This window comes from Pontibacter sp. GD7 (genome assembly GCF_058216375.1).
In genome coordinates this window covers 288,358-337,490 of sequence record NZ_JBYZMP010000006.1, presented here as the reverse complement: position 1 = coordinate 337,490, position 49,133 = coordinate 288,358, and the positions used below count along the sequence as shown (strand labels likewise).

At 47.8% G+C, this 49,133-nt stretch carries 41 protein-coding genes (1 of these 41 running past the window's edge); 12 read left to right on the top strand and 29 right to left on the bottom strand.

Annotated features, from left to right (window positions below):
* Positions 1 to 131: 131 nt before the first annotated feature.
* The 8 genes from recN to AC4BAP_RS12070 all read right to left on the bottom strand — a co-directional run bounded on the left by recN (position 132) and on the right by AC4BAP_RS12070 (position 7,571).
* Complete coding sequence (gene recN / locus AC4BAP_RS12105; RefSeq protein WP_490582915.1) at positions 132 to 1,811, bottom strand: DNA repair protein RecN; 1,680 nt, start codon at positions 1,809 to 1,811, stop codon at positions 132 to 134.
* 412 nt (positions 1,812 to 2,223) lie between these two features.
* Positions 2,224 to 2,454 (bottom strand): hypothetical protein, encoded by a 231-nt coding sequence (locus tag AC4BAP_RS12100; protein WP_490582914.1) that lies wholly within the window; start codon positions 2,452 to 2,454, stop codon positions 2,224 to 2,226.
* A 74-nt stretch (positions 2,455 to 2,528) separates the two neighbouring features.
* The gene (gene porD, locus AC4BAP_RS12095) at positions 2,529 to 3,434 is read right to left on the bottom strand and encodes a type IX secretion system protein PorD (protein ID WP_490582913.1); all 906 of its coding nucleotides are present in this window, start codon (positions 3,432 to 3,434) and stop codon (positions 2,529 to 2,531) included.
* Entirely contained in the window at positions 3,427 to 4,089 is a 663-nt protein-coding gene (gene coaBC, locus AC4BAP_RS12090) for a bifunctional phosphopantothenoylcysteine decarboxylase/phosphopantothenate--cysteine ligase CoaBC (protein ID WP_490582912.1), read from the bottom strand. The genes porD and coaBC overlap by 8 nt, the downstream gene beginning before the upstream one ends.
* Positions 4,070 to 4,630, bottom strand: coding sequence for a flavoprotein (locus AC4BAP_RS12085; protein WP_490582911.1), 561 nt, complete (start codon positions 4,628 to 4,630; stop codon positions 4,070 to 4,072). The genes coaBC and AC4BAP_RS12085 overlap by 20 nt, the downstream gene beginning before the upstream one ends.
* Before the next feature lie 9 nt (positions 4,631 to 4,639).
* Entirely contained in the window at positions 4,640 to 4,969 is a 330-nt protein-coding gene (locus tag AC4BAP_RS12080) for a DNA-directed RNA polymerase subunit omega (protein WP_490582910.1), read from the bottom strand.
* A 9-nt stretch (positions 4,970 to 4,978) separates the two neighbouring features.
* The gene (locus AC4BAP_RS12075; protein WP_490582909.1) at positions 4,979 to 5,809 is read right to left on the bottom strand and encodes an outer membrane protein assembly factor BamD; all 831 of its coding nucleotides are present in this window, start codon (positions 5,807 to 5,809) and stop codon (positions 4,979 to 4,981) included.
* 91 nt (positions 5,810 to 5,900) lie between these two features.
* Positions 5,901 to 7,571 (bottom strand): OstA-like protein, encoded by a 1,671-nt coding sequence (locus AC4BAP_RS12070; RefSeq protein WP_490582908.1) that lies wholly within the window; start codon positions 7,569 to 7,571, stop codon positions 5,901 to 5,903.
* Positions 7,572 to 7,730: 159 nt separating this feature from the next.
* Here AC4BAP_RS12070 and tilS point away from each other — a divergent pair, with 159 nt between their 5' ends.
* Both tilS and mdh read left to right on the top strand, forming a co-directional pair.
* Positions 7,731 to 9,062: a tRNA lysidine(34) synthetase TilS gene (gene tilS, locus AC4BAP_RS12065; protein ID WP_490582907.1), complete on the top strand. Its 1,332-nt coding sequence runs from the start codon at positions 7,731 to 7,733 to the stop codon at positions 9,060 to 9,062.
* A gap of 208 nt (positions 9,063 to 9,270) precedes the next feature.
* Positions 9,271 to 10,212, top strand: coding sequence for a malate dehydrogenase (gene mdh / locus AC4BAP_RS12060; protein ID WP_490582906.1), 942 nt, complete (start codon positions 9,271 to 9,273; stop codon positions 10,210 to 10,212).
* Between the two features lie 470 nt (positions 10,213 to 10,682).
* Here the strand turns inward: mdh and AC4BAP_RS12055 are convergent, their stop codons facing one another.
* From AC4BAP_RS12055 to mutL, 3 genes are all read right to left on the bottom strand, one after another.
* Positions 10,683 to 11,588, bottom strand: a complete 906-nt coding sequence (locus AC4BAP_RS12055) for a rhomboid family intramembrane serine protease (protein WP_490582905.1) — start codon at positions 11,586 to 11,588, stop codon at positions 10,683 to 10,685.
* Positions 11,589 to 11,594: 6 nt separating this feature from the next.
* A complete protein-coding gene (locus AC4BAP_RS12050) occupies positions 11,595 to 12,380 on the bottom strand; it encodes a rhomboid family intramembrane serine protease (RefSeq protein WP_490582904.1) in 786 nt (261 codons plus the stop codon).
* A gap of 136 nt (positions 12,381 to 12,516) precedes the next feature.
* Positions 12,517 to 14,373, bottom strand: a complete 1,857-nt coding sequence (gene mutL / locus AC4BAP_RS12045) for a DNA mismatch repair endonuclease MutL (protein WP_490582903.1) — start codon at positions 14,371 to 14,373, stop codon at positions 12,517 to 12,519.
* A 462-nt stretch (positions 14,374 to 14,835) separates the two neighbouring features.
* Between mutL and AC4BAP_RS12040 the strand changes: the two genes are divergently transcribed.
* From AC4BAP_RS12040 to serA, 3 genes are all read left to right on the top strand, one after another.
* Positions 14,836 to 17,760, top strand: a complete 2,925-nt coding sequence (locus AC4BAP_RS12040) for a serine hydrolase domain-containing protein (RefSeq protein WP_490582902.1) — start codon at positions 14,836 to 14,838, stop codon at positions 17,758 to 17,760.
* 74 nt (positions 17,761 to 17,834) lie between these two features.
* On the top strand, positions 17,835 to 18,971 hold the full coding sequence (bshA, locus tag AC4BAP_RS12035) for an N-acetyl-alpha-D-glucosaminyl L-malate synthase BshA (RefSeq protein ID WP_490582901.1): 1,137 nt from the start codon (positions 17,835 to 17,837) through the stop codon (positions 18,969 to 18,971).
* A gap of 107 nt (positions 18,972 to 19,078) precedes the next feature.
* Positions 19,079 to 20,971, top strand: a complete 1,893-nt coding sequence (serA, locus tag AC4BAP_RS12030) for a phosphoglycerate dehydrogenase (RefSeq protein ID WP_490582900.1) — start codon at positions 19,079 to 19,081, stop codon at positions 20,969 to 20,971.
* A 128-nt stretch (positions 20,972 to 21,099) separates the two neighbouring features.
* On the opposite strand, the gene AC4BAP_RS12025 is transcribed toward serA, so the two are convergent.
* Positions 21,100 to 21,633 carry a DUF7935 family protein gene (locus AC4BAP_RS12025; RefSeq protein ID WP_490582899.1) on the bottom strand — a complete coding sequence of 178 codons (534 nt, stop codon included), beginning with the start codon at positions 21,631 to 21,633 and terminating at the stop codon, positions 21,100 to 21,102.
* A 160-nt stretch (positions 21,634 to 21,793) separates the two neighbouring features.
* Here AC4BAP_RS12025 and AC4BAP_RS12020 point away from each other — a divergent pair, with 160 nt between their 5' ends.
* The gene (locus AC4BAP_RS12020; protein WP_490582898.1) at positions 21,794 to 22,141 is read left to right on the top strand and encodes a HesB/IscA family protein; all 348 of its coding nucleotides are present in this window, start codon (positions 21,794 to 21,796) and stop codon (positions 22,139 to 22,141) included.
* Positions 22,142 to 23,095: 954 nt separating this feature from the next.
* Here AC4BAP_RS12020 and AC4BAP_RS12015 read toward each other — a convergent pair.
* The 10 genes from AC4BAP_RS12015 to AC4BAP_RS11970 form a co-directional block, all read right to left on the bottom strand.
* Positions 23,096 to 23,983 (bottom strand): ChaN family lipoprotein, encoded by an 888-nt coding sequence (locus AC4BAP_RS12015; RefSeq protein WP_490582897.1) that lies wholly within the window; start codon positions 23,981 to 23,983, stop codon positions 23,096 to 23,098.
* A 67-nt stretch (positions 23,984 to 24,050) separates the two neighbouring features.
* Complete coding sequence (locus tag AC4BAP_RS12010; RefSeq protein ID WP_490582896.1) at positions 24,051 to 25,403, bottom strand: ABC transporter permease; 1,353 nt, start codon at positions 25,401 to 25,403, stop codon at positions 24,051 to 24,053.
* Positions 25,396 to 26,307: an ABC transporter ATP-binding protein gene (locus AC4BAP_RS12005; RefSeq protein WP_490582895.1), complete on the bottom strand. Its 912-nt coding sequence runs from the start codon at positions 26,305 to 26,307 to the stop codon at positions 25,396 to 25,398. Before AC4BAP_RS12005 ends, AC4BAP_RS12010 begins: the two co-directional genes overlap by 8 nt.
* Before the next feature lie 203 nt (positions 26,308 to 26,510).
* Positions 26,511 to 27,656, bottom strand: a complete 1,146-nt coding sequence (gene dnaJ, locus AC4BAP_RS12000; protein WP_490582894.1) for a molecular chaperone DnaJ — start codon at positions 27,654 to 27,656, stop codon at positions 26,511 to 26,513.
* Positions 27,657 to 27,659: 3 nt separating this feature from the next.
* Complete coding sequence (locus AC4BAP_RS11995) at positions 27,660 to 28,229, bottom strand: nucleotide exchange factor GrpE (protein ID WP_490582893.1); 570 nt, start codon at positions 28,227 to 28,229, stop codon at positions 27,660 to 27,662.
* Between the two features lie 328 nt (positions 28,230 to 28,557).
* Entirely contained in the window at positions 28,558 to 29,550 is a 993-nt protein-coding gene (gene obgE, locus AC4BAP_RS11990) for a GTPase ObgE (RefSeq protein WP_490582892.1), read from the bottom strand.
* A 21-nt stretch (positions 29,551 to 29,571) separates the two neighbouring features.
* Positions 29,572 to 30,168 (bottom strand): adenylate kinase, encoded by a 597-nt coding sequence (locus tag AC4BAP_RS11985; RefSeq protein WP_490582891.1) that lies wholly within the window; start codon positions 30,166 to 30,168, stop codon positions 29,572 to 29,574.
* Between the two features lie 116 nt (positions 30,169 to 30,284).
* Positions 30,285 to 30,827: a hypoxanthine phosphoribosyltransferase gene (hpt, locus tag AC4BAP_RS11980; RefSeq protein WP_490582890.1), complete on the bottom strand. Its 543-nt coding sequence runs from the start codon at positions 30,825 to 30,827 to the stop codon at positions 30,285 to 30,287.
* A 94-nt stretch (positions 30,828 to 30,921) separates the two neighbouring features.
* Positions 30,922 to 33,186 carry a sodium-translocating pyrophosphatase gene (locus AC4BAP_RS11975; protein ID WP_490582889.1) on the bottom strand — a complete coding sequence of 755 codons (2,265 nt, stop codon included), beginning with the start codon at positions 33,184 to 33,186 and terminating at the stop codon, positions 30,922 to 30,924.
* Positions 33,187 to 33,397: 211 nt separating this feature from the next.
* Entirely contained in the window at positions 33,398 to 34,312 is a 915-nt protein-coding gene (locus AC4BAP_RS11970; RefSeq protein ID WP_490582888.1) for a M20/M25/M40 family metallo-hydrolase, read from the bottom strand.
* Between the two features lie 112 nt (positions 34,313 to 34,424).
* Here AC4BAP_RS11970 and AC4BAP_RS11965 point away from each other — a divergent pair, with 112 nt between their 5' ends.
* Positions 34,425 to 35,705, top strand: coding sequence for a tetratricopeptide repeat protein (locus AC4BAP_RS11965; protein WP_490582887.1), 1,281 nt, complete (start codon positions 34,425 to 34,427; stop codon positions 35,703 to 35,705).
* On the opposite strand, the gene AC4BAP_RS11960 is transcribed toward AC4BAP_RS11965, so the two are convergent.
* Genes AC4BAP_RS11960 through AC4BAP_RS11950 form a run of 3 tightly spaced genes read right to left on the bottom strand, consistent with a single transcriptional unit; the run spans position 35,689 to position 39,155 of the window.
* On the bottom strand, positions 35,689 to 36,750 hold the full coding sequence (locus AC4BAP_RS11960) for a glycosyltransferase (protein WP_490582886.1): 1,062 nt from the start codon (positions 36,748 to 36,750) through the stop codon (positions 35,689 to 35,691). The two genes, AC4BAP_RS11965 and AC4BAP_RS11960, sit on opposite strands and share 17 nt — an antisense overlap.
* Positions 36,747 to 37,964 carry a glycosyltransferase gene (locus AC4BAP_RS11955; protein ID WP_490582885.1) on the bottom strand — a complete coding sequence of 406 codons (1,218 nt, stop codon included), beginning with the start codon at positions 37,962 to 37,964 and terminating at the stop codon, positions 36,747 to 36,749. The genes AC4BAP_RS11960 and AC4BAP_RS11955 overlap by 4 nt, the downstream gene beginning before the upstream one ends.
* A gap of 3 nt (positions 37,965 to 37,967) precedes the next feature.
* The gene (locus tag AC4BAP_RS11950) at positions 37,968 to 39,155 is read right to left on the bottom strand and encodes a glycosyltransferase family 4 protein (RefSeq protein ID WP_490582884.1); all 1,188 of its coding nucleotides are present in this window, start codon (positions 39,153 to 39,155) and stop codon (positions 37,968 to 37,970) included.
* A gap of 50 nt (positions 39,156 to 39,205) precedes the next feature.
* On the opposite strand from AC4BAP_RS11950, the gene AC4BAP_RS11945 reads away from it, so the two are divergent.
* Positions 39,206 to 40,438, top strand: a complete 1,233-nt coding sequence (locus AC4BAP_RS11945; protein WP_490582883.1) for a polysialyltransferase family glycosyltransferase — start codon at positions 39,206 to 39,208, stop codon at positions 40,436 to 40,438.
* Positions 40,439 to 40,490: 52 nt separating this feature from the next.
* Here AC4BAP_RS11945 and AC4BAP_RS11940 read toward each other — a convergent pair whose 3' ends face one another.
* The 3 genes from AC4BAP_RS11940 to asnB form a co-directional block, all read right to left on the bottom strand.
* Positions 40,491 to 41,453 (bottom strand): UDP-glucuronic acid decarboxylase family protein, encoded by a 963-nt coding sequence (locus AC4BAP_RS11940; RefSeq protein WP_490582882.1) that lies wholly within the window; start codon positions 41,451 to 41,453, stop codon positions 40,491 to 40,493.
* Positions 41,454 to 42,806, bottom strand: a complete 1,353-nt coding sequence (locus AC4BAP_RS11935) for a UDP-glucose dehydrogenase family protein (RefSeq protein ID WP_490582881.1) — start codon at positions 42,804 to 42,806, stop codon at positions 41,454 to 41,456. It lies immediately after the preceding gene.
* Positions 42,807 to 42,900: 94 nt separating this feature from the next.
* Complete coding sequence (asnB, locus tag AC4BAP_RS11930) at positions 42,901 to 44,805, bottom strand: asparagine synthase (glutamine-hydrolyzing) (protein WP_490582880.1); 1,905 nt, start codon at positions 44,803 to 44,805, stop codon at positions 42,901 to 42,903.
* Positions 44,806 to 44,951: 146 nt separating this feature from the next.
* On the opposite strand from asnB, the gene AC4BAP_RS11925 reads away from it, so the two are divergent.
* Positions 44,952 to 45,848: an alpha/beta fold hydrolase gene (locus AC4BAP_RS11925; protein ID WP_490582879.1), complete on the top strand. Its 897-nt coding sequence runs from the start codon at positions 44,952 to 44,954 to the stop codon at positions 45,846 to 45,848.
* Between the two features lie 18 nt (positions 45,849 to 45,866).
* Entirely contained in the window at positions 45,867 to 46,088 is a 222-nt protein-coding gene (locus tag AC4BAP_RS11920) for a hypothetical protein (protein ID WP_490582878.1), read from the top strand.
* A 66-nt stretch (positions 46,089 to 46,154) separates the two neighbouring features.
* Here AC4BAP_RS11920 and AC4BAP_RS11915 read toward each other — a convergent pair whose 3' ends face one another.
* Entirely contained in the window at positions 46,155 to 47,558 is a 1,404-nt protein-coding gene (locus tag AC4BAP_RS11915) for an FAD-binding oxidoreductase (RefSeq protein ID WP_490582877.1), read from the bottom strand.
* 74 nt (positions 47,559 to 47,632) lie between these two features.
* On the opposite strand from AC4BAP_RS11915, the gene AC4BAP_RS11910 reads away from it, so the two are divergent.
* Positions 47,633 to 48,268, top strand: a complete 636-nt coding sequence (locus AC4BAP_RS11910) for a C40 family peptidase (RefSeq protein ID WP_490582876.1) — start codon at positions 47,633 to 47,635, stop codon at positions 48,266 to 48,268.
* Positions 48,269 to 48,396: 128 nt separating this feature from the next.
* Positions 48,397 to 49,133, top strand: partial view of a TonB-dependent receptor gene (locus AC4BAP_RS11905; protein WP_490582875.1) — the start only. Its footprint extends 2,377 nt past the window's final position; the window shows 737 of its 3,114 coding nt (coding positions 1–737); it begins with the start codon at positions 48,397 to 48,399; its stop codon lies off the right edge, out of view.

Here is a 49,133-nt window from a genome sequence, read left to right as displayed (position 1 = left end):
AACAGGAAAGCGGTGCAGGAACACTCCCACGCCGCTTTACCGCATCCGATTGGCACTGGCCAACCTCTTCGACGAACTTAGCTATTACTCTAGGTTAAAAAGTTCGGGATGATTCATGTTTGGGGGAGGTCTTACATCGACAGTAACTCCTTTGCACTTTGATAGGCATTGGCACTTGGGTTGGCACCGGCTATCATATGTGCTATCTCGTTCACACGTTCTTCCTCGTTTAACTTCTTAATTCGGCTGATGGTGCGGTCCTCAGTATCATGCTTGTACACAAAATAATGGGCATTGCCCTGTGCGGCAATCTGTGGAAGGTGCGAGATAGCAATGATCTGGTGCTTCTGCGCCATCTGCTGCATCATCTTACCCACTTTCACGGCTACTTCTCCAGAAATACCCGTATCGATCTCGTCAAAAACAATAGTTGGTAACGCAGTTTTATCTGCCAGCATATACTTTACACTAAGCATCAACCTTGAGAACTCACCGCCTGAAGCAGCCTTTACCAAAGATTGCGGCTGTGCACCTTTATTGGCACTGAAAAGTATACTTATCTCGTCGGTACCCGTGGCAGACGGTGTGGTATCGGCGTGCTGAATTACAATGCGGGCATTCGGCATGCCAAGCTCTGCAAGCAAACTATAAAGCTCCTGCTCAAACTGGCCAAACGATGATTTACGGCGTTCTGAAAGTATAGCTGCTTTGGCCAAAACCTCTTTCTTAGCTGCTTCCATCGCTTTTTTAGTGCTGGCAATTGCAGAATCCAGGTTAAGTACACTGCCTACTTTGCCTTCCAGGTCGCGCTGTATTTCGATAAGTTCTGCATTTGTCTGTACCTGATGCTTGCGCTGCAAAGTATAGATCATGTTCAGGCGTTCCTGCACCTCTACGGTTCGCTCCGGGTCTGCCTCAGTTTTGCGCTCTGCATCCTCTAACTCACCGGCAATATCGTTCAACTCTATCATGCAGCTTTCGGTGCGGGTACGCAGCTCGTCATACTTTGGAGAGAAAGCTGCCAGTTGCCCGATCAGGTGTGCTGTGTCTTTTAAAGCCGACGTGATGTTAAACTCCGACTCCGTCAGGTACTGCACAGCCTGGGTTAGCTTTACTTTTATATCTTCAGCATTCTCCAGCTGCTTCAATTCATTTTCCAGTTCTTCCTGCTCGTTCTCCTGTAGGTTTGCCTCCTCCAGTTCGTTCAGCAGGAAAGTATGGTAGTCGAGTTCTTTTTGCGCCTGGGCTAACTGGTCTTCAAGTTTACGATAATCCGATTCCAGCTTTTTATACTTGCGGTAAGTGTCGTGGTAGTCTTTCAGGTAAGACAGGTTGCCAGCGTAAATATCTAAAGAGGTGTTACCGGCATACACGTCCAGGATGTTAAGCTGATAACTGGTGTCTCCTAACTGAAGCGTGTCATGCTGCGAGTGGATATCCATCAGGTTCTCCCCTATCTTTCGGATCACATCAAGCGTAACCGGAGTATCGTTTACAAAAGCACGCGACTTACCGCTTGGGCTAATCTCCCGGCGAAGTATACACTGATCATCATAGTCCAGGTCCTCAGCCGTAAAAATCTCCTTCAGGTTGTAAGACGAAATATCAAACACACCCTCAATCACACATTTCTGTTCCTGGTCGAAGAGCAGCTTGGAGTCGGCACGGTTACCCAATAGCAACCCGATGGCCCCCAGCATAATGGATTTACCAGCACCTGTTTCGCCTGTAATGATGTTCAGCACCGGAGAAGGGTTCATCTCCAGCTTCTCGATCAGGGCGTAGTTTTTTATTTTAAGATCTATCAGCATAAATGTAGACTCAAGACTATAGACATAAGATGTAAGACTTTTTGCCTATGCTAAAGTTCGGTATTTCTGTAAATATTTTTGATGTAGTGGAAGTATAGTTAAATCCGAATTTATATCGCCTACCCTTGTTGTATGTTCTCACCAACAAGCCGGGTAGCAGCCAAAGTATAAATTGTTGGTGATATCACCAACAATGGCTTGTTTTATAAACTATTAAATATTTTAATCAGAACTTTAACTGCCTGCCCTTGCTGCGTGTTTTCACCAGCAAGCCGTAAAGCTGTCAAAGTATAAGTTATCAATCAGGGAATCTGTTTTACTAATCTCACTAGCTTAACCTCCCTTCTACCAAGATCCCTTCTGGATGACAGAATGGGGAGATAAGATTAAGATGAGGCAACTAAAGTATACTTTAATAAGGTGCTTCAATATCGTAGATGATCTCCTCCACCTCTTCCAGAGTAAACTCATGTTTATGAAACCGGAAATCCTTAAGCTGCAAACCGCCTGCACTTGTATCTGACAATGAGCCTGCTAACACAGTTTTATTGCGCAGCACCACCTGCACCACAGGTTGCTGCAGCACTTCGGGTAAGCGTTTCTCTAGATCTTTTTGAAAGATACGGACCTGGCGTTTGCCCATAGTATAAAGTATAAAATCTGGCAGTGAGTTCTACGGCTGTGAAGTTACACCCTTTTAGCGGAATTCTAAAAATTTTAGCGTTTTAGCAAAACTTCGTATTTGCTGTTGTTGGTGGGGTCTGTTTGGGAAAGTAACGTATAGGCCTGTTGCTTTTGCGCAGGGGCTGCATTTTTAAACATGTTTACCAGTTCATCGGCCTTGGCATCGAAGAAAGAGCGCACCGCTGCTGAGTTTGGTTTTTGTTGCTGCAGACGCTGTACACTCTCCAGCACTGTCAACACAGACTGCCTAGCCTTCTCCGGGTTTTCAACCATAATGTCAAGGCCCTGGCGGTGCATGTTGTAAAGCCCTTCGCGGAACGGCAAAAACTGCGGGTCCTGCATGTTGTCTATCAGCCAGTAACGGTTGCGGTTGCTATCAAAAGCTTTCCAGCCCTGGTAACCTGCCCCCTGCGATGCGGCAAGGTTTAGTATACCCCGGGCCTTATCAAAAGCAGGGGCACCACCCAAACGGCCGAAGCTGTCATTATCCATACCGATGATCATGTAAGCATAAAATGCCAGCATGGAAGAAAGATTGGAAGTATAGCTGTTCTCAGCAAAATCGAGTGGCTGGGCGGTGTTGAACTGGAAAGTCCAGTCTTTATCAATGAATGAGAAAAGCGTGGACTCGTAGCCTGTGCCATAGGCCGGCCTCACCGATACCACCTGCACGTTGGCTTTAAATACGCCTATCTCAGGCATTTCCGTCAGGTTAATAAGCAAACGGCACTTTATTCTTTCTTCGGGGCGGTAAGCCTGGTCGATCCAGCGGCGGTTGTTCATAAACTCGAAAATGCGTGTCTGCATGTCCGTGAACAATTGCTTGTCGGTATACTGTACTTGTTCGCTGTTAACTACCACATCACACTGCAGCTCCTGGGCATTTACATTCCAGGCCGTCAGGCAAATTACCAGCAAAACAAGTATGTTCTTAACCATGTGTTCTTTCCCAGATCAGGTTTACTATATCCTGCGCTACTTCTGTTTTCTGCTTTAGCTCAAAGGCAGTAGTAGCGTCTTTTTCAATAATCGTTACTTTGTTTGTATCGTGCTTAAAGCCAGCCCCCGGATCGTTCAATGAGTTCAACACGATCATGTCCAGGTTCTTTTTCTGCAGCTTTTCGCGGGCGTTGGCGCTTTCGTTGTGCGTTTCCAGGGCAAAGCCTACCGAAAACTGGCCTTCTTTTTTCTCCTTGCCCAGTGCCGCTGCTATGTCAACGTTTTTAACCAGCTCAATCGTAAGTTCGTCGCCGCTTTTTTTGATTTTTTTATCGGCAACCACTTTTGGTCTGTAATCTGCCACTGCCGCGGCATACACTATAATATCAGCCTGAGGCGCAAACTGCTTAACGGCTTCATACATTTCGTTGGCAGTGGTTACTGGCGTTACCTTTATACTTTCGTGTGTAGCCTTCAGGTTTACAGGACCTGACACCAACTGCACTTTAGCGCCATGTGCCGCAAAGCATTCTGCTAAAGCGTAACCCATTTTACCGGTAGAGTGGTTCCCGATAAAACGCACAGGGTCAATCGGCTCGTGTGTTGGGCCTGCCGTTAATACTACTGTTTTGCCTTTAAACGATTTTTCGGTCACCTGCAAAGAAGTTTTCTAGCACTTGAACAATCTCTTTTGGCTCAGCCATACGCCCCTGCCCTACCAGTCCGCTAGCCAGTTCGCCATAACCAGCTTCTATGATACGGTTGCCATAGCCGCGCAGCTTCGTAAAATTTCCCTGAACCGATGGGTGCTGATACATATCCAGATCCATGGCCGGGGCCACAAACACAGGACAGCGTGCAGACAGGTAAGTGGCTGTAAGGAGGTTATCGCAAAACCCGTTAGCCATTTTGGCAACAGTGTTCGCACTTGCCGGCGCCACCACCATGACATCGGCCCAAAGGCCAAGGTCCACGTGGTTTGTCCATACGCCGGTGTCGTCTTTTACAAACTGCGTATATACCGGCCTTTTGGAGAGAGTGGCCAGGGTAAGAGGGGTAATAAACTCAGAAGCAGAAGTGGTCAGGATAACCTGCACTTCTGCTTCTGCTTTAACGAGTTGGCGTACGAGTATGGCTGCTTTGTAGGCAGCTATACTTCCGCAAACTCCCAGTATGATCTTTTTATGCCGGAGCATATTCCTGTATTACAGGGAAATCTCCTCTGAAGATTCCTCGTCTGGAGTACGCAAATATACTTTACCTTCCAGGAACTCTTCGATAGCCAGGCTGGTAGGCTTCGGAAGACGCTCATAGTATTTAGAGATCTCGATCTGCTCACGGTTCTCAAACACTTCCTCCAGGTTATCTACAGTTGTTGCAAACTCAGCCAATTTAGAGTTCAACTCCTCTTTAAGCTTAACTGCAATCTGATTTGCTCTTTTAGAAATCACAGCCACAGACATGTACACGTTGCCAGTCTCGTTTGCGAAGTCGGCCATGTTGCGGGTTACGATTGATGATGGAACTGATGCCATATATTTATCTTAAGAATTTGCTTGTGTTTTTTTTTGTTTGTTGATCTTATCCAGCTCTGCCAGTGTGTTCTCGTATACTTGCAGGGCATTACGGGTAAACTTGCTGTCAGGATACTGATCGATGAAGCTTTGGTAGTACTCCACAGCCTGCTGGTAACGTTCCTCCTGTTTGCTTGGCACGCTTTCCTGTGCGTAGCGGTACTGGGCGTCCAGTTTCAGGTAAGCGGCCTCCTCACTAAAAGGAGATGACGCATGCTCTTTCTGGAAATTATCGAAGGCCACTACAGCAGACTTCCAGTAGCGCAGCTGGTAGTATAAACGGGCATTATCGAAAGACTTCTTATCCAGTTTGGTAAGCAGCTCGTCTATCAACTCGTTTGCCTCCTTCGTGCGGTCACTTGTCGGGTAACGCACCAGAAACTCCTGCAGTGCCTCAATTGCCGTTACCGTTGTGGTCTGGTCCTGATCAAAGCTTGGAGACTGGTTATACAGCGAAAGCGCCTGGTTATACATCGCCTGCTCCGCTAAGGGGCTACGCGGGTATGTCTGGTAAAACGTTCTGAAATGGAAGTCAGCCAGCAGGTAATCCCCTAGCTCGTAGTACGTATCTGCCAGGTAAAACTTAGCCTGCTCTGCCTCTTCGCTACCAGTAAGCAACGGCGATACCTGCTCCAGTAGCTGGTTGGCGCGGTAGTAGTCCTCTTTCTGGTAATACTCCAGGGCAGCTTTGTATTTCTTATCAACGTCGTTGCTCTTCAATAGCTTCTGAAAATTGCTGCAGCCGGTAACAACCAGCAACAAGCCTGCTAAAACGACGGTATGTAAAAAGCCTCTCTTCATGAACGGGCAAAATTATAGAATATCTATGTGATTTACAAGATAGAAATACCAGACCGGCGCAATCCGGCTGCAAGCATACTTTTTTTACTTTTTACTGGCCACGCTTCACCGGCTTTTTAGTGCCTGGCTTGGCGGTGGTGCTTTTTTTAGGCTGAGTAGTGGTTTTGGGCTTGGCAGGAATCCGCGCCGCAAACACATCCTTTTTGGTTGGCCTCAGGCCAGACATCCAGTCAAATCCTTCCAGCCTTCTGTCTGCATCGTTTAACTCATGCGGAGGAATAAAGCTGGCATCAGGCTTCACCAAGAACGAGATTGTCTTCAGTTTATTATCCCCGAATTTCAACACCATGTTGCTGCAGATCGCCTTGTTCATGCCGGTAAGGGTACTATCTCCTTCCAGCGCAAAGTATAAGCTCTCACCGTTGCCATTAACATTAACCCTGCGCAGGTCGCCTTCCTGGAAATAAGCCACCATATTACGGCCTTTTACCTGGTTATAATTTTGAAGGGAATCCTCTGAGGCAATAAAAGCATTGCTGTACATGTACATCCTGTCGATGGTCTTGTTGCGCATCTGCACGTGTATGGTATCCGATACCAGCTGGCTGTTATCGCTCCACAGCACTGGTTTGCGGTTCAGGTGCATCACAGAGTCGGTGCGGTTGTAGCTCAGCGAGTCGGCTTTGCCCTGCAGGTCAGATTTAAAGATCTTAACATTGGGATAAGCGAAAACCATACTTTTCATTCTTCCGGCCTTGGCTTCCCTCGAGTACAGTGTATCTGCAGATAGGTACAGCGTATCTTTATCAAGTATAGATTCCATTACCGGGCTGCCGTATACTTTGGCCTCGCCTTTGTCGCGCCAGTAGCGGCCTACCTGCCCCCTGATCGTTACATCGTCTTTCAATGAGCGCAGTATCACGTTCTTCTCTGCAAAGCCATAGCCTTTCGCCTGGTCATAGTATAGCTTTTCGCCGCCTAGCCTGTATTCTTTTGTGAGGATGTAAGCGTTTCGGCCGAAATTAGAAACTTTCGTGATGGTGTTGTAAGTACCCTCCTCAGCATAAAGATCACCCTGCTCGCCCCGGATAAAGGTTGGCCCCTGGAAGTATACGATCTTGCTCAGGGTGTTGTAACGCATGTTCTGCGCCGTGATCTTATAATCCTTGGTAGTTACCTTTACATCCTGCTGAAAAGTATACATCTTGGAACGGGTATCATAAGAGCCCCGGCGGCTTTCCAGTCGGTTCTCCGGGTCCACGATCACACCACCCTCGGTATAGGTCGCCGTCTTTTCGTTCAGGTTGTAGTCCATGCTGGGTGTGGTAAGTGTCATGCGCGGGTCCTGCATCACCACATTACCTACCATCTTGGCTAACCTGGCATTGCCGTCATAGGTCGCCCTGTCGCTGCGCATGGTCACGGTATCCGCCTGCTGAATGCGTACATTACCAAACGCCTCCAGAAAATTGCGCTCTTTATACTCATACACAGAGTCGGCTTGCAGTATGGCATCGCGCTGCTTAAACTTCACGTTACCAATAAGCTTGTTTATCCGCTGCCCGTTAAAGATACCACCAACCAGCGAGTCAGCACCCTGAAGCTCTACCTTGCCGCCCTGTTGCTGTGGCTTGGGTTGTTGTTTAGGCAACTGCTGCGTCTGCTGCTTTACAGGCTGCTGGCGCTTTAGCTGCTCCTGTCCAAAAACTGCAACAGATAAAAGAGCAAAGACAAGAGAAAACAGTAATTTTGTGTAGTTCATTTATTTTAATGGATACAAGACACAAGACGTAAGACAAAAGACTTTTTACTATCATTTAAGGCAAGCACCTAGGTTTACATAGAAATCTTGTGTCCTGTGTTTTAAATCTTATGTCTTTTCTAATTTCAAAATTATAAAAAAATTACCAGCCGCTGCTTTATGCTACAGAAAGTTTCAGGTTTTATAGAATCGCAAAACCTTTGCCAGCCCGGCAATAAAATTTTAGCGGCCGTTAGTGGCGGCATTGACTCGGTGGTACTCTGCGAAGTACTGCACCAGCTAAAGTATGATTTTGCCATCGCACACTGCAACTTTGGCCTGCGCGCCGAAGACGCAGAAGCCGACCAGCTATTTGCCAAAAAGCTTGCCAAACAATACGATGTGCCGTTCTTTACCGAGAACTTTAATACCCTCGCTTTTGCTGAGCAGGAGAAGCTCTCGATACAGATGGCGGCACGCACATTGCGCTACCTATGGTTTGAGCAAGTGCGCCAGCAACAGGGCTACGACTATATTGCAACGGCACACCACAGTAACGATCTGGCCGAAACCATATTGCTGCACCTGACCAGAGGCACCGGCATCGCAGGACTTCACGGCATTCCGGCTAAAAACGGCCACATCATCAGGCCTATGCTCACCGTCACCAAAGACGACATCTATGAATATGTGACGGAGCGTAAACTGATCTGGCGCGAAGATGTGTCCAACGAAACCACCAAGTATCAGCGTAACAAAATCAGGCATGAGGTGATTCCGGTATTGAAGGAAATAAACCCAAGCCTGGAGGAAACCATGCAGCAAACCGCCGAGCGTGTGAGTCATGCCGAAAGTATAGTTGCCGCTTACATCGAGAACCTGCGCGAGCAAAGTATAAAAGAGGCCGAAAACGCCTGGTATGTGTCGCTGGTGCCGCTACAGAACGCCACTGGCCTGCCGGTAGTACTGCATGAGCTGCTACGTCCGTTTAACTTTAGCTACACCGTTGTGTTGGAGCTGGTAGAGGCATTGGAGGGTATTTCGGGTAAGCAATTTGATTCCCCAACGCATACGTTGGTAAAAGACCGTGACCAACTGGTGATAACGCCGCGCAACCTAAGCAGTTTCGGAAGTATACTTATAAACGACGGTGACACGGAGGTTGAGGCTGGCAATTTATACTTTAAGCTTAAGTATGTGGATGCCGACAAGTATAAACTGAATACCAAACCGCATGTGGCCGCACTTGATGCCGATCAATTAAAATTCCCGCTGAAGCTGCGCACCTGGCAGGAAGGAGATTGGTTTGTGCCATTAGGCATGAACGGCAAAAAGAAGATCAGCGATTTCCTGATCGACAAGAAAGTACCGGCCAACCTTAAACCCCAAACCTTAGTATTAGTATCCGACCAGTCCATTGCCTGGGTAGTAAACCAACGCCTGGACAACCGGTTTAAGGTAACAGACAAGACGGAAAGGGTGGTGGAGATTTCTGTTGGACACAAGATTTAAGACATAAGACACAGGACTTTCCCACTTATACTTAAGGAATAACACTAACTTATGCGGAGGATTAAAAGATAAGTTTTTCTTCAAAAAAATTAATAAGTCTTTAATCTTATGTCTTGTGTCTTTTGTCCGAAAACCAACGGTTTTCAAATAGATTTTCCTAATTTTACGGAAGTAACCGAATCTCAAACAAAATAAAGCATATCCGATAATGAAAGTAACTGTAGTTGGAGCTGGTAACGTGGGTGCTACATGCGCTGACGTTTTAGCTTACCGCGAAATCGCGAACGAAGTAGTTTTAGTGGATATTAAAGAAGGTTTTGCTGAGGGCAAAGCGCTTGATATCTGGCAAAAAGCCCCAATCAACCTGTACGACACGCGCACTGTTGGCGTAACAAACGATTACAGCAAGACAGCTGACTCTGATGTAGTTGTGATTACTTCTGGTTTGCCACGCAAGCCAGGCATGACCCGCGACGACCTTATTTCTACAAACGCGGGCATCGTTACTTCAGTAACTGAGAACATCGTTAAGCATTCTCCTAACGCCATCATCATTGTGGTTTCTAACCCACTTGATGTGATGACTTACGCTGCACACATTACTTCTAAGCTGCCTCGCACAAGAGTAATGGGTATGGCTGGTATCCTGGACACTGCACGTTACAGAGCTTTCCTTGCTGAGGCCCTGAATGTATCTCCTAAAGATATCCAGGCTGTATTGATGGGTGGCCACGGCGACACAATGGTTCCACTTCCGCGTTACACTACAGTTGGTGGTATCCCGGTAACAGAACTTATCGACGAGGATACACTGAACGCAATCGTAGAGCGCACAAAGAATGGCGGTGGCGAGCTTGTGAAACTAATGGGTACTTCTGCATGGTATGCACCAGGTTCAGCAGCTGCCCAGATGGTAGAGGCTATCGTTCGTGACCAGCGTCGTGTATTCCCGGTTTGTGTGAAACTGGAAGGCGAGTACGGCATCGACGGCGTATATTTAGGTGTACCAGTTATCCTTGGCAAAAACGGTATCGAAAGAATTATCGAGCTTGACCTGAACGAAGATGAGAAGCAGCTGCTTGAGACATCTCGTGGTCACGTGAAAGAAGTAATGGACGCGCTTGACAACATCAACGCTGCCAAAGCTTAATTTCTAAAGTATACTTATTGATTTAAAGCGGCGCTTCGGAAACGGGGCGCCGTTTTTTATTTGACCGGTGATTAAGGGGATTTTATTGATTTAAAAGATTATTGACCGCAGATTAATTGGCTTGAATGGATTTATAGGATTTATCTGCAGCACCGGGTCCAACCACCCCTAGCCCCTCAGAGCTGCGCTCGCAATCTTCGAACTCTCGTTCTCGATTGTCTAAGGAGGGGAATCTGCTATAACTTTAGTTAAAGTATAAGTTTCATTGCTGCGGCCAACCCTCGGACAGGTCGCGACCTGTCCCTACAAAATACATTCTAGTTACTTTAGAGATGACATTTGAAACAGTAAGTAAAAATTCCCCGCCTTAGACAAGGAGGGGCTAGGGGTGGTTGGATCCGGTGCTACCAAACAAAAAAGCCAACCTAAGCAGGACTGGCTAATGTTCTTTTAATGAGGTAGGTTCTTATCTACTCCTTCTGGCTTGCCTGGAAAAGCTTCTGCTTCTCTTCCTTTGACAAACTCTCGTAACCGGAGCTGGAGATTTTATCGAGAATAAGATCTATCTCTTTCTGGCTTGGCTTGCCGCCAGGCTGGCTGGTAGTTGGCTTTCGGCCATTAGAAAAAGTATTTGTGGTACGGTGCGTTACCTTTAATTTTGGCCTGCTCTTGAAAAGGTTGGCAAAGAAATCGGTAACGGCAAGTATAGGCCGGCCCATGTCGTTGCCGCGCTGCAGCTGCTTTACAAACAGCCAGCCAATAAAGGCTCCGCCCAGGTGGGCAATGTTACCGCCTGCATTGTCGCCTACGGCACCGGAAATAGAAAGCAGCACCAAAAAAGCAGCGATATACTTAATGCGAATTGGCCCGATCAGGATAAGGTTGAAAGTATAATTCGGGAGCAACGTAGCGGCAGCCACTACTATAGCCAGCACACTTGCCGAAGCACCTATCATAAACGAAACGGCAGCCCTATCGGCAAAGTATGGGATAAGGTTATAGCTTAGCATATACAAGGCGCCACCAGCAATGCCACCCAGAATATAAAGGCTTAAGAGTTTGCGCTCTCCCAGGTACTCCCTGATCAATTGACCAAACCAGTAAAGGTTAAGCAGGTTAAATATAATGTGCAGAAATCCCTCATGGGTAAAGGCGTAGCTAAGCAGCGTCCAGGGGCGCGTGATGAAAACCAAGGGCTCCGAATTAAGCGCGATGAATTTCATCAGCATATTGTAAACGCCGGCGCCTCCTGTCAGTACCAGAATCGTACGCGTAATAATCAGCACTACAAACACGATCACATTAATCAGGATGAGCTGCTTAAGTGTGTTGTTTGGCTGCTTAAAAGAGTGCTTTATATCTTCGAGAATACTCATTAGTCGTTAGTAGTTGTCCTGGTAATCGCTGCGTTGCCACATTTTTATAAGTATATACGCGAACAGCATGCCGCCAAGGTGCGCAAAGTGTGCTACGTTATCGCCGGGCATGCGGTTAAACCCGGCATACAACTCAAACGCACCATACATGAGCACAAAGTATTTTGCTTTTATAGGTATCGGCAAGAACAGCAGCATCAGTTCTAAATTCGGAAACAACAATCCAAAGGCCATCAATATACCGAATACGGCGCCGGAGGCACCCAGCATAGGCACGTTCAGCAACTCGTTGTATACTTCCTTAACGGCGCTTTTACTTTCCTCAATGTATAATTCGCTATCAGGGTTACGTCTGTATTCTACGACAAACTGCCGCTGGTACCTGCCCTCAAAATGATCCTCCAGAAAATTGTAGAACCCCATCGGTGTCGGATTCTCAATATAGGTAGCTGCGTCTTCGCGAACTTCCTTTAACTCGTATGCCCTTACTCCGGAATAAAGTAAACTGGCGCCAAGTCCTGTGATCAGGTAAAACGCCAGGAAGCGCTGCGGCCCCCAGAAACGCTCCAGCAATGGCCCGAAGATGAACAAGCTGAACATGTTGCTGAAAATATGTCCCCATGTTTGGGTGCTATGTAGAAACATGTGCGTAAACAGCTGTATAGGCTGAAAAAACTCAGAGCCAAAGTGGTACAAGGCAAACTGTCCTGTCGGGAACAGCCTGTCCTGAAGTATATAAATGACCACATTTATGATCAGGAGATTCCTGACCATGGGGGTGATATTGAACATGCGATTTTTTTATTTTGAAAGTATAGGTATAAGCAAGCTTAATTCATACTTATACTTTTGTTTTAAGTTGTTACCGGGAATTACTAGTTTATACTTCAGACAAAACAATTAAACCATCAACAATTTAGCAATTAACTTACCCCTTCTGAAAGAGGTCGTGCAACTGGCTCAGCTCCATAATAACCAAGGTCTTCTGCCCACCCGGCGTATAGTTAGGTACCTGGCATGCAAACAGCTTATCTACAAGCGAATTCATTTCCAGATCCGTCATGCGTGCCAGTGAGCGTGAAGCCATGCGTTTGGCCATAGCCCGTGCCAGGTTTTCCCTTTTATCAAGCTTTAAGGTAGCCAAATTGTTTTTATACTGCTCTACCAGTTCTTCCAACAATTCCTTCTCATTGGCAGCGTGCACGTCGGCTGGTATCCCGTTCAATATGATCGTGTTACCTCCGAAGTCCTCGAACTGAAAACCCATCGCCTTAAACTCAGAGGCAAGTTCTTTTACAAGTATGGCATCGGCGGCAGAGAGCTCGATCGTCTGCGGGAATAGCAAAGCCTGCGAGGCTCCGGTTTTCTTTTGCAGCGAGCCAATATATTTTTCGTAAAGTATACGCTCCTGCGCCGCCTGTTGGTCAACGATCATCATTCCGGATTTAACCTGCACCAACAAGTATTTCTGATGTATCTGAATGGCCTTGTTGGCCGAACCCGTTCCCGGAGACTCTACTGCAAAAGCTTCATCCAAAAGGCCCATCCCTGACGAGGCCGCACTTACACGACCTTCCTGTACCGGCTCCTGGCGCATTGGCTCGTATAGCTGCTCCCAGCCCTTAGAGGTTGCCCTTCTGGCCGGGGCAGGCGGCGTAAATCCCGGGAAAGAGGTACTCCCTCCCCCTGCCGATGGTTTACTTTCCGTATCGAACTCGTTAAAACCGCCCTGCAAGCGTATAGGCTGCAAAGGCGCAAAGTTCACATCCCCGTCAAAATCTAACGAAGGCGCAATGTTGTAAGCTCCCAGGGCTTTCTTTACAGCAGCATGCACAATGGCATACACCGTTTTCTCGTCCTCGAACTTGATCTCTGTTTTGGTCGGGTGTACGTTTATATCGATTTTTTCCGGCTCAAGCTCTATGAACAACACATAGAATGGATGGCTGTCTTTGGGTAACAGGCCTTCAAAGGCAGTAGTAACGGCATGGTTCAGGTAACCGCTCTTCACGAAGCGGTTGTTCACGAAGAAGAATTGCTCGCCGCGTGTTTTCTTGGCATGCTCCGGCTTACCCACATAGCCCTTCACTGTCAGGAAAGGCGTGTCCTCTTCGCAATAAGCCATCTGCTCTTTATAGTTGCTGCCAAGTATGCCCACAATGCGCTGGCTAAGTTTGGCAGGCGGCAGGTTAAACACCTCCACGTCGTTATGGTACAGGCTAAAAGCCACGTCTGGGTAGGCCAACGCCACTCTCTGAAACTCATCAAGTATGTGGCGCATCTCCACCGCATTCGACTTCAGGAAATTGCGGCGGGCCGGTACGTTATAAAACAGGTTTTTTACTGCAATAGAGGTACCCTCAGGGGTGGCAACGGGCTCCTGCAACACAACGGCAGAACCTTCTACCAAAAGTTTTGTGCCGGTTTCAGCTCCCTTAGGCTTAGTCTTGAGCTCTACCTGGGCAACAGCGCCGATCGAAGCCATGGCCTCTCCCCTAAAGCCCATCGTCCGGATTCTGAACAGATCCTCGGTGGTACTGATCTTAGAAGTAGCATGGCGCTCAAAACACATACGAGCATCTGTCTCAGACATGCCGATACCGTTGTCTACCAGTTGGATAAGCTGCTTGCCTGCCTCCTTTACGATAAGCTGTATGTTGGTAGCCCTGGCATCAATGGCGTTTTCCAGCAGTTCTTTTACAACGGAGGCTGGCCGCTGCACCACTTCGCCAGCGGCAATCTGGTTGGCAAGAAAATCGGGCAGTAAGTGTATGATGTCGGGCATCCGGTAGTCTGAATATACTTGATTACTATATATTTTTTTCTCTAAATCAGGCTTTTAACAAATTTCGGTAATATTTTTGCTTTTATTTATATGGAAAAACAGAACTTATTAGCACCAAAATTTATTACTAATTTACAGACTGATTTATTAGAGACGTTCTGAAAAATGCTAAAAGGTACGGATGAATGATCGATTTCTTAAAAAAGAAGCCGATTTCTGTATCGGAGAAAGGGCTGGTGGCGTTAGCATAATTACAGGCTGCTACTCTTGGTGCCACGAAAGCTGCAGGCTGGCATTTAGGATTTCGCCTTTCTCTCCGATCAGCTATTAGCCTAAGGCATAACTTTGAATAGTTGCCTGTTTTTCTGAACCGTCTATTGCAAAATTAGGCTTAATTTTAACTTGTTCCAATTAATAAAAAAATAGAAGCAGAGGATGTTGAAGAGTTTTAGCTTAGGGTTATTGATCGTAGTTTTTCTTGGTATGGGGCCGCTGATGTCTTTAAAGTCATCAGACAGCATCGTAGTGAGTACCAGGGAGCAAAGCTGGGTCGATAGCGTTATGGTATCTCTTACTCCCGAGCAACGCATAGGGCAGCTATTTATGGTAGCTGCCTATTCCAATAAAACCGAAAAGCACTTCCGTGAGATAGACACCCTGGTGAGCCGCTATGGTATCGGAGGTGTCATGTTTATGCAGGGAGGCCCGGTGCGCCAGGCAAAACTTACCAACCGCTTTCAGGGCCAGGCCAAGGTGCCCATGCTTATTGCCATGGACGCGGAATGGGGCCTCGGGATGCGCTTGGACAGCACCATGCAGTTTGCGCGCCAGATGACGCTGGGCGCCATGAGCGACGAAAAGTATGTTTACCTGATGGGCCGTGAGATCGCCTTGAAGATGAAGCGCCTGGGGGTGAATGTAAGCTTCTCGCCGGTGCTGGATGTAAACGTGAACGCCAAGAACCCTGTGATCGGAAACCGCTCTTTCGGAGAGTCTAAAGAGGAAGTTACCCGCAGGGGTATTGCCTATATCCGGGGCCTGCAGGACCACGGCGTTGTGGCTGTAGCCAAGCATTTCCCGGGCCACGGCGACACTGACGTGGACTCGCACCACGCCTTGCCAATAGTACCACACGACATGAAGCGCCTGACAGAGGTTGAGCTTTACCCTTTCCATAAATCATTTGAGGCTGGTGTGATGGGTGTTATGGTAGCGCACCTGTACATGCCCAAAATCGACAGCACACGCAATTTGGCCACTACCCTTTCCAAACCGCTTGTAACTGGTTTGCTGCAGGAGAAAATGCGCTACAAAGGTCTTGTGTTTACCGATGCCCTGAACATGAAAGGCGTAAGCAAATATTACAAGCCTGGTGAGGTGGACCTGAAAGCGCTGATGGCAGGAAACGATGTTTTGCTTTTTCCGGAAGATGTTCCGGTGGCAATAAAAAGAATAAAGGCAGCTGTAACAGCCGGACAAATAACACAGGATGAAATTGACCATCATGTGCGCAAAATATTACATACCAAATACTGGGCAGGCTTGAACAATACCAAACCAGTTGCCCTGGAAAACCTGCAGGATGAAATAGAACGCCCTGTTAGCTCTGTAGTGCAGGAGCAACTCTACGACCATGCCGTTACGGTAGTGCAAAACAAAAGCAGCCTGCTGCCTTTTCGCTCCCTGGATACCCTGAATATTGCATCGGTGGCCATTGGTGTAACTGATGTTAACAAATTTCAGGAAACACTCGGGTACTATGCCCCGGTAACCAAGTTCTCTATTTCGGATCGCTTTGCACCCGACTCATCCTTTGCCCGGATCATACCTAAGCTAAAGGACCATAATGTGGTGGTGGTAAGTATCCATAACATGAATTCAACGCCAGCCAAAGACTATGGCATTGGTGTGGGCACAAGAGCCTTTATACAGTACCTGCAGGAGCGCACCGACAAGAGGGTTATAGTTGCTGTAATGGGCAATGCCTATAGCCTGAAATACTTTGAGAACACAAACTGGCTGCTTTGCGGTTACGAAGACAACCCGGTGGCGCAATCGCTGGTGCCGCAGGTGATATTTGGAGCCAGACCGGCAAACGGAAAACTTCCTGTTACGGCCTCCTCTAAGTTTAAGCTCGGCACAGGTGTAGCCACCAGATCGCTGGGCCGTTTAAAGTATGGCGTGCCGGAGAGCGTGGGCATGGACTCCAAAGTGCTGAACCAGATAGACAATATTGCCCGCGAAGCAATTGCCTATGCAGCTACCCCGGGTGCACAAGTACTGGTTGTAAAAGATGGCACTGTAATTTTCAACAAATCTTATGGCTACCATACTTACGACAAGACCAAGCCTGTAACCAACAGCACCGTTTACGATATTGCCTCTATAACCAAAGTGGCGGCTACCTTGCAGGCTATCATGTTCCTGAAAGACCAGGGAAAGATCAACCTCGATGCAAAAGTTTCTGCTTACCTGCCTGAGCTGAAAGGCACTAACAAACAAAACATTGTTGTACGTGATGTACTGGCGCACCAGGCTGGCTTACAAGCAGGTTTACCTGCCTGGCAAACTACGCTTAAATCTGTAGAAACTAAGAAACTGTTCTATGCCAGTCGCCAGAACGACATTTATACCAACGAGGTAGTACCAGGCTTTTACTCCATTAGAAGTATGGAAGACTCGCTATGGACCTGGACGGTAAAATCGAAAATGCTGCCACCGCGCAAAGACGGCAAAGGCTACGAGTATAAGTATAGCGACCTGGACTTTTACGTGCTGAAGCGCTTGGTAGAGCGCATGCTGAACCAGCCACTGGACGAGTTTATGGACCAGAACTTTTATGCGCCGCTTGGCCTGAGCACCATGACCTACAAGCCACTTTTAAAGCACAGGCAGGAAGTAATTGCCCCAACAGAGGACGACAAGTACTTCCGTCATAACCTGCTTTGGGGAAGCGTGCACGACCAGGGCGCGGCCATGATGGGTGGTGTGGCAGGGCATGCAGGCCTGTTCTCTAACGCAAACGACCTGGCCATACTTTTACAAATGAACCTGCAGAACGGTAACTATGGCGGACACAGGTTTTTTAACACGCCGGTGGTGACAGAGTTCTCCAGAAAACAGTTTAAAGACAGCCGCCGTGGCCTGGGTTGGGATAAGCCAGAGCCGGAAAGCGGAGGCCCTACATCCAGCATGGCATCGCAGAGCACCTTTGGCCATACTGGCTTTACCGGTACCGGCGCATGGGTAGACCCGGAGAATAACCTGATCTACATTTTCTTGTCTAACAGGGTTTACCCGGATGCAGGTAATAATAAACTCGTTACCTATAACATCCGGACCCGTATACATGATGTGATATATAAAGCGATAATTCCTAAAACATAAAAGATATTGTGTAGTTTAGCAGGTGCAGCCACTTTATATGGGCTGCACTTGTTATTTACACAGCACGCGCAACTATGAGAATCGGAATAGTTTGTTACCCTACCTTTGGCGGTAGCGGGGTGGTAGCCACAGAGCTTGGCAAAGAACTCGCTCTTAAAGGCCATAAAGTTCACTTTATCACCTACAGCCAGCCTGCCCGCCTCGATGTCTTCAACGAGAACCTCTTTTACCACGAAGTATATATTCCTACTTACCCGCTTTTCCAGTATCCGCCTTATGAGCTGGCGCTGGCCAGCAAAATGGTAGACATCGTACAGTTCGAGAAGCTTGATGTGCTGCACGTGCATTATGCCATACCGCATGCATCAGCCGCCTACATGGCCAAGCAGATTCTGCGCACCAAAGGCATTAATATACCCGTTATCACTACCCTGCATGGCACCGACATCACATTGGTAGGGAAAGATGCCTCCTTTGAGCCGGTGGTAACGTTCAGTATCAATCAGTCGGATGGGGTAACGGCCGTATCGGACAGCCTTCGCACCGAGACATACGAGTACTTCCAGATTGAGAAAGACATTGAGGTAATCCCGAACTTTATCAACCTCGAGAAATTCCGACGCCAGAAAAAAGAGCATTTCCGGATGGCCATTAGCCCCAACAACGAAAAACTAATGGTACATACCTCTAATTTCAGGTCGGTAAAACGCGTGGAAGATGTGATCCATATTTTTGCACAGGTACGCGAGCATATCCCTAGTAAGTTATTATTGGTTGGTGATGGTCCGGAACGTCCTAAAATGGAGAAGCTTTGCCGTGAACTCAAAATCTGCAACGATGTGCGCTTTTTAGGTAAGCTGGATGCCGTTGAGGAAGTATTGTCAATAGCAGACCTGTTCCTGATGCCGTCTGAAAAAGAAAGCTTTGGTTTAGCAGCCTTGGAGGCTATGGCCTGCGAGGTTCCGGTCATTTCTTCTGATGCTGGCGGTATACCGGAGCTAAATATAGACGGTGTAACCGGTTTTACCAGCCCGGTTGGTGCTGTAGGCGAAATGGTACAGAACTCCCTTACCATACTGGACGATGATAATCTGCCACGTTTTAAGGCTAAGGCTTTGGAGAGAGCACAGGATTTCGACATCAGTAAGATCGTACCAAAGTATGAGCAGTTCTACCAGAAAATTATAGATGAGCAGCTGGCTTTGCTCTAATTTTTTCAAGCCTCTTCCGATTTAAACCGTATGTATCCTGATGCATACGGTTTTTTTATACTTATATTTAATCAGAGAACCCCTGTTTATACTTTAAGCCTGCTGCTATGAACAAAGACAAATATTTTATACTTGATTTCGACAGTACCTTTACCAAAGTGGAGGCATTGGATGAGTTGGGGGAAATATCGCTTCGGGATAAACCTGATAAAGATAAGATTCTGCAACAGGTAAAGGAGCTTACCAACAGTGCCATGGACGGGACCGGTTCATTTTCTGAAAGCCTGAACAAAAGACTGCAACTGCTACAGGCCAACCGGCAGCATATACAGGAGCTCATTACTATACTTCAGGATAAAGTATCAGACTCTGTTCATCGTAATAAAGCTTTCTTTGAAGAGTATGCCGACCAAATACTGATCGTATCGAGTGGGTTTAAAGAATTTATCGTGCCCATTGTATCGCCTTATGGTATAAAAGAGGAAAATGTGCACGCCAACACGTTTGAGTTTGATGCGCAGGGCAATATTACAGGCTTCGACAAAAATAACGTATTGTGCCAGGATAAAGGCAAGATAAAGCTACTAGACCAATTGGGTTTGAGCGGTGATGTCTATGTAGTCGGAGACGGCTATACGGACTACGAAATAAAGGAAGCCGGCCTGGCTAACAAGTTCTACGCTTTTACAGAGAATGTGGTCCGCGACAAAGTTGTAGAAAAAGCAGAGCACGTGGCCCCAACACTGGAAGAATTCCTGTATCAGAACAAGCTGCCGATGGTGATCTCTTATCCCAAAAACCGGATCAAAGTATTGCTGCTTGAGAACATACACCCCAACGCTGTAGACCTGTTTAAGGCAGAAGGTTACCAGATCGAAACCATACCCGGGGCATTAAGCGAAGAAGAGCTCTGCGAACGCATAAAGAACGTATCCATACTTGGTATCAGGTCCAAGACGCAGGTAACAGCCAAAGTTTTAGAATGTGCCAATCGCCTGATGAGCATTGGCGCTTTCTGCATCGGTACCAACCAGGTAGACCTGGACGCCTGTCTTAAAGCAGGTATCACAGTCTTTAATGCACCCTTCAGCAATACCCGCAGCGTAGTAGAGTTGGCTTTGGGCGAAATCATTATGCTCTCACGCAGGATCTTCGATAAAAGTATGAAAATGCACCAGGGCGTATGGGATAAGTCTGCTGCGGGTAGCGTAGAAGTGCGCGACAAGAAACTGGGCATAGTGGGTTATGGAAACATTGGTGCGCAGCTTTCTGTGCTGGCCGAGGCCATGGGCATGCAGGTATACTATTATGATGTGGTAGAGAAACTGCAGTTGGGCAATGCCCGAAAATGCGAGTCAATGCACGAGTTGCTACAGTTAGCCGATTTTGTAACGCTGCATGTGGATGGCAGCCCAGGCAACACTAACCTGTTTGGCAAAGCTGAGTTTGATGCCATGAAATCCGGAGCTATTTTTCTGAACCTGAGCCGTGGTCATGTAGTCGAGATTCCGGCACTGGTTGAGGCACTAAAATCCGGGAAACTGGGTGGCGCTGCAGTAGATGTTTTCCCATACGAGCCAGCCACCAACGACGAGCAATTTGTGAACGAACTTCGCGGTTTACCCAACGTTATACTTACCCCGCACATTGGCGGCAGCACCACCGAAGCGCAAGAAAATATAGCACGCTTCGTACCTAACCGGATCATGCAGTACATCAACACCGGCAACACTTACCAAAGCGTGAACTTCCCGAACATACAGCTGCCTGAGCTTAAAGATGCCCATCGCCTTATTCACATTCACGCCAACGTGCCAGGCGTGCTGGCAAATATCAACAATGCGCTGGCAAGCAACGAAGTAAACATACTTGGGCAATACCTTAAAACCAATGAGCAGATCGGCTACGTGATCACCGACATCGACAAAGCGTATGACAAGCAGGTGGTAAGTGAGTTGAAGAAAATCCCGCACACGATCAAGTTCAGGATATTGTACTAAGTGTAACCTGACGGCATAAATAATGGCTGCCCTAATTCAGACAGCACACAATGCATGCATCAACTAAGAAGTCTGGATTATTTCAACTCCCTAGACTCATTAACTCCTAAACTCTTTAACTCCCAAACTCAAAACACCTGCCCTATCTCCTGCTTCACATAGCTGATAGCGCGTGCAGTTGGGTCAGTTTCGGAGGCGAGTACAGTTTCCAAAACTTTCTTTGCCAGATCTGTACCGCGCGCGTCTTCCGGAAGGTCCTTGTATGTTCTGTTGATCAGATTAACCACTTCCTCGCGGGCATGCTTTACCTGTTGCCAGGCCTGCTCCGTCATGTACACCTGCTGCGACATGTTGTGGTTGAATTCACTGCGTATCTCGGCTAGCAACAAACGGTGATACTCTGCGGCAGTTTGCCCAGAAGCGCCTACGCGCAACAGCATGTTGCTTGGCGTAATACGCTCCAGCAGCAGCACAATACGCTCATAGGCTTGCAGCCTGATAGGCAAAACAGTTTCAGAGTTCTTTTTGCGTAACTCCAACAGGCGGATTTTATAGTCGCGCTCAAAGTATTTTTTTACCAGGAAATACATGGCTCCGGCCACGATCAGGGCTGGTAAAGATATTTTAAGTAGGTCTATGATAAAGATGACTGCTTCTTCCATTTCTGTTTACTGGTTTGGCTATAAATATCGTAAAAATTTAATCTAATACACATGAATCATTTATACGCTTTGCCTGTTACCTTTATAGAACATCGCACCACAAGCATAATTAATAAGAATTGTGTAAGTTTGTGGCTACAAATAACGAATAGCTTATACTATGGCAACAGAAACTAAAACTGCACCTATCACTCTAACGGAAAGAGCTTTAGCGGAAGTTAAAAATATACTACAAGAAAAGAATGTACCAGCAGAATACGGTTTGCGCGTTGGTGTGCAGGGCGGTGGCTGTTCTGGTATGTCATACTTGCTGGGCTTTGATAAACCAAAAGATTCTGATGAGATCTTTCATATGGAAGGCGTTGACCTGATCATGGATAAAAAGCACGCGATGTATGTGCTTGGCATGGAGGTTGATTTTCAGGATGGCTTAAATGCCCGTGGTTTTGTGTTCAATAACCCACAGGCTAAGAGCACCTGCGGTTGCGGCAGCTCTTTCTCAGCATAAAAAACACCTTCTTTCTCTTTAGAAAGGCAAAGCCTGGCAGTATTGCCGGGCTTTGTTATTTTAGACCGGTGATTAAGGGGATTAAATGGATTTTTAAGTTTTTCTTTTTAACAGGTTCAACTTCCCCTGCTACTCGCGAATCAAGTCCGGGATTATTGCTTAGCCGAGGAGAGGCGTTTCAGCATACGATTAACACACCCCTTAACCCCTCTCAAGAGGGGAATCTCTGCCTTTAATGTAGCGAAGTATAAGTTTTATTGCGGACGCCATTCATCGGACAGGTAATGACCCAATGCCGCCAACTTAAGAATTTTGTACAGCTGATTCGGACATCCTTGTCCGAATCTTTTTCTGCTGTGGACTTCCTAGTCCGCGCATTACAGTAACACGGGGATTAGGAAATCCCCGTCAGAAAGCTTCCGGACTGAGAAGTCCGAAAGAGCATTTTCCTTAAGTTGACGGCATTGGGTCACGACCTGTCCCTACAAATCGGGATTTATACTTTGCTTCATAGTAGCAACAGCCGCTGAATAAAAAGTGTCGATCCCAGCCTTTGGGTGGGGGAAGGGGCCCTCGATAAAGAGCGCCTTGTAGCTGTTGCGGTGCTGAGCGAAGCGAGGCAGCCAAAGCAGAGCGGAGGCAGCTTCAGATACACAGCGCGATGCCCGAAGGCGAGGCCCCGCGGCCTTGAGCGCACCAAAGTTAGATGTAGAACAATAAAATGATTAAGACTTGGGATTAGAATAAACTAGATAAAAAGGCAGAGAAATGGCAGCATAGTTCATGGCAGTTGCAATAGCAGTCAGAAACCGAGGTTTAGCTTGGAAGGTAAAACCTTACCCTACCCTATACTTCGCAAAACCTCGCAATAGGCCTGTACCAGAAGTATAACATGATAACAAGAAACAGTAAGTTATACCTCTTAAACTCTCCAACTCTTAAACTTCCAAACTCCTAATACGTTCTCGTCATACTTGACGGTACTACAAGTATAAAATCGGCTTTACCTTTGTGCTCATCCGAAAGTTTATCCAGGTCGTCCTGCTGCACAGTGGTGATGGTCTTTGCTTTGAGAGCAGGGCGGGCCTGCTTTAGGTACCAGCCGATGCCTTCGAAATTATCGGAGTGGTAAGCACCGTTAAAGTGCAGTACTTTTTTGCCATTGCTTAACTGGCCAAGTATAAAATGCGCCATGGTGGCGTCTTTTAAAGCCTGGGCCTGCACAATATTTTTTGCCTTTGAGTTACTGTGGGCACTGCTTCCGAACATAGCCAGCATGTTTTTATAACCCGGCAACTCTGCATCAACCGAAATTGGCAAGGGGGCCATGTATCTTTTGGCATCAGCGCTCAGGTTATCCAGTGCGGTAAGGCTTCCGGCTGCTACAGCGGCAGCATAACGGCGTGGCACGTTGGTAGCTGCAAAAATCAGGTTATTGTCTTTGGCATAGCGCACCAAGGGCTTGTAGTCTGTTTTATAGTTTGTCCAGATGCGCGATTCCTGCTCAAAATTATTTTCTGGTATCAACCCTGACAGGTATTCATTCAGCACAAGCTGCACGTCAGCCTCAAACATCTCGGCACCCAGCGCCAGATTCAGGCTATGCTTTTTATGCAGGTCCTTTGCTACCTCCAGCTGCAGCCAGTGAGCAATCGGGTCGTTGTGCTGCTCTCCGAACAACACTACCTCAGCCTCTTCCAGATCTTCCAGCATTTTGCCATACTTTATACTTTTGCCACTCTTCGTGTAAAGCTGGTAAGCAGGCTTATCTTTATTTTGAGCAGAAACAGTTAAGGCAGTCATGATCAGGGCAAGGACAAGTGTAGGTATAATCTTTTTCATCAAAGTATAGTTTATACTTCAAGATACAAAAAAGCCGGTACTCTTTGCACCGGCTTTACACTTTTGCTTATATTCTATAAAACAGCCATTTCGAGAGCTCCCGGTAATTTATCTTTTTACCATACATCAGAATTCCCACCCTGTAAATGCGGGCAGCTATCCAGGTGGTAAAAATAAATCCGAGTACCAGCAGCGCCATCGAGAGCAGCAACTCCCAGGCAGGCACGCCAAAAGGCACACGCACCATCATCACTATCGGCGAGGTTAACGGGATAATCGACATCCAGAAAGCCACCGGTCCATCAGGGTTCTTCAGCACCAAAGTATAAGACATGATAAAGGAGATGATCAGCGGAATAGTGATTGGGAACATGAACTGCTGCGTGTCGGTTTCGTTGTCTACGGCGGCGCCTATGGCCCCGAAAAGCGAACCATACAACAGGTAGCCACCCAGAAAATAGAACAGGAAGCACCCAAGTATTAGCGGGAAGTTAAGGTTAGAGATAGCAGCCATACTTTCGCTTACTACCTTTGCCGCTTTGCCGTCTTCCTGTGCCTTTTCGTCGCTATCAGCATCCAGGTCCTCACCCAAGGCTGCCTCGCGGCCACTTGCCATTTGCTCTATTGGCGTTGGTGGCGGCTTTACGCCAAACAACGACTGCACCCCTCCTACCACAAACAAAGAAAGTATGATCCAGAGCAGGAACTGTGTAAGCCCAACCGCTGCTATACCCACTACTTTTCCCATCATCAGCTGGAAAGGTTTTACAGAAGATATGATCACCTCTATAATGCGGTTCGTTTTCTCCTCTATCACACCGCGCATGATCTGCACCCCATACATGAATATGAAAAAGTAGATGATAACCGCACCAGCCACACCAGCAATAGAGTTGGCAATGACGCTGCTATCCTTCTCCCCCTCATCGCTTATATTGATGGTTGTAAGCGAGATGTCGGCCTTGATTTTTTCCAGCGTGGCACGGTCCATACCCGAGGCTATAAAACGCTGGTTCTCCACTTCTTTTTCCAGCGCATTCTCCAACCTTACTTTGGTTTGCAGGCTGGCACTCTTTTTTGAGTAAATAACCACGCCTTCCGGGTCCTGAATGGTAAAATCCTTCGGGATGTAAAGCAGTGCTGTGTTGTCTGTTTCCTGGTACACTGTTTTGGCCTGCTCAAGCGAGCCGGCCAGCGGTATAAACTTAAGGTCTTTTTTGTCTTCCAGTTTATTGGCAAACATACCGGTTTCGTCCAGCACCATCACGGTTTCGGCACTATCCGAAATTGTAACCAGCCAGGCAGGCACGATCATGAAGGCAGCCAGCAAGAGCGGCGTAAGCAACGTCATGATAATGAAGCTTTTCTTGCGCACACGGGTCAGGTACTCACGCTGAATGATTAGCCAGATTTTATGCATGGTGGGTTTCCTTTACTTTTCTGATGAAGATATCGTTTATACTTGGCACCAACTCAATGAACGAGTGCACCTCTACCCGCTGTATAAGGTAGGCCAGCAAATCGTTGGGCTTGGTGTTGTTAAGCAGCTTAATATTTGCCCTGAAGATACCATGGCTGTCATGTTGCTCCAGCACTTCAAAATCCGGGGAGGTTATCAGCAGGTTACCGTTACCAATTACCTGGAAGGTGTCGGTTTTGTATGCGTCTTTTATCTCTTTTACAGGCCCGTCCAGCACTTTACGCGACCGGTTAATCAGGGCAATGTAATCGCAAAGCTCTTCTACAGATTCCATGCGGTGCGTTGAGAAGATAATGGAGGCACCCCGGCTGCGCAGTCTTAGTATTTCATCTTTGATCAGGTTGGCATTGATGGGGTCAAAACCCGAGAAAGGCTCATCAAGTATGATCAGGGCCGGCTCGTGCATAACCGTGGCTATGAACTGCACCTTCTGCTGCATGCCTTTCGAGAGGTCTTCTATATTCTTATCCAGCCACTCCCGAATCTCGAACCGGTCTATCCAATCCTTAATTCGTGCCTTTGCTTCCGGCTTGCTAAGCCCTTTTAGCTGCGCCAGGTATAAAAGCTGCTCACCAACTTTCATTTTCTTATAAAGACCCCGTTCTTCAGGCAGGTAACCAATTTCTTTGATATGGTCAGGCTTCAGACGCTCTCCCTTAAAGTATACCGCACCACTGTCGGCTCCGGTAATTTGGGTGATAATGCGAATAAGGGAGGTTTTACCGGCACCGTTCGGACCCAACAGGCCAAAAATGCAGCCGCTCGGAATCTCGAAGCTCACATTGTCGAGGGCAGTATGATTGCTGTAGCGCTTTGTAACGCCATCAATTTTAAGGATGCTCAACGTTGGATTGTTATTGATTTACTCAAATATAGCTTTATACTATGTTTAGGACAAGTTTAACTTAAGTATGGTTAAGCTAATCTCGACTAAGCTGCATATACGCCGGATGAATAAGAAAGTATAGCAGATTAATCCATCGCAAAGAAAAGAGCCGCCTCCCCAGGGGAAAGCGGCTCTTTGTTTTTAGTTAGTTTCAGCCTTTGTTATTGAAAGTAGTCTTTTACTTTCTCGAAAAAGCCTTTTTCGTTCTTGCCCGGGTGCGGTGCAAAGTTGCTGGACTCGCGCAGGCCTTCCAGCACGGCACGCTCATCGCTGCTCAGCGATTTCGGCGTCCACACATTCACGTGGATCAGCTGATCGCCGGTTCCGTAGCCGTTTATGTCTTTTATGCCTTTGCCACGCAGCCTGAAGATCTCTCCGCTTTGTGTGCCTGGCTTAATGTTGATCTTTACCTTGCCTGTAATGGTTGGCACCTCGATCTCAGCGCCTAAAGCGGCATCCACAAAACTGATGTACTGATCGTAGATCACGTTATTGCCATCGCGCTTCAGGGTTGGGTGCTGCTCCTCTTCTATTTGGATAAGCAAATCGCCTGGCACACCGCCACGCTCTGGCACGTTGCCCTTGCCGCTCATAGACAGCTGCATGCCATCCATTACGCCAGCAGGCACGTTTATCGTGATCACCTCTTCCTGTAGCTCTCTGCCGCTGCCGTGGCAAGCCTCGCAATTGTGCATTACAATGCGGCCTTCGCCGTTACAGGTAGGGCAGGTTGCCGTAGAAACCATCTGGCCCAGCATGGTATTTACCACCTTGCGTACCTGACCAGAACCCTGGCACTGGCCGCAGGTCTGCATGTCGGTACCGTTTTTGGCACCGTTGCCGCCACAGGTGCCGCACGCTACATAACGTTTTACCTTGATCTTTTTCTCAACACCGTTGGCTACCTCTTCCAGGTTTAGCTTAAGCTTAATGCGTAGGTTAGAGCCTTTACGGGTACGGCGTCCGCCGCCACTGGTACGTCCGCCTCCGAAGAAGCTCTCGAACGGACTGCCACCGCCAAATATGTCGCCGAACTGCGAGAAGATGTCGTCCATGTTCATGCCACCGCCGCCGAAGCCGCCATTTACGCCCTGATGACCAAACTGGTCGTAGCGCTGACGTTTTTGCTGGTCGCTTAACACTTCGTAGGCCTCTGCAGCCTCTTTAAACTTCTCTTCTGCGGTATGGTCGTTCGGGTTCTTGTCCGGGTGATATTTGATGGCCAGTTTACGGTAAGCCTTCTTAATCTCATCCTGACCTGCACTTTTGCTTACCCCTAAAACCTCGTAATAATCTCTCTTAGCCATTGCTTACGCTCCAATTATAACTTTTGCGAAACGGATTACCTTGTCGTTCAAAGTATAACCTTTCTCAATTACATCAACAATTTTGCCTTTCAGCTCTTCAGACGGAGCCGGGATCTGGGTCACAGCCTCGTGCATATCCGAGTCAAAGTCGTCACCTGCCTGGATCAGCATTGGCTTAAGGCCTTTTTGCTGCGTAACGTGCTTCAGTTTATGGAACACCAGCTCCAGGCCCTGCAGCATTGCGTCTACATCCTTGGTAGCCTCCATCGACTGGCGCGCACGCTCCATATCGTCCAGCACAGGTAACAGTTCCACCATCACATCCTGAGAGGCTGTCTTCAGCAAGTCCTGGCGCTCTTTGGCAGTTCTGCGTCTGAAGTTCTCAAACTCTGCCATCAGGCGCATAAATTTGTCTTTCATCTCGGCCAGTTCAGTGGCGGTAGTACCCTCCTGCGCTGTCTCAGTTGTTTCTTCCTGGTTCTGCTCTTCTTCCTGTCCGTTCTCTTCCGTATTGACAGGCTGATCCTGAAGTTCTTCGTTCTCCTGTGCTTTCTTAGTATCTTTATCTGACATAATGCCTTAAAAAAGTTAGGTTGTTAAGTCTAATTTGTCTTGTCAATTAACTTGCCAAACAGCCGTATGTGCCAGAATGGCACAGCTTAATTTTGAATGAGTGAATGAGTGGTTGAGTGAATGCCTCTCCTTTTTTGTCATCCTGCTAAGGATCTTGGTAGAAGGGAGGTTAAGCAAGAGCTACAAGTATAATCTGTATTAATTTAATTTTATTCATTCAATCACTCATTCGCTAATTCACTCATTGTTCTGCGCCGCAGGCGCTTCAAAAAAAATCGGTAGCAAGCTTTGCAGCCCCTACCGATCTGTGTTATTGCTAAATCCGGGCTTAGCTGTTCAGTGCTTCCCAGATCAGGTCTTTCAGTTTTGTAATGTTCTTGCCAGTTATACTTGAGATGAAAACTGTTGGCAACCCTTCCGGCAATGTTTTGCGCATCTCTTCTTCCAGCTCCTCATCCAGCATATCGGATTTGGTTACGGCAAGTATGCGCTTTTTGTCCAGCAGTTCAGGGTTGTATGTCTCCAGCTCGTTTAGCAGAACTTTATACTCCTCGGCTATGTCGGCACTCTCACAGGAAACCATAAACAGCAGCATGGAGTTCCGTTCGATGTGGCGCAGGAAGCGTAATCCCAGGCCTTTACCTTCCGAGGCACCCTCTATGATACCTGGTATGTCGGCCATCACAAACGATTTGTAATCGCGGTAGGCCACAACGCCAAGGTTAGGCTCCAGGGTAGTAAAAGGATAGTTGGCAATTTTAGGCTTTGCAGCCGACATTACTGACAGCAACGTAGACTTACCGGCATTTGGGAAACCCACCAGGCCAACATCTGCCAGAAGCTTTAACTCCAGGATCACCCACTCCTCTATACCAGGCTCGCCTGGCTGGGCATAGCGCGGTGTCTGGTTTGTAGGCGATTTAAAGTGCGCGTTGCCTAAGCCTCCGCGACCACCGGGTGTAAGTATGATTTCCTGGCCGTCTTCTGTGATCTCGCACATCAGTTCGCCGGTCTCGGCGTTGCGGGCAATTGTGCCTAAAGGCACTTCCAGTACCTCGTCGTGGCCTTGCGCGCCCGTGGAGTGGCTGGGCCCTCCGTTATGGCCGTTCTCAGCAATAATGTGCTTGCGGTACTGCAGGTGCAGCAGGGTCCAGAGTTGGGAGTTACCCCGAAGTATGATGTGCCCACCACGGCCTCCGTCGCCCCCATCAGGGCCACCTTTCGCCGTTTTCTTGTCACGGTGCAAGTGGGCTGAGCCACCGCCGCCATGTCCAGATCGTGAGCAGATCTTAACGTAATCTATAAAGTTGCTTTGAGCCAATTCGGGTAAGCGTAAGTATGCTTATTTCTTCTCTTCTTGTTTTTCTTTCAGGCTGTCGATCTTCTCGCACAGTGCCTGGAAAATCTCATCAATCTCTCCGATGCCTTCAACTGCACAGTACTTGCCCTGGCCTTCGTAGTAATCTGCCACCGGACGTGTTTTGGTGTTGTACTCCTCTACACGCTTGCGGATCAGTTCCTCGTTCTGGTCATCCGGACGGCCTGAAGTCTGGCCACGAAGCAGAAGGCGTTTCGTCAGTTCCTCGTCGTCTACTTTCAAGGCAATCATGCACGAAATCTCAGTGCCATTGTCCTGCAGCAGTTTGTCCAGGCCCTGGGCCTGCGGCACTGTTCTCGGGAAACCGTCGAAGATAAAGCCGGCAGCATGGCGATGCTCCTTTACTTTATTTTCGATCATACCGATCACAACCTCATCCGGAACAAGTATCCCGTTATCCATCAGCTTTTTGGCTTCCAGACCCAGCTCGGTGCCGGCCGCGATCTCAGAACGAAGCAAATCGCCTGTGGAAAGGTGTATCAGGTTGTATTTATCTATCAGTTTTTGACTCTGGGTACCTTTTCCGGCTCCTGGAGGACCAAACAATACGATGTTAAGCATATCTTATAGCTAAATAAAAGACAAAGGTAAGTATAAAAATCTTGTAAGTCTATTTTTGATGTTGGCAAAGCCGCTCATACTTAAAGGCCTGCTAACGAAAAAAGCCCTTAACTGGGTTACGATACAATTTTATAAATATCGCGCAGGTTACGCCCAAGGCCGTTATAATCCAGGCCATAGCCTACCACAAAATCGTTCGGGATAGAGATAGCCGCATACTTGATGTCCAGTGGGTGCTGCAGGCAGTCTGGTTTAATAAGCAAAGTAGCCACCTCTACCGATGCCGGTTTCTTTTCGCTTAGCTGCCCAAGCAAGTTGTGTACTGTATGTCCGGTGTCCACGATATCCTCCAATACGACTACATGCCTGTGCTCCAGATCCTCGGTAAGCCCGAGCACTTCTTTCACATTACCTGTGCTGGCCATGTCCTGGTAAGACGAAAGGCGGATAAATGATACCTCGCAAGGTATACTTACACGCTTCAGCAGGTCGGCAGCAAACATGAAGGAGCCATTTAAAACTGCCAGAAAAAGCGGCTGCTTGTTAGCATAGTCCTTGTCCAGCTGCTCTGCAAGCATGGTTATACGGGCAATGATCTCTTCTTCGCAAATGTATGATTTGAATTCACAGTCGTGCAGCTGTACGTGTCTCGGGTCCATGGAGGTAAATTATTTTGCCTAGACAAAGGTAAGTATAAATAAAAAATAAGCCCAACGCTAAGGTTGGGCTTATGCAATTTTAAACAGCTAAAATTTAATTTTTAAGGGCAATATGGCTTAGAACCACTGTATTATCCTTATTAATTTCCGCTTTTCCTGTTTCCGGAGATAGCTTTTCGTCCTCCAGGTTTATCACATCCAGGTCAATCGGGGCCTCCGGTATGGCCGGCTCACGCTCCAGAGCGATGTGTGGTGCAATAACCAGCGACATGATGGACATCAGCTTAATAAGGATGTTCATACTTGGGCCAGACGTATCTTTGAATGGGTCGCCTACAGTATCGCCGGTTACGGAAGCCTTGTGCGGCTCTGAGCCTTTATACTCTATTACCCCGTTTATCTCCACGCCTTTCTCAAACGACTTTTTGGCATTATCCCATGCGCCACCAGCGTTTGACTGGAACATGGCCATCAGTACACCAGAAACGGTTACACCTGCCAGCAAACCGCCTAATATCTCAGCAGATGAAGTATCTGGGAACACGCCTTTAAAGCCAAAGCCAACAATTAATGGCACGATAAGAGCAATAGCACCCGGCAGCATCATCTCACGGATGGCGGCTTTTGTTGAGATTGCCACGCACTTCTCATATTCTGGTTGGCCAGTACCCTCCATTATACCCGGAATCTCGCGGAACTGGCGGCGCACCTCATGCACCATGGCCATCGCCGCCCTGCCTACCGCCGAAATGGCAAGTGCAGAGAAGATAAACGGAATCATGGCACCGATAAACAAACCTGCCAGAACAGGGGCTTTATAAAGGTCTATACTTGGGATGCCGGCTATACCTACGAAAGCAGCAAAAAGAGCAAGTGAGGTAAGAGCAGCAGAGGCAATAGCAAATCCTTTACCAGTAGCGGCGGTTGTGTTACCAACGGCGTCCAGGATATCAGTTCGACCACGCACTTCTTTAGGCAACTCACTCATCTCGGCAATACCACCGGCATTATCGGCAATCGGACCAAATGCATCAATTGCCAACTGCATGGCGGTTGTCGCCATCATACCTGCGGCTGCAATGGCCACACCGTATAAACCAGCAGCAGCATAAGAGAGTACGATACCGGCAGCCAGTACAAGTATAGGCATTACCGTAGAGTGCATACCCACAGCCAAGCCGGCTATGATATTGGTAGCATGCCCCGTAGAAGACTGCTGCACGATGGAGTTGACAGGTTTTTTGCCCATTGCCGTGTAGTACTCCGTGATGATACTCATTAAAGTACCTACCACCAGGCCAACCACTACGGCCATAAACACGCCATCGTTAGTAAACTCAAAATTACGCAGCACCAGGTTCTCTGGCAGCAACCACTGAATTACAAAGAATGAGGCAATAGCCGTAAGTATAACTGATATCCAGTTTCCTCGGTTAAGCGCAGCCTGCACATCACCACCTTCGCTTACGCGCACAAACAGCATTCCGATCAGGGAGAACACGATACCAAGACCCGCAGTGAGCATGGGAAGTATGATCGGGGACAAGCCACCAAAATTATCTTGAGCAACTACTTCGCGCCCGAGCACCATGGTTGCAAGTATGGTAGCCACATAAGAGCCGAAAAGGTCGGCACCCATACCAGCCACGTCACCTACGTTGTCGCCTACGTTGTCAGCAATAGTGGCAGGGTTACGCGGGTCGTCTTCCGGAATACCAGCTTCCACTTTACCCACAAGGTCAGCGCCAACATCGGCAGCTTTGGTGTAGATACCACCACCAACTCGCGCAAAAAGGGCTATACTTTCAGCACCAAGCGAGAAACCGGTAAGCACCTCCAGGGCAATTTCCATTTCTACGCCATTAACATCTCCCCCTACACTTACCACAAACATGTAATAGAAAAGTATAAACAGCGACCCCAGGCCAAGTACAGCCAGACCAGCCACGCCCATACCCATTACCGAACCTCCGGCAAATGATACATTCAGAGCTTTAGAAAGGCTGGTACGGGCAGCTTCGGCGGTGCGCACGTTGGCTTTGGTTGCGATACGCATCCCGATAAAACCGGCCAAAGCTGAAAAAGTGGCCCCAATCAAAAAGGCCCCAACAATAAGCGGGTGCGATTTTTCGCCTGTAAGCCCCAGGTAAGCTAGGAAAATGGAGGCGATAACAGCAAAATACGCGAGTACTTTATACTCGGCTTTCAGGAAGGCCATAGCGCCATCGGCGATGTGACGTGCAATACTGCTCATGCGCTCGTTGCCAGCTGGCTGCTTTGCTACCCATGCAGACCTTATCCAGGTGTAGAGCAGGGCTGCAAGTCCCAATGCAGGAATTGCGTAAAGAATAGGTTCCATTCAAAAAATTTAAGGTTAGAGAATATAGGTGTATAACAAATAAAGAAAAGATATAATATAGATATTTCCAAATGTAATTATCGCTTTCAGGCTGACACTTAACATTATTTGCATAATAAAAGGTGAAAGTGCAGCTGCCAGGTACAAAAAAATGGGCCGCCCCATTTTTCGTGGGTGGCCCATTGCATTTGCATATCAGTTAAAAAAAGCATTACAGCTTCTCCATCAGTACCTCATACAGCTTCACCATACTTTCGATGTCTTTCTTGTGCACGATCTCGTCCGGGGTGTGCACATTATCCTCAGGGGCACCAATAAAGCACCAATCCCAAGGGTAGGCACTATGCTGCAGCTCTTTTGCATCGCTTCCGCCAGCTCCCTCAACCTCTAATTGGTAAGGTATACCGGCTTCCTTTGCAATGTTGATGATCTTCTGGACGTAAGAGCGCCTTGGTATCAGGCTGTCACGCATGGATATCACCACACCCTCTCCGGCATGCACCCCTTCTGTAACCCACGTGATGTCTGAAATAATGCCTTGCGTAACGCCATAGTTTTCATAAATATACTTTGCCAGGTATGCCACAGAGCCTCCGCCATGCTCTTCCCAGCAACTAAAAGCGATGATACCATTCTCCAGCGTTTCAGCTACCTTTAAGGCACTCCAAACCCCTAGCCGGTTGTCGAGGTAGCAGCTTTGCACTGTTTCATCAGTCTCCCTGAAATCACATTTGAATACCAGTTCTGTGCCGCGCTCAATCTCACGCTCAAATTCATAATGCAGATCACCACCTTCTTCGTTTACGTCCAGTGTGCATTCTATTTTCCCCTGGCTGTCCTCGCCTACCAACACGTAACCTGGCTCCGTGCTTGGCCCACCGATTTTAACCAGCTGCTTACCATAGCGAACCGTAAAACCGATAGAGTCCATGTGCGCGAATATTGCCGCTTTAGGCTCACCAAATATAAGTAAAATGCAATCCTGGAAACCTTCACCAAATATTACGGTTGGCTGCACTTTCCATTGAACTTTATGCTTTTCGATGTAGTTAAGCAGAAATTCTGACAGGTTTTTTTCGTTACCTGAAGGAGCATGTATCTGGCAAAGTTGTTTTAAAAGTCTCATAAGTTATTTCCATTAATGGAATTCAAAATTAATATTATTGTTGTACTTTTAGAATCTGCCGCCAAATACAGCAGCGCTTTATTCGACAGCACCGAAAATTCATACTTAATACATGAATAAGTTATTTGTTACCCTTTTTGCATTGTGTTCATCTTTAACGGCAATGGCTCAGGCACCTACCGACACCACTGCCATGCGCCATATCACCTTCGAGTCGATAGAGGTGATACCAGAGGCAACGCGTGTAAAAGGCATGCTGTTGCTGAACAAAGATGTGCAGTATGAGTTGGAGGGTGCCGTGGACAACATGTATAACTTCAAGTATGAGATCGCCGAAAAGCAGTTCAAATCCATCAGAAGACGATACCCGGAACACCCGCTGCCATACTTTCTGCTTGGCCTGAGCCAATGGTGGAAGATCGTGCCTACCAACATCCAGACGCTGAAGCATGACGACATGTTCTTTGCTTACATGGACACGGCCATTTATAAGGCAGAGAAGATGTACAAGCAGGATGAAAAAGATTTTGAGGCCTCTTTCTTTCTGGCAGCCGCTTATGGTTTCACGGCCCGTTTGCACTCTGAGCGCAGCAATTGGCGCAAAGCCACTGTGGCCAGCAAACGTTCTCTCGAGTACATGGAGCGTGCCAAGGCTGGCAATGGCTTAAGCCCTGAGTTTTTGTTTGGGGAGGCGCTGTTTAACTACTATGCCGTGTGGATACATGACGAGTACCCGATGCTGCGCCCTGTGCTGGCCTTTTTCCCTAACGGCGATAAGCGTTTAGGCCTAAAGCAGTTGCGTTATGTGGCCAATACCGGATTTTATACTGGAACAGAGTCCAAGACCTTCCTGATGAAGATCTATGCCAATGAGGAAGGCAATATGGCCGAAGCGCTGAAAGTGTCTCAGGACCTGGCTTTAAAATATCCGGACAACGCCTACTTCCAGCGTTTTTATGCCCGTTTGTTATTTGTGCAGGGCCATTTTACAAGAGCCGAGCGTATTTCTGAAAATATACTGGAGAAAATTAACCAGGGCATGCCGGGATACGAGGCTGTTAGCGGTCGTTACGCTTCCTACATATTGGCCTACATAAACCAGAACAAATACCGCGACCTTGAAAAGGCGAAGAAACATTACCAGGATGCTATTATGTATGCTGAGATGAGCAATGAGCGTGATTCTGGTTACTTTATAAACTCCTACCTGAACCTGGCCCGAATCGCAGACCAACAAAACGACAAGCTAACCGCTAAACGCTATTACGCCATAGTAGTGCAGCAAACAGAAGATAAAAAGTCTGCGAACTACAAAGAAGCCAGGGATTATCTGAAAGAAAACAGAAAAGTAGGAAAATCTAAAGCAGATAAAGCAACTACCCGAAAAGGCTAAGAAAAGTCGGTAGGTGCGCCTGCAAACTATACTTCTCTGATACCCATACCTTACCATTTGCACCCAGCCTGGTCCGTAAATCAGCGTCGATTATAAGTTGCTCCAGGCATGTGTGCCACTCCTGCGCAGTAGTGCAGGTATAGCCAACTTCTCCGTTTGGCACCGCCTCTACGTTAGCTCCTACTGCCGAAACCACCGCAGGTATACCCAACGCCATATACTGTAATGCCTTAAAAGCGCACTTCCCTTTGGCCCACTCAGTATCTGGCAAAGGCATTACCCCAACATCAAATTGCAACAAGTCTTCTATTTCGGTTTCCGACTGCCAGCGCACAAACCTTAACGAGTTTAGTTTCAGGTCCGGGACTTTATCTGCGATCACCATAAAATCAAAAGTATACTTTTGCTCGAGTTGCCGCAGCACAGGTTCCAGTATTTTAAGGTATGGCAGCGTTGAGTGCGAACCGGTCCAGCCGATAACTATTTTTTTTGCTGAGTGCTGCTTTATCTGGCTATACATTGCTGTATCAACGGTAGTAGGCAAGTATACTGCCTGCCGGTTATACTTGCTGGCAAATTGCTGCAGGAAGCGGTTCCCTGCACTTACTTTATAGCTCCAGGTACAGATTTCAGAAGTTTTGTGGTGCTGCTTATACTTTGCTGCGCTGCTGTTCTCATCGGATGTGTTCTCGAGCCAAATGGCATCATCAAAATCAAAGATCAGCTTCTTACGGAAAATCTTCGCGACAAGCCATTCAAACCAGGGCGGCCCGACAGGCGTGGCCTCCCGGTGCACGAATACAAAATCATACTTGTGCAATTGAAACAATAAAAACAGCCTTCTCACAAAACCAGCCAGTGTGCCTGCAATCTTTTGTAAAGTATGGCCTTTTCTGTAAAGTATGCTATGAGTCTGTGTGCTCCAGAACGGAGCCAATTTATACTTTATACCATGTCTTTCTAAGTATGGCAGAAACTGCTCTACTCTGAAACGTTGTGAGGCTGCTTTACCGATGGGGTATGGAACCACGAAAAGAACGTTCATACTTTCCCCTCCCCTCTTTTATCATAACCAAAAAAGTGCGCGAAGGCATCTTTCATGCAGTTGGCAGGCCTGTACTTTTTAACCAGTTGGGGTATCTGCAACCTGTGCTGCGGTTCTTTCAGGATACTTAAAATCTGATGTATGGCTTTTTTCAGGCTGTCCTGCTTACCTGGAGTAAACAAAGCGCCGCCGCCTTCCTGCATTATAATATCCGACTCATCCCCGATGCCTTCTGTTAAAAGTACCGGTAGTCCATTAGCCCAGTATTCGCCCACTTTAACCGGGGATATCGCAATTTTAGATGGTCCGGGTTTGTACGTGGCAAAAGCGAAATCTGCCGCAGAGAGGTAACGCGGCACCTCCTCGTGTGCTACACTTTTTACCAGCACATGTGCCGGGTTTATACTTTGAGCAGATAAGTAAGTATAAATATTTTCAACTTTATCAGGTGTCAGGATGATCAACCTGAAATCCGGAATGAGCTTAAAGCATTGCGAATATATCTCAAACGCCTCACCTTCCAGATACAATCCGCCATACTTGCCAACATAAATCCCAATCAGATTAACTTCCCAGCCAAGTTCTGCACGTGTGGCTACTCTCATCTCAGGACTATACTTGAATGTAGCTACAGGGCTTGGTACTGTCACCACATTATCAGGAGGTAAGCCTCTTTTTAAAAGCTCCTGCCTATACTTTTCAGACACCGGAATCACCCCTGAGGCATACTTTTCCTGCTGCCTCTCCCAGTATTTTTGGAAGTTATACTTTAAGCCTGTCTTTTTCCATACTCCCGACTCAAACATGTAATCGGCATGCGGTTCAAATGAACTCACGTAAAATGGCAAGCCTGTCTTTTTCCATAATTTGTAGGCCAGAGCGCCTGCAGGGGCACCGTGCGCGAACAGCGCTGTGGCTTTGGTTTCCGAAGCTAATGCTGCAATGGCCTTCGGGAACTTCACAAAGTCGCTTATTTTAGTGAGCAGCGCACTTCCATTTTCATCCGGGAATAAAGGATGATGCCGCACTTTGGAATATTCAGTAGGAAGAACTTCGCCAGACGATAAATTACCCTCACGTTCGATGCTGCAAAACACCACCTGCTCCACTGCTTCAGACTCCTGCGTAACTTTCAGCCAGGGTAGTATAGTAGCCTTCGTCAGGTCGTCACGTATGCCCCAGTAGCCAATGAAAATTATGCGCTGTTTTCTCACGGATCAGCCTTTTTCTATTAATGTGATTATTTCCTGGATATGCTTCTCCAGTGAGAATTTGGTGTTTAGCAGAATATCTATAGATTTTTCGTCTATCAGGTTATCTGATCTATACGTGTACACATGATGCAGTTTAGCCACACAATCTGTCTCGTCTCCGGCTTTAAACAGCACGCCAACCTTAGCATTACAGAGCACCTCTCGGTTAGGCTGAATGTCTGATGCCAGCACCAGGGAGTGTTGCTGAAGTGCCTCTAAGACAACCAGCGGTAACCCTTCTATAAAAGAGGGCACCACAACCAAACTGCTTTGCTGCATTCTCTTGGTAAGCTCCTCATTCTCTAGTTTTCCGGGCATTTGCACATAATCCAGCAGCCCCTTGTGCTCAACGGCTTTCTTTAACTCAGCAAACTGGTTACCTGTTCCGGCAATCACCAACTCTACCTGGTTCGGGCTCAACTCATTTAGCCTGACAAATTCTCTGAAAGGCTCTAAAAACCAAAGCTGCCCTTTCGAGGCCTCTACCCTGCCAGGCAACAGTATTTTAAATTTGCCTGAAACAGTTTTTAAAGTAGCGTTATACTTAGTGGGATTACTTTGCGAAGGCAATGCATTATAAATTACAATGCTGTTGGGCAAACGAACCAAGTGCTGCTGTATGTCTGCTTTCACAGCATCTGAAACAAACACATGACCATCGTCAAATCTCTTAGCCAGCCATTTATTCAGGTTATTCAGCAACTTACGCCTTAAGGTAACTAAAGGGAACTCAAGGTACTGCGTTATATGAAAATACTGCCATAGCTTTATACCTCTATCTTTGCGCAACCCGATTAACATAGCCAACCTTAACAGAAAATGGGCATAAGGTGCATGCGCAAAAACCACTGCATTCTTCTCTGCATAAAGCAATTGCTTAATTTTTCTGCTTGCACCATAAGCGGACTTCAGGGCCTGCACCGATAAATAGGCATCTGGCTGGCGCAGTTCTGTTATTTTGCTTCTGGCTATGCCTGGCGCAAATTCGGCAAGAGCAATGTCATCTACAGTGGTCAGAACGATCAACTTTACAGGATAGCCAAGTTCGTGTAAAGCCTGCATTTGCAAAAGCACCTGTTTAGAGATACCTTCATATGCAATTGCTGGCACTACACTAAAAATGCTTGGCTTATTGGTAATCGTGTCTTGCAAAGCTTGAAGTTAATTTTTAATAAATATAGTTATTAATCCACTCTGTGCAGATGTCCGGCAAACCAAATATACTATTTGTAGGAAACTATAACCGGGAGGATTATGTGCGGCTGCTGGAGGCTTCTAAAAGTCACTGCAATTTATACTTTCTGTTCTTCGCATCGCCCAATGAGGAGCAAAGCCAGCTATACAAAACCTACGGACAGGCTATTTACTGGAAAGACTTTGAAAGCGCTCAGCAGCTACTTAAAAGTATAATTCCTGACAAGGTTGTCTTTCTATACATCGAGTCTTACAACCATGTGGTGTTAAACCTGGCTTGCAAAGAGGCTGGCATCCCGACTTATCTGTTAGAGCACGGCTTACGAGCAGATTATGTGGTTGGGTTTGATCCAAGTATAAGCCCCGGCAGAGAAAGCAGGCTTAGTTATTACTACCAGGTTTTAAGGAACTTTCGTGCCCGGGTTAACTCTCGCAAATTTCTTGACAAAAGTATAAGTTTGCTAAAACCTGAAAACAGTGCGTTTGCAAAAGAGTTTGTGCAAGTGAGGAGTAAGTATAATTACCTCGATACTTTCAGAAGAATAAAGTCTGAAAAACGCCTTGCGGATTACTACATTGGGTTTAGCCCTAAGATTTTTGAGAGTTTTAAGGCCCATGAAGCGCCCTATTTTGGAGGACCGGTAAAGTATATCGGTATCCCATACTTCGATAAACTGGCTGCGCTTACTCCTGCGGTGCCTGGCAAAAGTATACTTTTAATAGACCAGCCGCTGGCAGAACAAGGCCTGCTACAGTGGGATATGAAGTATAAAACAACATTTGCCAGCACGCTGCTATCCGTCTGCCAAAAGCATCAATACCAGTTATACATCAAACCGCATCCAAAGCAGGATCTTAACTTTTGGCGAAAGTATGAAAAGCAAAATCAGTGTACTTTGGTAAACGATGAAAGACTTATGCAACTCGCACCTGGCTTTTTAGTTGTATTAGGTTTTTACTCTACCTACCTGATGCCTTTTGCCGCTTACCCTCATACATCGGTCATTACTTTCGAAAACCACCCTGCCGGAGATTACCAGGTTTCAAAACCGCTGGTTGATGCAGGTGTGGCATCCCCGATTTATACTTTAGATGAACTGCACAGCATCTTACTTAATCCTGAAGTCATCCATCAAGAACAGTTGCCACACAAGGCCAATTTTGTTCAGGAATGGATGTACAAATTCGATGGCAAGAGTGGTGAGAGGTTGCGCGACATACTTGCAGGAGATACACTCTAAAGCAAAACGGGGCCACACTTGCATGTGGCCCCGTTTAGTAAATTTATACTTTCTATACTTCTTCAGGAGTGCTTACCGGAATTTTCTCTTTAAAGTACTCCAGCGTTCTTTTTAGACCTTCTGCTCGGTCTACCTGAGGCTCCCAACCCAGAATCTCTTTTGCTTTAGAAATATCCGGCTGGCGTTTCTGTGGATCGTCTTTTGGTAATGGCTGATACTCCACCTTTAGCTCTACACCCGTTAGCTTACAGATCTCCTCGGCAAACTGCTTTATAGTGATCTCAGATGGGTTACCAACATTCACTGGCAAGTGATAGTCGCTTAGCAACAGGCGATAGATACCTTCTACCAGATCGTCAACGTAGCAGAAAGAGCGTGTCTGGCTACCGTCTCCGAAAATGCTCAACGGCTCGCCTCTCAACGCCTGGCTTAAGAAAGCAGGCAATACACGGCCATCGTCCAGGCGCATGCGCGGGCCATAAGTATTGAAGATGCGTACAATGCGGGTCTCCAAACCATGGTGCATGTGGTAAGCCATCGTCATGGCCTCCTGAAAGCGCTTGGCCTCATCGTAGCAGCCACGCGGCCCGACAGGGTTTACATTTCCCCAGTAATCTTCCGTCTGCGGATGCACCAACGGGTCACCGTATACTTCCGAAGTGGAGGCGATGAGCATGCGTGCGCCTTTGGCCTTTGCAAGACCTAACAGATTGTGCGTGCCCAACGAGCCTACTTTCAAGGTCTGTATCGGGATTTTCAGATAGTCTATCGGGCTGGCCGGCGACGCAAAGTGCAGGATGTAATCCAGCTTACCCGGTACATGCACAAACTTTGATACATCATGATGATAGAACTCAAAGTCCTTCAGCTTAAACAGGTGCTCAATGTTCTCAAGGTTACCTGTGATCAGGTTGTCCATGGCGATCACATGGTAACCCTCTTTAATAAACCTGTCGCACAAATGTGAGCCTAAAAAGCCCGCACCACCCGTGATCAGTACTCTTTTCTTTGCCATCTATGCTATTTCTTTCTCTTGCTGTATATGTTGTTTCACGCCAATGCCGTAGTAAGTGAAGCCTTTCTCGGCCAGGTCGGCTGCCTCGTAGATGTTGCGTCCGTCAAACACCACCTTCTCCTTCATCAGCTTGCTCACCACCGCGAAGTTCGGTGAGCGGAACTCGGGCCACTCGGTCACCAGCAGCAGCGCGTCGGCGTCGATCAGGGCCTCGTACTCGTCCTTGCCGTACTCAATGGTGTCGCCCAGCGTGTGCTGCGCCTCCTTCATGGCCACCGGGTCGTAGGCGCGAACCTTCGCTCCCTGCTCCAGCAGCTTCTCTATGATCACCAGCGACGGCGCCTCGCGCATGTCGTCTGTCTTCGGCTTGAAGGAAAGGCCCCACAGGGCAAAGGTCTTGCCGGCGATGTCGCCGTTGAAGTGGGCCATGATCTTGTTGTAGAGCACAGACTTCTGCTTCTCGTTCACCGACTCCACGCTCTTGAGCACCTGCATCTCGTAGCCGTTCTCCTCGGCTGTCTTGATCAGCGCCTTCACGTCCTTGGGGAAGCAGGAGCCACCGTAGCCGATGCCCGGGTAGATGAACTTGTTGCCGATGCGCGCGTCCGAGCCGATGCCCTTTCTGACCATGTTCACGTCCGCACCCATGATCTCGCACAGGTTGGCGATGTCGTTCATGAACGAGATCTTGGTGGCCAGCATGGCGTTGGCCGCGTACTTGGTCATCTCAGCGGATGGGATGTCCATGAAGATAAGCGGGTGGCCGTTCATCAGGAAGGGCTTGTAGAGCTTCTTCATCACGCCCTCGGCCCTGTCAGAGGCCACGCCCACCACGATACGGTCAGGCTTTAGGAAGTCCTCGATGGCGGCTCCCTCCTTGAGGAACTCCGGGTTAGAGGCCACATCAAACGGAATGTCCACGCCGCGCGCGGCCAGCTCCTCCTCGATGGCCTGGCGCACCTTGCGCGCCGTGCCCACCGGCACCGTGCTCTTGGTCACCACCACCATGTAGTCGGTCATGTGCTGGCCAATGGCGCGGGCCACGGCCAGCACGTGCTTCAGGTCGGCCGAGCCGTCCTCGCCCGGGGGCGTGCCCACGGCGATGAAGGCCGCCTCGCAGCCGCAGGACTGTATGCTGGAGGCCAGGTCCGATGAGAAGGTAAGGCGCTCTTTCTGGGTGTTGCGCTGCACCATCTCCTCCAGCCCCGGCTCGTAGATCGGAAGGATCCCCTTCTTCAGGTTCTCTATCTTTTTGGTGTCTATGTCTATGCAGGTAACGTCAATGCCCACTTCGGCAAAGCAGGTGCCTGTTACCAGACCCACGTATCCCGTGCCAACTACAGCTATTCTCATAGGTGAAAAATCTTGTTAAGAGTACAAATTTAACTTTTCTGTGTAATACTTACTTATCTATTCTAATTTAATGCACACAAGGCTATTTAGGAACCTACGTCATATATTTCTGCCACCAGTACTGGAATACCAACAGGCTCCAGAGCTTTGCCTGCTGATCGCCGCCCTGCTTTCCCAGAACGCCGTCTCGCAGTTTCATTACTGCAGCAACGTCAAAGATACCCTGTTCCTGTATCCTGTTGGGTGCTAAAAGTTCCTGCACCAACTCCTGCCCTTTCGTATTCAGGAAATGTTGCAACGGCACCTCAAAGCCCTTTTTCTTTCTCGACAGCAGCTCTGCCGGCAAAATATCTTTAAAAGTATCGGTTAAAATACGTTTTTGCCTGTCCTTGCTGATCTTGGAACTGGCAGGCAAAGCCATTGCAAACTTTACCAGCCTGTGATCGAGGTACGGACTTCTTATCTCAAGCCCATTGGCCATGCCCATGAGGTCTGTCTTGGGCAGCATATCATTGGCCAGAACCAGGTTCCAGTCGGCACACAGTACGTTATTCAGGTTGTGGTGGTTGTTATTAAGGCAGTCCAGCAAACGGCTTTTGCGTGCAAAGTATAACCGGCTAGCCGCGGCAGTACGGTGGTTTGTTTTCAGTAACTGCAGGGCATCTGCTTCGGTTTGCCATGTTGCCCAGAGCCAGTAACGCTCTTGCGGCGTTAAGTTGGCCCCTTGGGCAAAGCGCTGTAATTGTCTTACCTTGTTTGCCACAAAAGAGTTTCTGGATTTTGGCAGAAGTTTCCATAAAAACTCCAGTTGTTTTACCACACCTGCGCCTACACCACCTGTTATTACCTTATACTCAGCCAGATGCTTATTGTAACCCCCGAATAGTTCATCAGCCCCGTCCCCAGAAAGCACCGCTTTAAACGACTGGCTCACATGCCGGCTAAGCGAATAAACGGCCAGCGCCGAAGAGTCGGCAAAAGGCTCGCTGAGCGCCTCCAGCATCCCGAAAAGATTATCGTGCAACTCAGTTGAGGTAAGAAGGACTTCCGTGTGATTGGTATTATACTTTTGGGCCACCAGCCGAGCATACTTTGTTTCGTCAAAGTATGGTTGCTCCGGAAAGCCCACTGAAAAAGTATGAAGATCTGGCACATGCGCAGAAGCCAGGCCCACCACAACCGATGAGTCGATGCCGCCACTCAGGAAAGCGCCTACCGGAACATCGGCCACCAGCCTGTCGGTTACAGCTCTGTCCATCAATTGCCGCAACTTTGACTGCTGTTGCGCATAGGTCATCTGGCTCTGGGTGCTTTTCTCCGCATCATAAGGCAACCTGTACCAGACGGAGCTCTGCACACGACCGTTACGAATGTAAAGCGCATGGCCTGGCAAAAGCTTTTTTACACCGGTCAGTATACTTGCCGGAGCCGGAATGTAGGCAAGCTGCAGGTATTGGTAAAGCGAAGTATAGTCTAATTCACGTGGAACACCCAGCGCCATTAAACTGCCCAACTCAGACCCAAACATAAACTTATCTGCATCTTTATAATACAGCAGCGGCTTCTCGCCAAACCTGTCGCGGGCAATAAACAGTGCATTCTCCGCTGCATCGAAAATCGCCAGCGCAAAAAAGCCCCTGAGCTTTTTAAGAAAATCCTGCCCTTCCCTCATGTAGAGCTGTAAAACTACCTCTGTGTCTGAGTCTGTGGTAAAGCTAATGCCTTTATCCATTAACTCGCCGCGGAGTTTGCGGTAGTTGAATATTTCGCCGTTCAGGATAATGATGAAGCGGCCGCTTGGCTCTGTAAAAGGTTGATTGGCCATGGCAGAAGGAGCAATAACAGAAAGCCTGGTGTGCACCATGCCCACCATACCGCTCCGAAACTCGCCCCTGGCGTCCGGCCCGCGTCGTGCCACGGCTGCGGCTGCAGCCGGCAAGAGCTCCAGTGTCCTGGCCCCCGCCTCCGTAAAAGCATAAACTCCCGCTAATCCGCACATAAATCTCTTTGCCCTCTAATCACTGTTAACCAAGCCCAGGTGTACGCTTGCCATTATTTAGGCTGAAGCCAACCTTATTTTAAGTAAAATTAACAACCTGCCTCCTTAATCAAAGTATAGTTTAATAAATACACCCTATACTTTCTATGAAACCAGAATGGTTGGATACGAAAGAGTATCCATTTAAATCGCACTATCTACAGCTGGAAGCTGGCAAAATGCATTATATAGATGAGGGTACAGGCACGCCGATCGTGATGATACATGGCACCCCTGCCTGGTCTTTCCTGTACCGCAACATCATAAAGATCCTTCGAAAAAAGTACCGCTGCATTGCTGTGGACCTGATCGGCTTCGGACTTTCCGACAAACCCGATGATTTTAGTTACAAGCCCCGGGCACACGCCGCCAACTTTGAACAATTGATGGACCATCTGAAGCTAACAGACGTTACGCTGCTGGTGCATGACTTTGGTGCACCTATTGGCTTTGCCTACGCCATAAAGAACCCATCAAATGTAAAGCGCATCGTTATGCTTAACTCCTGGACCTGGTCTTTATCAAAACACCAGACCTTCGGAAAAACAAGCAAGTACCTTGTCGGGCCTTTGGGCAAGTTCCTGCATTCCAAACTTAACGTATCGGCCAAAACGCTGGTAAACGAACTTTTTGAGGAAGAGGAGAAAATACCTGAGCCAATAAAAGAGCACTATGTGCAGGGCTTGGGCAACCCAGACCAGCGGGTAAAGAAACTTGCCTGTGCACGGGAGTTGGTTGGCGTTACAAAGTGGTACGAAGAACTCTGGAAAGACCGCAAAAAGATACAGGACATCCCAACGCTTATACTTTGGGGAGAGCGCGATAAACTGATAAAGATCGATGCCTTACAACGCTGGAAAAAGTTCTTCCATGAGTGTTACGTGATACATTTTGAAGACAGTGGCCACTTTTTGGTGGAAGACAATGCCGAGGAGATCGCTGGTTATGTAAGCAATTTTATAAAAGAAGAAGAGAAAAAACAGGAGCCGGTTCACGACTCTTAAATTAATTTACCCGATACCATGAAAACAAATAAATCCTACAAGGAGGCCATACTTAGGGCTTATCCTTCTGAAAAAGAAAACACCCAGGATCAGGAACACCTTTTAAACATGCGCAAGCAGGAAAACAGTAAAACCAGCCAAGAGCAAACGCCTGTTATTGAAACACACAAAAACATTATGCGATCCTGGCTAAACCTTCGCAAACTGGACCAGCATTTGTCAGACAAAGACAATACTTAGGCCAACAGACCAAAAGGCACAACTTAAAACTGGCGCTGGCGAGGTATAACTGAACGTTTCAGGCTTTTAAAATATCTTGCCCGGGTTAAGTATGCCGTGTGGGTCGAACAGCTGTTTTATACCCCGCATCAACCTTAGCTGCACTTCGCTTACAGCAATCCCGATGTAACGGCGTTGCACCAGGCCTATGCCGTGCTCCCCTGAAATGGTGCCACCCAACGAAACACAGTGCCTGAAGATCTCTTTGATGCCTTCCGGCAATTTGTTGTTCCAGTCGTCGTCGCTCATGTCGCCTTTCACGATATTGATGTGCAGGTTGCCGTCGCCGGCGTGGCCGTAGCAAACAGATTTGAAGTTATACCTTGCTCCTATTTCCTTAACACCTTTCAGGAGCTTTGGCAGTTCGGCGCGTGGCACTACCGTATCTTCCTCTTTATAAACAGAATTGCTTTTTACGGCATGGCCCACATTCCGGCGCAGGTGCCACAGATCCGCCTTTTGCTTTTCGGTATCGGCCACCAATATCTCCCCGACATCAAAGCTTTCCAGCACCTGGTATACTTGCTCTGCCTCCTGAAACAGCACGTCCATTTCCTTTCCATCCAGCTCAATGAGCAGGTGCGCCTGTATGTCTTCCGGTATATCCACCTTCACATCCACATACTTCGAGGTCCACTCTATGGCGTCACGCTCCATAAACTCCAAGGCAGAAGGCACGATGCCGGCCATAAATATTTTGGATACTGCCTCACAGGCTTCCTCATACTTCCGGAATGGTACCAGCATTACCAGGTTCTGTGGCGGGTATGGTATTAGCTTGAAAACGATTTTTGTGATGATGCTCAGGGTACCCTCGCTGCCCACCATCAGCTGTGTCAGGTTGTAGCCAGTGGCATTTTTCAGTACGTTAGCCCCGGTCCAGGTTATTTCGCCGGTTGGCAGCACCACTTCCATGTTCAGCACATAGTCTTTGGTAACACCATACTTTACTGCCCTGGGGCCACCGCTGTTCTCGCTAAGATTACCGCCTAAAAAGCAGCTGCCCCTGCTCGAAGGATCGGGTGGGTAAAACAAGCCTCTTTCAATAACGGCCTCCTGGAACACCTGTGTGATAACGCCTGGCTCCACAGTGGCCTGCAGGTTACGCTCATCAATATTGATGATCTGGTTAAGCCGCTCGGTTGAAAGTATAACCCCGCCATGCACGGCTAGTGCGCCACCACTTAAGCCAGTGCCGGCGCCCCGTGGGGTAACCGGAATAAGATTTTCGTGGCAATAACGCATAATACCACTTATCTGCTTAGCGTTTGCAGGTTTAAGGACTACCTCCGGCTGGTAACGCAGGTCTTCGGTTTCATCGTGCGTGTAGCGCAGCATAGTTTCCAGATCAGATGGCATAACCATGTGCTCCTCGCCAACTATACCGGAAAAATAGTCGATAGCCTCCGGGCTTACTTTGTTAAATTTCATTTTTAAAAAGAACAGCTAATCTGTAAATTAGCCAACGCTTATATTATCACCAACTTATTTTTACGTAATACGCTTTGAAGTCTCTTTTTACCTCTGCCGCTTTATTAATTTTTTTCCTGCTTCTGGCGGCCTCTTGCCAGACATCCCAGCCTACTTTTAGTAAGCGTGGAGAAGATTACCGCTCGGCACGAGAAATTGCCGAAGCCAAGAGGCAGGAACGCAAAGCGCGCAAACTGGCAGCCCGGAACGGTGGCAAAGATGCCCCGTTAGCTTCTAAAGATCGAACAAGCCGCACCCACGTGCCCCGTAACCTGGATGAGCAGGTGGCCACTGTTATCAAGGCAGCACGTTCCTATACGGGCACTCCTTATAAATGGGGCGGCACCACACGCGTAGGCATGGACTGCTCCGGCCTTCTCTGCACCTCGTTCCAAAGTATAGATGTTATACTTCCGCGCACTTCCGACGAACAAAGCCGGTACGGAAAAGAAGTCAGGCTAAAGGATATAAAAGAAGGCGACCTCGTTTTCTTTGGGGCTAACAAAAATAGCCGTGACATAACGCATGTGGGCATGGTTACAGAAGTAAACAGCAATGAGGAAATCAAGTTTATTCATGCGTCCACCTCATTAGGTGTTGTTGAGAATAATTTATTCTCTGAACACTATCAGAAGATTTTCATCAAAGCGGTAAGACCACCTGTTTTTTAAGTGAATAAGCCCCATTTTTTAGTTAAATGGGAACCTGCCTTCGTAATCAAAATTTAACATAGGACAATTAGAACATACGTACTTAAAAGCTAGTAAAAGCTATTGTTAATCAACTAGTTATAAGTACTATGAAATCTTTATACTCTATTTTAACCCTGTGCTTAGCTTGTTTACTGAACGCACAGATGGCACTGGCGCAAGGGGCAACTACAGCCGCTTTAACCGGTCTGATACGAGATCAGGCAGGTACAGCGCTTCCGGGTGCCACCGTAATTGCAGTGCATACCCCTACTAATACCCAATATGTAGCATCAACAAATGCGGATGGGTTTTACAATATCCAGAACATGCGCGTGGGTGGGCCTTATACTATCAGGACCTCCTATGTAGGATACCAGGAACAAGCTGCTGAGGGTGTAAGCCTGGCATTGGGTAAAACTGCCCGCGTAGACTTTACCTTAACGGAAAGCGCCCGGCAACTGGGAGAGGTTGAGATCACCGGTGAACGCAACGATATTTTTAACCAGGACCGAACCGGTGCTGCCACCAACGTTTCGCGGGAGCAGCTGGAAAAACTGCCAACACTAAGCAGAAGCCTGCAGGACTTTACACGTTTAACCCCACAAGCTTCAGGCAACTCCATCGCCGGCTCCAACAACCGATTCAATAATATTACCATAGATGGTGCGGTAAACAATGACGTGTTTGGCCTTTCGGGCAGTGGTACACCTGGCGGTCAGGCCGGCACCCAGCCTATCTCGCTAGATGCGATACAGGAGATACAGGTAGTAGTTGCCCCTTACGATGTGAAGCTGGGCAACTTTACAGGTGGCGGTATTAACGCTGTTACACGTTCAGGTTCCAA

Coding starts and splice junctions, on each gene's coding strand:
- recN (WP_490582915.1), bottom strand. CDS start 1,811: ATGCTGATAGATCTTAAAATAAAAAACTACGCCCTGATCGAGAAGCTG.
- AC4BAP_RS12100 (WP_490582914.1), bottom strand. CDS start 2,454: ATGGGCAAACGCCAGGTCCGTATCTTTCAAAAAGATCTAGAGAAACGC.
- porD (WP_490582913.1), bottom strand. CDS start 3,434: ATGGTTAAGAACATACTTGTTTTGCTGGTAATTTGCCTGACGGCCTGG.
- AC4BAP_RS12085 (WP_490582911.1), bottom strand. CDS start 4,630: ATGCTCCGGCATAAAAAGATCATACTGGGAGTTTGCGGAAGTATAGCT.
- AC4BAP_RS12080 (WP_490582910.1), bottom strand. CDS start 4,969: ATGGCATCAGTTCCATCATCAATCGTAACCCGCAACATGGCCGACTTC.
- AC4BAP_RS12075 (WP_490582909.1), bottom strand. CDS start 5,809: ATGAAGAGAGGCTTTTTACATACCGTCGTTTTAGCAGGCTTGTTGCTG.
- AC4BAP_RS12070 (WP_490582908.1), bottom strand. CDS start 7,571: ATGAACTACACAAAATTACTGTTTTCTCTTGTCTTTGCTCTTTTATCT.
- tilS (WP_490582907.1), top strand. CDS start 7,731: ATGCTACAGAAAGTTTCAGGTTTTATAGAATCGCAAAACCTTTGCCAG.
- mdh (WP_490582906.1), top strand. CDS start 9,271: ATGAAAGTAACTGTAGTTGGAGCTGGTAACGTGGGTGCTACATGCGCT.
- AC4BAP_RS12055 (WP_490582905.1), bottom strand. CDS start 11,588: ATGAGTATTCTCGAAGATATAAAGCACTCTTTTAAGCAGCCAAACAAC.
- AC4BAP_RS12050 (WP_490582904.1), bottom strand. CDS start 12,380: ATGTTCAATATCACCCCCATGGTCAGGAATCTCCTGATCATAAATGTG.
- mutL (WP_490582903.1), bottom strand. CDS start 14,373: ATGCCCGACATCATACACTTACTGCCCGATTTTCTTGCCAACCAGATT.
- bshA (WP_490582901.1), top strand. CDS start 17,835: ATGAGAATCGGAATAGTTTGTTACCCTACCTTTGGCGGTAGCGGGGTG.
- serA (WP_490582900.1), top strand. CDS start 19,079: ATGAACAAAGACAAATATTTTATACTTGATTTCGACAGTACCTTTACC.
- AC4BAP_RS12025 (WP_490582899.1), bottom strand. CDS start 21,633: ATGGAAGAAGCAGTCATCTTTATCATAGACCTACTTAAAATATCTTTA.
- AC4BAP_RS12020 (WP_490582898.1), top strand. CDS start 21,794: ATGGCAACAGAAACTAAAACTGCACCTATCACTCTAACGGAAAGAGCT.
- AC4BAP_RS12015 (WP_490582897.1), bottom strand. CDS start 23,983: ATGAAAAAGATTATACCTACACTTGTCCTTGCCCTGATCATGACTGCC.
- AC4BAP_RS12010 (WP_490582896.1), bottom strand. CDS start 25,403: ATGCATAAAATCTGGCTAATCATTCAGCGTGAGTACCTGACCCGTGTG.
- dnaJ (WP_490582894.1), bottom strand. CDS start 27,656: ATGGCTAAGAGAGATTATTACGAGGTTTTAGGGGTAAGCAAAAGTGCA.
- AC4BAP_RS11995 (WP_490582893.1), bottom strand. CDS start 28,229: ATGTCAGATAAAGATACTAAGAAAGCACAGGAGAACGAAGAACTTCAG.
- AC4BAP_RS11985 (WP_490582891.1), bottom strand. CDS start 30,168: ATGCTTAACATCGTATTGTTTGGTCCTCCAGGAGCCGGAAAAGGTACC.
- hpt (WP_490582890.1), bottom strand. CDS start 30,827: ATGGACCCGAGACACGTACAGCTGCACGACTGTGAATTCAAATCATAC.
- AC4BAP_RS11975 (WP_490582889.1), bottom strand. CDS start 33,186: ATGGAACCTATTCTTTACGCAATTCCTGCATTGGGACTTGCAGCCCTG.
- AC4BAP_RS11970 (WP_490582888.1), bottom strand. CDS start 34,312: ATGAGACTTTTAAAACAACTTTGCCAGATACATGCTCCTTCAGGTAAC.
- AC4BAP_RS11965 (WP_490582887.1), top strand. CDS start 34,425: ATGAATAAGTTATTTGTTACCCTTTTTGCATTGTGTTCATCTTTAACG.
- AC4BAP_RS11960 (WP_490582886.1), bottom strand. CDS start 36,750: ATGAACGTTCTTTTCGTGGTTCCATACCCCATCGGTAAAGCAGCCTCA.
- AC4BAP_RS11945 (WP_490582883.1), top strand. CDS start 39,206: ATGTCCGGCAAACCAAATATACTATTTGTAGGAAACTATAACCGGGAG.
- AC4BAP_RS11940 (WP_490582882.1), bottom strand. CDS start 41,453: ATGGCAAAGAAAAGAGTACTGATCACGGGTGGTGCGGGCTTTTTAGGC.
- AC4BAP_RS11935 (WP_490582881.1), bottom strand. CDS start 42,806: ATGAGAATAGCTGTAGTTGGCACGGGATACGTGGGTCTGGTAACAGGC.
- asnB (WP_490582880.1), bottom strand. CDS start 44,805: ATGTGCGGATTAGCGGGAGTTTATGCTTTTACGGAGGCGGGGGCCAGG.
- AC4BAP_RS11925 (WP_490582879.1), top strand. CDS start 44,952: ATGAAACCAGAATGGTTGGATACGAAAGAGTATCCATTTAAATCGCAC.
- AC4BAP_RS11920 (WP_490582878.1), top strand. CDS start 45,867: ATGAAAACAAATAAATCCTACAAGGAGGCCATACTTAGGGCTTATCCT.
- AC4BAP_RS11915 (WP_490582877.1), bottom strand. CDS start 47,558: ATGAAATTTAACAAAGTAAGCCCGGAGGCTATCGACTATTTTTCCGGT.